The sequence below is a fragment of the Archangium sp. genome, assembly GCF_036277355.1.
Classification (GTDB): Bacteria; Myxococcota; Myxococcia; order Myxococcales; family Myxococcaceae; genus Archangium.
The window spans coordinates 1-57,671 of sequence record NZ_DASUNC010000068.1 but is presented as its reverse complement, the minus strand read 5'-3'; the positions used below and the strand labels follow the sequence as shown (position 1 = coordinate 57,671).

The following is a 57,671-nucleotide window of genomic DNA, read 5'->3' as shown; positions in this document are numbered from 1 at the left end:
TCTCCGTCCGGGAGGCGCCCATGAGCGCGCGGGAGTCCGCCCTGGCCGCATGGCGCTCCGCGCTGGGCGAAGAGCACGTCGTCACCGAGCCGGAGGCGCTCGCGGCCGCGGAGACGGCCACCTTCGCCACCACCCAGCGCATCCCCGCCATCCTCCGCCCGGCGAGCACCGCCGAGGTCCAGGCCTGTCTGCGCATCGCCCAGGAGCACCGCGTCCCCGTCTACCCGGTGAGCACCGGACGCAACTGGGGCTACGGCTCGCGCGTGCCGCCCCGGGACGGCAGCGTGTTGATGGAGCTGGGCCGGATGAACCGCATCCTCGCCCACGACGAGAAGCTCGCGTACCTCACCGTGGAGCCCGGCGTCACCTTCCGCCAGGCCCATGCGTGGCTGCGGGCCCAGGGCTCGCGGACCTTCATCACCTCCATTGGCGGCTCTCCGGACGCGAGCATGGTGGGCAACGCGCTCGAGCGCGGGGACGGGCGCGGGCCACACGCGGACATCTTCCAACACGTGTGTGCCCTGGAGGTGGTGCTTCCCACGGGCGAGCGGGTGGAGACGGGGCTGGCGCGCTTCCCGGGCGCCCGGGCCGCCCCCGTGTTCCGCTGGGGCGTGGGCCCCTCGCTGGACGGGCTCTTCAGCCAGTCCTCGCTGGGCGTGGTGACGCGCATGACGTTCTGGCTCGCGCGCAAACAGCCCTACCTGCGCGAGTTCTTCATCTCCGTGGACGAGGACGCGCAGCTCTTCGAGCGGCTGGACAGGCTCCAGGAGCTCGCGCTGGACGGCACGCTGCGCAGCAGCTTCTTCTTCTGGAACGACATCAAGGCGCTCAGCATCGCGCAGCAGTACCCGTATGCCGCCACCCGTGGGCGCACGCCCCTGCCCGCCTTCCTCCTGGACCAGTTCCGCGAGGGCTTCGGCCGCTGGGCCATCAGCGGGGCCCTCCACGCTCCGGACGTGGACATGGGCGCGGTGCTGGAGCGGAGGCTGGCCGCCGCGCTCGAGGGACTGCCGCGTCCGCTGCGCCTCTCGCCTCCCCCCGTGGACGGAGAAAGCCCCTTCCAGGGCGTCCCCACGGACATCAACCTGTCCATGACTTACTGGCGCAAGCGCACGCCCAGGCCGGACGAGCCCCACCCGGACCGGGACCGCTGCGGCTTCATCTGGTGCTCGGTGGCCCTGCCCTTCACCGGCGAGGAGGCCTGGCGCGCCGTGGCCATCGCGGACCGCCTCCCGCGCATGTTCGGCTTCGAGCCCAACCTGGCACTGCTCGCCCACTCCGCCCGCTGCCTGTACCTCGTGGTGGCCCTCGCCTTTGATCGCGACAAGCGCGGCGAGGACGAGCGCGCCCTGGCCTGCTACCGGGCGCTGGCACGCGAACTGACCACCGCCGGCTACTACCCCACCCGGCTGGGCCTCCAGTCCGCGGAGGACTCCCTGCCCACGGGGGATGACTCGCTCGCGCTCCTGCGGCGGCTGAAGCGGGCCGTTGATCCCGCCGGAATCCTGGCCCCGGGGCGCTATGTGCCCGGAATCCCTGGGGAGGACCCGGAATAGCCCCGGGAAGATCCACGGAAAATAAGTCTCCAGGAAACTTCTTTTAGGCCCCGCCGATAACCCCTTCAACGCCGCACTCGCCAGAATCCCCCGGAGCCCCCGCCATGACCTCGATCTCGCGTTCCGCTGAGTTCAACCGCTACCGCCCCGTGTCGCAGACCCGCGCCGAGCCCGGTGCGGAGCGCAATCAGGCGTACCGCGAGGTGCAGCGGGACTTCCGCGCGGACAACAACCCGCAGCGCCAGGCGGAGCTCGACGCCGCCGTCGCCAGGCAGAAGCGTGGCGAGACGCTCAACCCGCACGAGCAGGGGCTGATCGACGGCCAGCGCCGCACCACCAGCACCACGCAGACCCACAGCCCCGGCCAGACGTCCATCCAGAAGACGCTGGAGACGAGCGGCTACGAGCAGGAGCTGGTCTCCGGCAACGTGGGCAAGGAGTGGGCGGCCTTCCAGGGCTCGCACACCTCGGGTGACGTGAACGGCTCCTTCCACAACACGGTGGAGGGCCAGGCCCTCACGGCCGGCGCCAGCGCCAACGGCTCGGTGGCGTTCGACCCCGCCAACGGCAAGGTGATTGCGTCCGGCGGCGCCGAGGCCAAGGCGGACCTGGTGCGCGGCTCCGTCGAGGGCCACGTGGACAGCCCCGTGGGGAAGACCACGTGGCAGGCGCAGGGCAACGTGGGCGCCGAGGCCAGCGTGCAGGGCCAGGTGGTGGTGGATCCGCTCCACGGTGACGTGGCGGCCAACGTGGGCGGCGAGGCGTTCGCCGGGGCCCGCGCCAGCGCCGAGGTGACGCAGCAGGTCGGTCCCGCCTCCGCCACGGTGGGCGCGGAGGCCTTCGCCGGTATCGGCGCCGAGTTCGAGGCCAACGTGGGCCTGCAGGACGGCAAGCTGTCGGCCAACTTCGACGTGGGCGCCGCGCTGGGCATCGGCGGCAGCGTGGAGTTCGGCGTGGAGCTGGACGTGGGCAAGGCCGTGGACACCGTGAAGGACATCGGCGGTGGCATCAAGGACGCCGCCGAGGGCGTGAAGGACTTCGTCACCTCCTGGTAGTTCCTCGCGCTGACCGCTGTTCCCAGGGGCCTCGCTTCGGCGGGGCCCTTCGCGTTTCCAGCCCACGCTCGACAGCCCCCGGGCCCTGGGGGACACTCACCCACCATGAATCCTCTCGAGAAGCTCCTCGCGGCGGGGCAGCTGGCCCAGGCCCATGCGGAGGCGAAGAAGGTGCTCGCCCGCCAGCCGGCGAACCGGGACGCCCTCGTCGTCCTGGCCAAGCTGGCCCTGTTGCAGGGCAATCTGCCCCAGGGCGAGGAGCTCATCGCCAAGGCCGAGGCCCAGGGCCCCACCGGGGACACCCTGCTGCTGCGCGCGACGGTCGCCGCCCAGAAGGGCCAGCTGGACGTGGCCCTCAAGGCCTACCAGCAGGTGATGGCCAAGGAGCCCAAGCGCGCCGAGGCCCACTTCGGCCGCGGGATGATGCTCATCAAGCAGGACAAGGCGGAGCAGGCGCTGGAGTCGCTCGCCAAGGCCGCGCAGCTCGCTCCGGACAACTCCGTCTACCGCTACCGGCTGGGGCAGGTGCAGCTGGAGGCGGGCAAGGACGCGGAGGGGCTCGCCACGCTGCGGCAGGTGCTCTCGCAGCACCCCCGCTTCCTGCCCGCGTACCTCGGCCTGTCGCACGCGCTCGCGTCGCGGGATGATCTGCCGGGGGCCAGGCGCGTGCTGGAGCAGGGCCTCAAGGAGATTCCCCGCCACCCGCGCCTGCTCGGCTCCCTCACCGTGCTGAGCATGGCGCTGCGCGACGTGAACGCCTCGTACAAGGCGGCCTCGGCGCTGGCGGCGAGCCGGCCCAGGGACCCGGACGCGCAGGCCAACCTGGCGCAGCTCATGCTGGCGCGCGGCCAGTACCCGCAGGTGCTGCACCTGTGCCGCACCATGGACTCGCTGGGCCTGGCCACCGAGGCCCTGAAGATGGCGGAGGCCACCTGCTACGAGGCGGAGGAGCCGCCCGCGTACGACAAGGCGGTGGCGGCCTACGAGGCGGGCATGGGCCTGGCGCCGGACGGCTGGCGCGCCGCCAACAACCTCGGCCAGCTGCTGCTGCGCATGTCCGAGGAGGACGAGCCGCAACACCTCACCCGCGCCCTCACCGTGCTGGAGGAGGCCGTCCGGCGAGCCCCCCAGCAGCCCGAGCCCCAGCTCAACCTCGCCCTGGCCTTCGCGCGGGCGGGACAGCAGGCCAAGGCGCGCGAGCAGGTGAAGAAGGTGCTGGCCCTGCCCCTGCCCGAGACGGACGAGGTGCGGCAGGAGGCCGCTCGCCTGGAGCAGGCGCTGGCGAAGGCCTGACGCCCTGGGGCCTCCGGCCAGGGCACCGCCCGGGTGTAGAATCGGCCTCGACAGGAGGCCGGTATGAGGAGCGCGCTTCACGAGCGGTTCCGAACCCTGGGTGAGCACTACCGCACCGAGCGCACGAAGCAGGGCCGTCAGCGGCGCAAGGGCGCGGCGGCGGCCCCGGGTTTCGATCGCGCGGCGTTCCGGTGGCTCGGCGAGGCGGGCATGTTCCGCGGGGCCCTGGAACCCTCCATGGGGGGCGAGGGGCTGCCAGGCGCGGTGCATGCGCTCGCGGGCTTCGCGGCGGGCTCGGGAGACCTCGGGCTTGCCACCTCGCTGCTCACGCACCTCGTCTGCGTGCGGCTGCTGGCCCGGGCCGGCACGGAGGCCCAGCACGCACGGCACCTGCCCCGGCTGCTGTCCGGCGAGTGGGTGGGCGCGGTGGCCAACACCGAGCCGCGCGCGGGCACGGACATCCTCGCCCTGCGCGCGCGCGTGGTGCCCACGCCCGAGGGCCCGCAGCTGGACGCGCGCAAGTGCAGCATCACCAACGTGGGGCCGGCGGACCTGGCCATCGTCTCCGCGCGGCTGGGCGGCGTGCCTCCGGCCCACGCGGTGAACCTCTTCCTGGTGGAGACGGCGTGGCCGGGCGTGCACCTGCGCCCGGTGACGGACCTCACGGGCCTGGCCACCTCCGCCACCGGCAACCTCATCGCCCGCCGGGTGGTGCTGCCCGAGGACGCACGGCTCGGCGAGCTGGGGGACGGCGTGCGCCTGTTCCGCGCCACCTTCACCGAGGAGCGGCTGCTCACCGGCGTGCTGTACCTCGCGGCGGTGCGCCGCTGCCTGGAGCGGGGAATGGCCCACGCGCAGTCGCGCCGCACCTTCGGCGAGCCCCTGGGGCGCCACCAGTACATTCAAGAGCGGCTGGTGCGCATGCGCGTGGCCGAGGAGACGCTGGAGGCGCTGCTGGACTCGACGCTCGGCGCGCTCGCGCGGGGCGAGGACGTGTTCGGCACCCTCTCCATCATCAAGCTGCACGGCGTGGAGACGGCGGTGGACGCGGCCCAGGGCCTCATCCGCATTCTCGGGGGCAAGGGCCTGCGCCGGGGCGAGGGCGCCGAGGGGATGCTGCGCGACTTGCTGTGCCTCTCCGTCTTCGGCGGCACCGTGGAGCTGCACAAGGTGGTGCTCTACAACGAGACGGTGAAGGCGCGCGGGAGGGCCCGGCCCGCCGCGAGCGGGGACGCGTCGCTCGAGGTGCACGACACCCGGGAGCTGCCGCCCGGGCTGGAGGCGGAGCTGTGCGCGCTGGTGGCCCGCTGCTTCCCGGGAGAGGACTCGGTGCGGGGCCGCTACTACTACGACACGCGGCCGGACCTGGTGGTGACGGTGCGGCGGGGCGGAGCGCTCGCGGGCTTCCGCACCGTCACCTTCCGCGAGGTGATGCTGGGCGGCCGCATGGTGAAGGTGGCGGGCCTGGGCATCGCCGTGGCGCCCGAGCACCAGCGGCGGGGACTGGGCACGCTCCTCACCCAGCGCGTGCTGGCACTGCTCGCCGAGCGCGGCGTGGAGCTCGCCCTCGCATTCCTCCTCAACCGCGCCGCGGAGAAGCTGCTGCGCGCCTCTGGCTTCTCCCGCCTCGCCGCCCCGGTGACGTACCTCGCCCGCGACGACGGCCGGCTCGTCACCGAGTCCATGCCCGCCTATGGCCTGGCGCTCGGCGGCTCCGCGCTGCTGGAGGAAATAGAGGCCCGCGGCGGGCTGCACCTGGGCGTCGGCACCTGGTGAGCCGGACGCGGTGCGTACCCTCCGTTGCCGCGGTGCCCAGTGGAGCGTCTCAAGCCTGTCCGCCGGTCACCGGGGACGGCGGGCCGCGCCGCAGGGGATCCCACGTGTACTGCTCCGTGGGCGTCAGCTTCATGTTGGTGAAGCCATGCCGGGCCACGAAGTCCGCGAAGCGCTCGGAGACGACGATGGTGCCGGACAGACCGCGGGCGGTAAAAATGTCATCGCCATTCCAGCTGCCCTGCTCGAGAACCACCCCGTGGATGGAGTCCACTCCAGTCTCACGGCACCAGTGACAAGTGATGGGCGAGGAGCGCCGGATACGGCTGCGGTGTTCGTCTACTGCCGCACTGCCAAAGACGGGAGTGACCACGAAGTACCTGGGTGTCGTGGGTGTCTTGGGGCCACGGCGCTGCCTGCGTACTCGCAGCACTTCCACTGGATGGCAACCTCGCAAGCCAGTGAGCCCCTCCGCACGAAAGGCGTCAACCAGACGCTCGCTGATGAGGACTTCATCACCGACGCCCCTGACGAAATCGCCAGGGTCCTTTCCGTAAAGTTCCAATGTACCGCGGTAGGGTGGCAACCACGGCAGCGAGCCGATGAAGTCTCCACACTGCGGGCATCTCGATGCTTCGCCTACATTGTTGTCGCTGCTGGTGAAGTCGACGTCGTGACTCCCCCCTCTTTCATGCTTCAAAACGAAGAAGCGCGGGGATGTGGAGGATTCAATAGCCATTGGGGAACCATGCCCGTCCCGGAACCCCGTCTACGGGAAGGTGACCTTGGGCAACGTAATGGTGCGGCCCCGCTCGTCCCACAGCGTCAGCGTCAACTCACCGCGAGCCTGCGCGTAGGACGCATCCACCTCCACGATGACGGGCTTGAGCTGGCCGGGTTCGATGTCTTCGTCCTGCCGGAACTTCAACCCCTTCATCTCCACGCCCCGCGCGTCCACCAGCGAGCCTCCGGCCACCCGCCACGGCTCCGGCCCGGAGTTGAGCAGCCACACCTCCGCCGCCACGCTCTTGTTGGAACGGTAGCTGTTCCCACTCCCCCAGGAGAGTCCCCCTTCCGGCGGCCCGGGCAAGTCCAGTTTGAGCATCTGGGCCTGGACTCCGCTGCGCCCCACCGTCTTGCTCGCGATGAGGCTCCGCAGTCCCCCTGACTGCTCGAGCAGGGCCTGGGTTCGCGCCAGTGCTTCGCGCAGTTGCGCCGTCCTGGCACGCTCCTGGAGCAATTCCCGCCGGAGCGACTCCCGGGTGCGCGCGTCGCGCGACACCTCCACCTGATGCGTCGCCTGTCCCGAATGGCCCACCAGCATCAACGTGATGCCACTCGAGGCCGGTTCTCCCTCGAAGCGGACCGTGAGCCGCAACCGCTCCCCCGCGCTCATCTCCGGGGGGGGCATCACCGTGAGCAGCTTGCGGTCACGCACCACCTCCTCGAAGTGCACCTCGTCCTGCAGCTCCACGCTGGCGGGAGCGTCGAAGTGCAGGCTCGTCGTGAGCCCCGGACTGACACAGATCTCCCGGGCCGCGGCGGTGGGCTCGAGTGCCAGCTCGATGCGCTGGACGTCCTCGCAGCGGGCCACCGGGCGTGGCTCCACGACGGCGGCGCCTTGAAGGGACAGCAGTGTCAGGAGGGACCAGGGCGGGGATGGGAGCACGGAAGACGGCCTCCAGCGCGGGGACTAGCGGAAGCTGAACACGGACATGACGCGCGGATCCCACCAGATGCGCGCTTCCTTCGCCGTACTCCCCGGTTCCATCTCCCAGCCAACGCCCGAGGTGGACACCCACTCCAGGCAGACGGGCACGATCTCCCCTCCCGGCAGGAGGGCCTCGCTGAAGCGGCCATAGACCCGCCCCTTCCCGAAGATGGCCTGGCCCCGGAAGCGGGTGTGCTCCGGCAGCTTTCCCCAGGTGCCCAGCATCTCGACGGTGACCTCGCCCTCGCGGATGACGGCGATCCGGGTGCTCCAGAAGGCGGGGAAGATGGTGGGCTGCTCCTCTCCCGCGGGAATCTGGAACCGCTCGCGGGTGGCGGCGGCGCCGGGCGGGCACTCGGCCGGTGCGGGAGGCGGGCGCTGCGGCGGGCCGCTCGCACAGCCGGAGCCAGCGAGGCAGCCGGCGGCGAGCAGGGAGCGGGTCGTCTGGGATTTCTTCATGGCGGGTTCCTCGCTTCGTTTCGTCGCACGGGCGACGGACGTGGGAGTGGGTGACGCCTCGGAAGCCGCGCCCTGGCCAACGTCTCCCGTCGAGTGAGCGGACGCGACTTCCTGGCGTGGGACAGCCTGCTGAGACGGGAGAGGCAGGGTGGACGCGGGACGCTGGGTGGCCTTGGGACTCCCGGAGGCCGCCCACAGGACGCCCCCCAGCACGGCGGCGCCGAGCCCGAGCCCCACGGCCCATCGCCACCGCCGTTCCACCGGACGGGTGGGCTCGGAGCGCTTCTCCAGCGCGGGAAACAGCGGCGCGCGCCAGGAGTCATCGGCCTGGGCCGCCGCGGCCTCCAGCGCTTCCTCCAGCGCTTCCTCGAGCGCCACGGCGTCCGGGTAGCGGGCCTCGGGCGCCTTCTCCAGCATGCGCAGACACAGCGCGCCCAGCGCCGGGGGCACGCGCGGGTTGAGCACCCGCGGGGCCGGGGGCGTCTCCTCGAGGATGACGCGCACCAGGCCCGGGTTCTTCCTGTCGCCGAAGGGCAGCTCGCGCGTGAGGAGCCAGTAGAGCATCACCCCCAGCGCCCACAGGTCATCCGCCGGGCCGAAGGGATAGGGCTCGCCCTCCCACTGCTTCGCGAAGCGCAGCGCCTCGGGGCTGCGGTACTCCGGGGTGCCGGGCGGCAGCTGCATCGTCAGGCGCCGGGCGCCCTCGTACGCGGCGGCGCCGAAGTCCACCAGCACCGGCTGCCCATCCGCCTCGCGCATGACGATGTTGGCTTCCTTCACGTCCCGGTGCACCACGCCCGCGGCGTGCACGTCCGCCAGGGTGCCCGCCAGCGGCAGCAGCACCCGCTCCAGCAGCTCGAGCGCGGACGGGTTCTCCTCGCGGACCCACACGTCCAGTGGGCGGCCCTCCACCAGCTCCAGGGCCAGCACGAGGAAGCGCGGCGCGTCCTCCGGCCAGAGGCTGTAGCCCAGGAAGCTGACGACATTGGGGAACTGGGCCCGGCGCAGCGCATCCACCTCGCGCTCGCCCCGGGGGCCCATGCGCACCAGCTTCACGGCGAAGCGGCGCCCATCCCGGGAGGCCTTGAAGACGGTGCCGAAGCTGCCGGTGGCGATCTTCCCCTCGAGGGTGAAGCCGGCCACGCGCCCGCCCACCGCCCACTCCGCCATCTCATCGTGCATCCATTATCCACCTCTGCCGGTGAGGTTACCCGACCGGTGGGTGGCGGCCCCGGACGCACCGGGTAGGGCCTGTTTCACAGGACGTCTTTAGAGAAGCCGGAGGGGAAGCCCGGTGGGAAGCTCAGTCCACCTCGATGGCGGTGACGGCCAGGCCCGTCTGTCCGAGCTGCTCGCCGTCGCCGCTGCCACACACGGGGCAGCGCAGCTGGTGGTGCTCGGGGGCGTAGGTGCGGCCGCACGTGCGGCAGCGCGCCTCCACGTGGATGAGGTTCAGCAGGAGCCGGGCCCCCTCGGCGCGGGTGCCCCGGGCGTGGGTGGCGAACTGGGAGGACAGCCGCTCGGGGGACAGGGACTCCGTCTCCGCCACCCAGCCACGCACCACGCGGATGCGCGAGGCCCGGTGGAACACGGCCTGTTGGAGCACGGTCTCGAGCACCTGCCGGGCAAGGGAGGACTCATACATGGCGACACTCTCGGAGCGGAGGTCCCGAGGCCTCCGGGGGGAAGGGTCTGGAAATGTACCGTGCCAGCCCCCGCGCCCTCCCAGTCCCCCCTCCGCACAAGGGAGCCGGGCACGTCATCCGGCCAACGGTTGCCCCTCCCCCATCCGGCACCGGACGGCGGGCCCGGCCGGCTGGGAGGGGGCATGTGACGAAGGATTGATGCACCCGCGAGGAGCCGAGCGCATATGTTCCCCCGCATCCGCGTTCCGGAGGGCGACATGGACGAGCAGGGCGTACACATCGAGACCCATCCCCGCGAGGGAGATCCACTGCTGCGAGCGGGCAGGCCGGACCCCTGCCTCATGGTGCTCTTCGGAGCCACGGGAGACCTGGCGCAGCGCAAGCTCTTCCCGGCGCTCTTCGAGCTGGCGCGGCAGGGGAACCTGCCCGACCAGTTCGCGGTGGTGGCCTTCAGCCGCTCGGAGCACAACCTGGAGCAGTTCCGCGCGCAGGTGAAGGAGGGGCTGAAGAAGTTCGCCCGCACGCAGCCGCTGGACGAGGCCACGTGGGAGCGGCTCGCCTCGAAGCTGGAGATGATGACGGGGGCCTATGACGACCCGGCCTCCTACCAGCGCCTGCGCGAGCACCTGGACCGCATCGCCGAGCGCTTCGGGACGCAGGGCAACCAGCTCTACTACCTGGCCACGCCGGCCTCCACGTTCCCCGCGCTGCTGGAGGGCCTGTCCGGCTCCGGGCTGTTGTACCGGGAGAACGCCGAGGTGAAGCGGCCCTGGAGGCGGCTCGTCATCGAGAAGCCCTTCGGCAGGGACCTGGCCACGGCGAAGGAGCTCAACCGGGCGCTGGCGGCGGTGCTGGACGAGAAGCAGATCTTCCGCATCGACCATTACCTGGGCAAGGAGACGGTGCAGAACATCCTCGTCTTCCGCTTCGCCAACGCCATCTTCGAGCCGCTGTGGAACCGGCAGCACATCGACCACGTGGAGATAACGGCGGCGGAGAAGATTGGGGTGGAGGGGCGGGGGCGCTTCTACGACGAGACGGGCGTCATCCGGGACATGGTGCAGAACCACCTGTTGCAGGTGCTGGCGCTGTGCGCGATGGAGCCGCCGGTGTCGTTCGCGGCGGAGGACATCCGGGACGAGAAGAACAAGGTGTTCCGCGCGCTGCGGCCCATGGTGGGCAGCGAGGTGCAGAAGTACGTGGTGCAGGGGCAGTACCGGGGCTACCGGGAGGAGCAGGGGGTGGCCAAGGACTCGAGGACGCCCACGTACGTGGCGCTGAAGACATACGTGGACACGTGGCGTTGGCAGGGGGTGCCCTTCTACGTGCGCGCGGGCAAGAGCCTGAGCAAGCGGGTGACGGAGGTGTCCATCCACTACAAGTCCGTGCCGCACTGCCTCTTCAACACGAGCGACACGTGCCAGCGGTTGCAGCCCAACGTGCTCACGCTGCGCATCCAGCCGCGCGAGGGGATTGCGTTGAGCTTCGAGTCGAAGGTGCCGGGCGAGGACATCAACATCGCCGGAGTCACCATGGACTTCGACTACTCCAACAGCTTCCACAAGCCGGTGCCGGAGGCGTACGAGCGGCTGATGTTGGACTGCATGCGGGGCAACACGACGCTCTTCGCGCGGCAGGACAGCGTGGAGCAGGCGTGGGGGTGGGTGACGCCCATCATCGAGTCGTTGGACTCGGGCAAGGGCGGGGAGCTGCACACGTACGAGCCGGGGAGCGCGGGGCCGGACGCGGCGTCGGCGCTGCTGGGGCGGGACGGGCGGCGGTGGATGGAGCTGAAGGGATGAGGCCGGCGCCCATCGTGGTGGAGAAGGAGGAGCTGGGGAGGGCGGGGGCGGACTGGGTGGCGCGGCAGCTGGTGGAGGCGGTGGCGGGAGGGCAGCGGGCGAGCCTCGCGCTGTCGGGCGGGAGCACGCCGGGGCCGGTGTACCGGGAGCTGGCGAAGCGGGACGTGCCGTGGGAGCGGGTGGACTTCTACTTCGTGGACGAGCGCTTCGTGCCGCCGGACCACCCGGAGAGCAACTACCTGCTGGCGGAGGAGGCGCTCTTCAAGCCGCTGGGGGTGCCGCCGCATCAAATCTTCCGGATGCAGGGAGAGCGGGCGGACCGGGAGCAGGCGGCGCGCGACTACGCACAGCGGTTGCCGCCGGTGCTGGACGTGGTGGTGCTGGGGATGGGGGAGGACGGGCACACGGCGTCGCTCTTCCCGGGGCACGAGGCGTTGAAGGAGACGGAGCAGCGGGTGCTGGCGGTGGTGGGCCCCAAGCCGCCGCCGTGGAGGATGACGCTGACGCTGCCGGTGCTGCGCTCGGCGAGGAAGGTGTTGGGGCTGGTGAGTGGGGCGGGCAAGCAGGACATGGTGCGCCGGGTGCTGGCGGGCGAGGACCTGCCGGCGGCGAAGGTGGAGCACGCGCAGTGGATGATGGACCGGGGAGCGGCGGGCCAGGAGTAACAGTTCGAGAATCCAGGGTTGGACGCCGTGAGCGCACGGCGGGCACAGGAGTCAACGCAATGACCACAGCACACGCGCAGTTCGGAGTGGCGGGGATGGGAGTGATGGGGCAGAGCCTGGCGCTCAACGTGGCGGACCACGGGTACCGGGTGGCGGTGTGGGACCGGCATCCCGAGCGCTTCGACGAGTTGCGCACGAAGGGAGCGCCCGAGAGCCTGAAGGGCCACGCGAGGCTGGAGGACTTCGTGGCGGGGCTGGAGAGGCCGCGCCGCATCATGCTGATGGTGACGGCGGGGGCGGCGGTGGACTCGATGATGGAGAAGCTGGAGCCGCTGCTGCAGCCGGGGGACGTGGTGTTGGACTGTGGCAACTCCTGGTTCCACGACACGCGCAAGCGCGAGGAGGCGTGGAAGGCGAAGGGGCTGCACTTCATGGGGGTGGGGGTGTCGGGCGGAGAGGAGGGAGCGAGGTACGGCCCGTCGATCATGCCGGGAGGCCCGGCCGAGGCGTACGCGCTGGTGCGCCCGGTGCTGGAGGCGATCGCGGCGAAGAGCGAGGCGGGGATGTGCGTCACGCACGTGGGCCCGGATGGAGCGGGGCACTTCGTGAAGATGGTGCACAACGGCATCGAGTACGCGGACATGCAGCTGCTGGCGGAGACGTACGACCTCCTACGCCGGGGGCTGGGACTCCCGGCGGAGCAGCTGGCGGACCTCTTCGCGAAGTGGAACGAGGGCATCGCCGAGTCCTTCCTGTTGGAGACGACGGTCAAGGTGCTGCGCAAGAAGGATGGGGAGACGGGCAAGCCGCTGGTGGACCTGGTGTTGGACAAGGCGGGCCAGAAGGGCACGGGGAAGTGGACGGTGCAGGTGTCGCTGGACCTGGGGGTGCCGGTGCCGTCGATCGCGGGGGCGCTGGACGCGCGCAACCTGTCCTCGATGAAGGACGAGCGCGTGGCGGCGAGCCGCGTGCTGCCGGGCCCGCGGGGCGAGGGCCTGTCGGCGGAGGAGAAGACGAACCTGGCGGCGTGGGTGCATGACGCGCTGTACGCGGCGAGGGTGGTGACGTACGCGCAGGGGATGCGGCTCATCCAGGCGGCGTCGAACGAGTACAAGTGGAACGTGTCGTTGGCGGAGATGGCGCGCATCTGGCGGGCGGGGTGCATCATCCGCGCGAAGCTGCTCACGCCGTTGCGCGAGGCCTTCGAGAAGAAGCCGGACCTGTCGAACCTGATGCTGGCGGACAGCCTGGCGCCGGTGTTGGGGAAGATGGCGCCGGCGTGGAGGCGCACGGTGGGGGTAGCGGCGCGGCTGGGAATCCCGGCGCCGGTGTTCAGCGCGAGCCTGGCGTACTTCGACAGCTACCGGAGCGCGGAGCTGCCGCAGAACCTGACGCAGGCGCAGCGCGACGCCTTCGGAGCACACACCTACCAGCGCCGGGACAAGCCCGAAGCGGGCTTCGTCCACTCGGACTGGAGCTGAAGCCAAGCGCCCCCAATCCTCCCACTTCGCCCCATTCCCCTCGCCCTCCGGGAGAGGGACGGGGTGAGGGTGCCACGGACCCCGGGTTGAGCCCATGACGCCGCACCTCGTGGCCAATCCGGTGTTCTCGCATCAATAACGCCCGCCCGGCCACTCACGCCATGGAGCGGATGGCGGCGAGCGTCTTCTCCACCTCGTCCACGGTGTTCTGGATGCCGAAGGACACGCGCGCGAAGGGCACGGCGTAGGGCGTGGTGGAGGCGAGAATCCTGTTCCGTTCCGCGAGCCGCTGCACCACCTGCTGCGACGTCATTCCCTTCACGTCGAAGCAGACCATGCCGGAGGAGAGCTCCTTCGAGCGAGGCGTGTACAGGGTGACGTGAGGCATCTTCGCCAGGCCCTCGCGCATCTGCGCATTCAACGCATGGATGCGCTCGGTGATGCGAGCGGGGCCGATGGCCCGATGGAACTCGAAGGCGGTGGGAACGGCCCAGTAGTGCTCGAACGCCTGGAATCCGCCGGGGGAGAACCAGGTGGCGCGAGCGGGCATATCGGGGGGCTTTTCACCGGCCCAGGCGAAGAACAGCTCGGCGGACGAGGTGCTGGGCATGAGGGGCCGCATGACGGACCACACCTCGGGGCGGGCCCAGACGAAGCCGGTGCCGCGCGGGCCGAAGATCCACTTGTGCGTCCCCGCCGAGAACGCATCCATCCCCATGGCCACGATGTCCGGCGACTCCACGCCCAGACCATGGACCCCATCGACGACGAAGAAGACGCGGCGCTCCGGGGAGCGCTCACGGTTCACCACCGCGAGGGCCTCGGCGATGCGCCGGAGCGGCAGCTTGAGCCCGCTGCTCGAGTGCACCCACGTCACGCCCACCACGCGGGTCTCCGGGCGGATGGCCTTGCACAGACGCTCGACCATGCCGTCGGCGGAAATACGGTCGTACGCGTCGAAGAGCGGGACCTTGCGCCATGTCGCGCCACTGCGCTCGGCCGCGAGGCGGATGGCCTCGTGGTGCACGAAGTGGTCATGGGTGGTGGTGAGAATCTCATCTCCGGGCTTCAGGGGCAGGCCCTGGTAGATGACGGCGAGGCCGGTGGTGGTGTTCTGCGTCAGCGCGATGTCATCCGCGCTCCCGCCGATGTACGAGGCAATGGCCTTGCACACCTGGGTGGGGACGTACTCCTCGGGCCCGCCGAACACCAGCCGCTCCACGGTCTGGAGCGGGTTGGCCTCGAGCTGCTGGCGGTAGGTGGCGATGGCCTCGCGCACGGGGCGCGGATGCGAGGCGAGGAAGAAGAGACCCAGGTGGATGTAATCCGGGTCGAGGTCGAACTGCTTCCGCACGGCGCCCCAGTCCTTCGAATGGAAGGGGGCGGCCTTCGGCATCGGAACAGCACCCGCCCCCGTGGCGAGCGCACTGGTGAGGAGGAAACGGCGCCGGCTCAGCATGCACGCAACTCCTTCCAAAAATTGTCATGCAAAGCCTAACGGCGGATGCGCGGATATTCCATACGCGTTTCTCACATTCCCTGAGGTTGCGAGTGTTTCAATGGCAGTGGGCCCTCGTTCACCGGGACTCGGGGGATTTCGCGATCCGCCGCCCACGGAGCCACGCCTTGGCGGGCCACAGCCCCAGCAGCAACACGGGCAACCAGCTCGGAACGCCCACCCAGAATGCCCCTGCCTTCACCACGGACGGCACCGGGACGAGGGGCCGCGGGTGCTCCTCGCGGATGAACCAGAAGCCCACCCGGTTCCACGAGGAGCGCGGCTGCGGCCTGCGCGGCGCACGGAAGAAGGCGCCTCCCAGGTCGAAGGCATCCAGGGGCTCCGAGGCCGGCAGCCAGAACGACTCGCCCCCCAGCCAGAAGGAGCCATCCCCCGGCCAGCGGAGCCGATGATGTGCCCGCTTCACGGCGCCTTCCTGGTCCCGGTCCGTGTCGAGTCCGAACGAGGTGTAGAAGCCGTAGCTGAACGGCCACATCACCAGGAAGGCCAGACACGGCAGCCACGCGGCTCCACGACGGAGCCCGGCCAGGAAACGAGCGGAGGTCGCTGTCTTCTTCATGCGGAGCGTCATGCTGAAGGGCTCCGGCGGCGTTCATCAACACGCAAAAGAAGCACACTCCACGGAATGCGCACCCGGGGTAGCGGCGAGCGTGGGGGCAGGCGGAGGGATGCGAACCCGAAGCGCCCGCCCTCGCGCTGGGTTATCTTCTGCTCCCCCCTGGCAGAGGGAGCAGAACCCCCTGCCCGCCCCCCCGGAAAACACATGAAGCTCACCATCAACGACCGGGAGTACGAGGTTCCCGACCAGAACCCCCACCGCGTGCTGCTGTGGGTTCTTCGGGACGAGCTGGGACTGGTCGGCACCCGCTTCGGCTGTGGTGCCGGCATCTGTGGTGCGTGCACCGTCCATGTGAATGGCGTGGCCACCCGGGCGTGCCTCACTCCCGCGTCCACGCTGACGGGCGCGCGCATCCGCACCGTGGAGGGCCTGTCCACCCCGGGGCCGGATGGCCAGCCCCGGCTGCACCCCGTGCAGCGGGCGTTCCTCGACGCGCAGGTGGCCCAGTGCGGCTGGTGCATGAGCGGGCAGATGATGAGCGCCGCCGCCCTGCTGGAGCACAACCCGAGCCCCACGCCCGAACAGGTGGTGGAGGCCATGCAGAACAACTACTGCCGCTGTGGCACCTACTGCCGCATCAAGAAGGCCGTGCTCTCGGCGGCGCAGCAGCTGGCGCAGGAGACGAAGCCATGAGTGACGCGGTGGCTACGAAGAAGGGCTGGCGCCCGTCGCGCCGGCAGTTCCTGTTGGGCCTCGGCGTGGGAGGCGTGGGGGCGCTCGCCCTGGGCCTGCCCGCCATCCGCCTGGGCGTGGCTCGCGCCTTCGACAAGGGCTTCACGCCCTCCGGGGACTCGCTGGACCCCACGGTCTGGTTCGAGGTGCTTCCGGACGATCGCGTGCGCCTGCACCTGCCCAAGGTGGAGATGGGCCAGGGCATCCACACCGCGCTGGCGCAGATCGCCGCCGAGGAGCTGGAGGTCCCCTGGGAGCGGATGGAGGCGGTGCACGCCACCACCACACATGGGCCGGTGGACAACCGGGGCACCTCGGGGAGCATGACGGTGGTGGGCCTGTACCAGCCCCTGCGCGAGGCGGCCGCCACGCTGCGGGAGATGCTGCGCGCCGAGGCCGCTCGTCAGCTGGGCGTGCCGGCCAGCTCAGTCGTAGCCGCGGCGGGGACGCTGAGCGTGAGGGAGCAGCCCGGGAAGACGCTGCGCTACGGCGAGGTGGTGGCGAAGCACACGGGCACGTGGGAAGTGCCCGAGCAGCCCCCCGCGCTCAAGCCGGCGAAGGACTTCCAGGTCATTGGCAAGCCGATGCCGCGCGTGGACCTGGAGGCCAAGCTCACCGGGCAGGGCGTGTATGGCTATGACCAGCGGCTGCCCGGCATGCTGTACGGGGCCACGGCCCGGCCGCCGCGGCTGGGGAGCACGCTGCGCGCCGCGCGCGAGGGCAAGGCGCGCCAGCAGCCCGGCGTGGTGGAGGTGCTGATTGGGAGCGACTTCGCCTCGGTGGCCGCCGAGTCCCGCGAGCAGGCCCACGCGGCCCTGGCGCACCTGGAGCTGGAGTGGACCCGGGGCGAGTCGCTCCAGCAGGCGGACGTGGACGCGCGGACGACGGTGAAGGACGGAGCGGGCGTGCTCGTCCAGGACGAGGGCGACGTGCCGGAGCACCTGGGACGCGGCAAGCAGCTGAGCGCCGAGTACCGCACGCCGCTGGCGGCGCACGCGCACCTGGAGCCGCAGGCCGCGCTGGTGGAGGTGAAGCCGGAGCGGGTGCGGGTGTGGATGGCCACCCAGTCACCCGGGAGCATCCGCAAGCAGGTGGCGAAGGCGTTGGAGCGGGACGAGGAGAGCGTCGAGCTCGTGCCCATGTACCTGGGAGGTGGCTTCGGCCGGCGCCTGGACGCCCATGCCGCCATCGAGGCCGCGCGGCTCTCGCGGGCCACGGGCCGGCCGGTGCACGTGGGGTGGACGCGCGCCGAGGAGTTCCGCCATGGCTTCTTCCGCCCGCCCACGCACCATGTGCTGAAGGCCTCGCTGGAGGAGTCCGGCCGCGTGCTGGCCTTCGAGCACCAGCAGGCCAGTGGTGACGTGCTCTTCTCGCTGATCCCCGAGGCCGCGGGCGTGGTGCTGGGAGCGGACCCGGGCTCCTGGCGCGGGGCCACCATCCGCTACGCCGCCATGCCCCACCGCCGGACACGGGCCCAGCGCGTGCGGCTGCCCGTGCCCACCGCCACCTGGCGGGGCCTGGGCCTGCTGGCCAACACCTTCGCGCTCGAGGGCTTCATGGACGAGCTCGCCCATGCCGCGGGAGAGGATCCGCTGGCCTTCCGGCTGAAGCACCTCGGCGACGACGAGCTGGGGCGCCGGTTCCGCCGGGTATTGGAGGCCGCGGCGAAGCAGGCCGGCTGGGGCACGCCCGCTCCCGAGGGCCGGGCGCGCGGCCTCGCGTGCTCCGTGGACATGAACACCGTGGTGGCCCAGGTGGCCGAGGTCTCCGTGGACAACGGCCGGCCGCGCGTGCACCGCGTCACCTGTGCCGTGGACTGCGGGCTCGTCATCAACCCGGACGGCGCCACCGCCCAGGTGGAGGGCGGCATCATGATGGCCCTGAGCTCCACCCTGTCCGAGCGGATTACGCTCGAGGACGGGCGGGTGGAGGCGGAGAACTTCTACGACTACCCGCTGCTGACGATGAGGGACGCGCCGGACATCGACACGCTGCTGGTGGGCGACGGGGACAAGCCGCTGGGCATGGGCGAGCCGCCCATGGGCCCGGTGGCCGCCGCCGTGGCCAACGCCCTCTTCACGCTCACCGGGAAGCGCTTGCGGACCCTGCCCCTGAAGCTCTAAGGCGGGGCCATGCCCCTCCCGCTCCAGAAGAAGGTCGTGCTGGGCCTCCAGCACACCATCGCCATGTTCGGCGCCACCGTGCTGGTGCCGCTGCTCACCGGCCTCAATCCCAGTGTGGCCCTCTTCGGAGCGGGGCTCGCCACCCTCCTCTTCCACGTCCTCACCGGGCTGGGCGTGCCCATCTTCCTGGGCAGCAGCTTCGCCTTCATCGCCCCCATCATCGCCGTGCTGAAGGCCGAGGGCCCCGCCGCCGTGGGCGGTGGGCTCGTCGCCGCCGGCGCCATGTACCTCGTCTTCTCCGCGCTGGTGAAGCTCGTCGGCATCCGCCGCGTCCAGCAGGTGTTTCCGCCCATCGTCACCGGCCCCGTCATCATCGTCATCGGGCTGAGCCTCGCCGGGGTCGCCGTGAATCAGGCACAGAGTCACTGGGGCCTGGCGCTCGTCACGCTGCTGGCCGCCATCGTCACCAGCGTCTTCGCCCGCGGCCTCTTCAAGATGATTCCCATCCTCATCGCCGTCATCACCGGCTACCTCGCCGCGCTGGTGCTCGGCGCCGTGGAGCCCGCGAGGCTCGACGCCATCCGCGAGGCCGCCTGGCTGGGCCTGCCGCCCTTCCACGGCCCCACGTTCTCGTGGAGCGCCATCTTCGTGCTCGCCCCCGTGGCGCTCGTCACCTTCATCGAGCACATCGGCGACGTCATCGTGAACGGCCGCGTGGTGGGGAAGAACTTCCTCGAGCACCCCGGCCTGCCGCGCACCCTCTTCGCCGATGGCATCGCCAACATGGCCTCGGCGGTGCTTGGGGGGCCGGCCGCCACCACCTACGCGGAGAACACCGGCGTGCTCGCCGTCACCCGCGTCTACGACCCCGCCGTGCTGCGCATCGCCGCCGGCTTCGCCATGCTCTTCGGCCTCTCGCCCAAGCTGGCCGCCGTCTTCCAGAGCCTCCCGCCCGGCGTGCTCGGCGGCGTCAGCATCCTGCTCTTCGGGATGATCGCCTCCGTGGGCATCCGCACCCTCTCCGAGGCGCGCATCGACTTCGCCCACAGCCGCAACCTCATCGTCGTCAGCCTCATCCTCGTGCTCGGGCTCGGCGGCGCGAAGATTCCCGTGGCCTTCGGCGGCGTGCACCTGGAGCTGCATGGGATGGCATTGGCGGCGCTCGTCGGGATTCTCGCCAATGCGTTGTTGCCCGCTTCGCTCGACCGCGAGGAGCTGGATGCGCATCCCGCTGAAGATATGAGACCTTGAGGCAGGTGGTGCCTGTAGGATTCGCTCGGCCTCGTCGGTTGGAACTCCGTACCATGTCCCAGCAGCTCAAGAAATTGACCATCAAGGGCTTCAAATCCATCCGCTCCCTGGAGGATCTGGAGCTGCGTCAACTCAACGTCCTGATCGGCGCGAATGGGGCGGGGAAGAGCAATTTCATCTCTTTCTTCAAGTTGCTGAACGAGCTGATCGAGGGCCGTCTCCAATTCCATGTCGCACAGCGAGGGGGCCCCGACGCCTTGCTGCATTATGGCCGCCGGACGACCCCCCAGCTCGAAGCCGGGCTCTTTTTTGGTCGCAATGGCTACATCATCGACCTGGTACCCACAGTCGATAATCGCCTCATCTTCTCCAACGAGACCCTGTGGTTCGATGCTCCTCGCGGCGAGCCGCGTTGGAACCTCGGTTCGGGTCACGCAGAGAGCTTGGCGCCAGAAAGGATGACGTCGAAGTCCGGAACCTTCTGGAGGGTAGCAGACTACGTCGTTCCCGCGATCCGAAGCTGGAGGGTCTACCACTTCCACGACACGAGTGATGCGGCGAAAGTGAAGCTTCCTGGCGCTATCAACGACAACCAGACGCTCAGAGCAGACGCTGGGAATCTCGCTGCATTCCTATACCGGCTACAGCTACAAAACCCTCGCGAGTATGAGCAGATTCGGGACACCGTCCGGCTGGTCATGCCCAGCTTCGACGATTTTTCTCTTCGCCCATGGCCATTCGACCCCAATACGATCGCCTTGGAATGGAGGGAACAGGGCTCTGACTTCCCATTCCTTGCGCATCAACTCTCGGACGGCACCCTGCGCTTCATCTGTCTGGCCACACTCCTTCTGCAGCCGGAGCTTCCGTCCACCATCCTGATTGACGAACCAGAACTGGGACTCCATCCCTACGCCATCAATGTCCTTGCTTCACTCCTTCGGAGTACCTCCACCCGGACTCAGCTCATCATCGCCACGCAATCCGTTCCCCTCATTGATTTGCTGGAGCTCGAGGACTTGATCATCGTCGAGCGTTCCGGCGGGCAATCTGTCTTCAGGCGGCTACAACGTACGGAATTCGAGCACTGGCTGGAGGAATACAGCCTGGGCGAGCTGTGGATGAAGAATGTCCTGGGAGGGAGACCCTCTCGATGACCCGGCTGAATATCATCGTTGAGGGACAGACAGAGGAGACCTTCGTCCGAGATCTGCTCGCCCCTCACCTCGGTCAATTCCAGGTATTCGCCACGGCTCGCTGCGTTGAGACCGGACGCCGCAAGCAACAGATCTATCGGGGCGGTCTGGTCAGCTACACCAAAGCGCGCAAAGACATTCAAACCTGGCTGAAACAAGACAAGCAGGCACTTGTTTCCACCATGTTTGATTACTACGCCCTACCCAGCGACTTTCCGGCGCCAGCGGGCATCCGGAAAGAGGGACGCCCCCTTGACTGGGCGATACAGCTCGAACACGCGTTTGCAGCCGAGATCAATGACCCCCGATTCATTCCCTACATTCAAGTCCATGAGTTCGAGGCACTGCTCTTCAGCGATGTGCGGAAGGTCGGCGATGTCTTGGGTGCGGACACGCTCCAACTCAAACAACTTCAGGACATCCGGGCGGCATTCCAGAGCCCAGAGCACATCAACGACTCTCCAGAAACCGCGCCCTCGAAGCGGCTGTTGAAGCTGTTCCCAAAGTACGACAAGCCGGTTTTCGGCTCGCTTGCGGTAAGCCGCATCGGGCTCGCGCTCATCCGGCAGGAATGCCCGCATTTCGCGAGCTGGTTGCAGAAACTCGAAAGCCTCGGCGCCTCAGCGCCAGATCCGTCACCCACGCCCGCTCCGGCTCTGCAGGAGTAATCCGCACCCGGCCCGCTCTCCCAAAGGAGAGGGGCCTGGCACACAGACTCCGACTAGAAGTTGAGGCCGAGCCGCAGCATCGCCATCGGCCCACTGCTGTTGGAGGCGCGCGGCATGTAGTAGCCGCCCAGCAACGACAGCTCCACGATGTCGAAGCCGTAGCCCACCATGCCGCCCGTCATCAGCTCGAACTCACGGCCCGGGTGACGGCCCGCCTTCTCCGTCTCGAACTCGTGCTGGTAGCGCGTGTTCAGGCCCACCACCAGGTTCTCCATCACCAGGTAGCCCAGGCCCACGTGGCCCTCCACGTCTCCTTCCGGGCTCGACAGCTCGCGGCCCACCACGAAGTTCGCCGTGGCCAGCACGTTGCCGAAGCGCTTGCCCGCCGCGAAGAACGCCTCCGCCTCGCCCCCCGTCGACTGGAAGCCCTGCTGCTTGTAGCGCAGGCCCGCCGACGCGTTCAGCCCGTGCTCCTCCTGCCGCCAGAACTGGTACTTCGCCTGCGCGCTCGGCGTGAAGCCATACGTCGCGTTGCGCATCTCCGCGCCCACGCGCAGCGACAGGCCCTTCACCACCACGAACTCCAACCGCTGTGAAATCCCATAGCCCTGCGTCGCGTCGCTCGACGTCGTCTGGCCCGCCGTCTCCGCTCGCACGTACGTGGGCGGCGTCGCCGCGCTCTCCGACAGCGGGAAGAAGCGATCCATGCTCGCGCGGTTCTCCTCCGTGGCGCGCGTCGGCTGCGCGAGCGCCGCGGGCGCGAGCATCAGCCCCGCGCCCACCGCGAGAAGGCGCGCCGCCCCGCGAACCGGGCTCACGCTCATGGGGGGGGTACCACGCACCTGCTTCGTCTCCTGCGTCTGGCGCATCGGGGTCCTGCCTCCAAGGGGGTGCCCGGAGGAAGCACGCGGCATGCCAGAGGGCGGGAGGCCCCGCTCATGCCTTGTCGTCCTTGTCCTCGGGGCCGGCGTTGCGCCGGCCCAGCTTGCGGTAGATGGTCTTCCGGTCCACCCCGAGGATGCGCGAGGCCAGGGTACGACTACCACCCACCGCCTCCAGCACGCGCTGGATGTAGCGGCGCTCCATCTCCTCGAGGGAGACCAGCTCGGAGACATCGTCCGCCTGGGCGCGGTTGGAGCCGCGGTAGTCGCGGATGCGCTCGGGCAGGTCCTCCACGGTGAGCTGCTCGTAGGAGGTGAGGGCCACGGCGCGCTCGATGCAGTTCTGCAGCTCGCGCACGTTGCCGGGCCAGGTGTAGGTGAGCAGGCGCTGGGCCGCGGCGGGGCTGAGTCCCAGCACGCGCTTGCCGCTGCGGCCGGCGAAGTGCTCCACGAAGCGCTGGGCCAGCAGCAGCACGTCATTGCCGCGGGCGCGCAGCGGGGGCAGCTCCAGGCCGATGACGTTGAGCCGGTAGTACAGGTCCTCGCGGAAGCGCCCCTCCTCCACGGCCAGCTCCAGGTCCCGGTTCGTTGCGGCGACGATGCGCGCGTCGAAGGGCAGCTCCGAGTCGCCTCCCACCGGGCGCACCGTGCGCTCCTGCAGGGCCCGGAGCAGCTTGGGCTGCAGGGACAGGGGCATCTCTCCCACCTCGTCCAGGAAGAGGGTGCCGCCGTTGGCCTTGATGAAGAGGCCGGTGCGCGCCGCCTTGGCGTCGGTGAAGGCGCCCCGGGCGTGGCCGAACAGCTCGCTCTCCAGGAGCTGCTCGGGCATGGCCGCGCAGTTGATGGCCACGAAGGGCCCCGCGTGGCGCCGGCTCCGGGCGTGCAGGGCCCGGGCGGCCACCTCCTTGCCCGTGCCGCTCTCCCCCGTAATCAGCACCGAGGTGTCCGAGTCCGCCACCCGCTCGATGAGCTCGTACACCCGGCGCAGCGCCGGGCTCTCCCCCACCCAGCCCCCGTCCGCGGAGGCGTCCCCCAGGGCCTGGCGCAGCCGGCGCACCTCCTCGCGCAGCGCCCGGTGCTGCACCGCCCGCTCCAGCACCAGCACCAGCGCGTCCACGTCCACCGGCTTGGTGACGAAGTCGTACGCCCCCGCCCGGATGGCCGCCACCGCCGTCTCCAGCGTGCCGAACGCCGTCAGCACCACCACCGGAATGTCCGGCCGGTTGAGGACGATGCGCTCGCACAGCGCCAGCCCGTCCATGCCCGGCATGCGCAGGTCCGTCAGCACGGTGTCGAAGTCCTCCGTCTCCAGCAGTGGGAAGGCCTCGTCCGCACGGCCTCGCACCGTGGGGATGAACCCCCGGCGTGCCAGCCCCTTCTCCAACAGCGCCCGCATCTCCCGCTCGTCCTCGACGACCAGGATGCGGCCCTTCGTCGCGCTCATGCCTCTGCCTCTCGCGGCCCGCCCGCTTCAGGTGGAAGGAAGATGGAGAAGCAACTCCCACGCCCGGGCTCGCTGCTCACGGATATCCATCCCCCATGGTCCCGGATGAGGCCATAGGAGACGGAGAGCCCCAGGCCCGTCCCCTCGCCCACATCCTTGGTGGTGAAGAAGGGCTCGAAGACGCGCGGGAGCGTCTCCGGGGAGATGCCCTCCCCCTCGTCCATCACGTCCACCCGCACCCACTCCGCCTCGGGGCCCCCCAGCTCCACCGGGGGCAGCGCCCGCGCGTGGCCCAGCCGCACCCGCAGGGTGCCCGGGCGCTTCATCGCGTGGATGCCGTTGACGACCAGGTTGGTGAGCGCCTGTTGAATCTGCCCGCCGTCCACCTCCAGCCGCAGCGGCCCCTCGGCCTCGCTGGCGAGGAGGATGCCGCGCCGCGTCGCCATGGGGTGCAGCAGCCGCAGCGTGCGCGCCACCAGCTCCGCCAGGTCCTCCGGGGCCCGCTGGGGCTCGCGCCGCCGGGCGAAGTCCAGCAGCTGCCGGATGATGCCCGTCATGTGCTGCACCTGCTGGGTGATGATGTGGGCGCACTCCCGCGTCTCGTCCCCCTCGGCCTCGCCGGAGGCGATCATCTTCGCCCGGCCGAGCACCACGTTGAGCGGAGTGCCCAGCTCATGGGCCACGCCCGAGGCGAGCTTGCCCACCGTGCCCAGCCGGTCCGCGTGCCGCAGGTGCTCGAGCGTGGCCAGGCGCGCCGCCGTCTCGGCCGCCACCTGGGCGCGGGCGGCCGCCAGCCCACTGGCCATCTGGTTCATCGCGTCCGCCAGCGTGGCCAGCTCGTCCTTCTGACGCAGGTGCACCCGCGCCTCCAGGTCTCCCTGGCCGATGCGCCGCGTCAACTCCACCAGCTGCTCCACGGGGCGGCCCACCAGCTGGTGGCCCATGGCCATGGCCACCCCCAGGAAGGCCAGGAAGATGACGCCGGTGGCGATCGCCATGCCCAGCACCGTCCGGCTCACGTGCAGGCGCTGCTCCGTCAGGGGCTCGGTGATTTCGATGGCGCCCCGCCGGGGGCCGATGCCCACCGGGGTGAAGGAGCGCAGCACGCCCGGCCCCCGCTGCTCGTCCACGAAGGAGACGTCCTTGCCCGCGAGCAGCTCCTCCCGCAGCTCGGCGGACAGCTCCGCCGCCTCCGGCGAGTCCAGCCAGAGCCAGCTCAGCTTCACCTGCTCCTGGAAGCGGTTGGCCTGCGACAGCAACAGCAGCGCCTGCTCCCCGCCCTCCAGCTCCCAGGCCCGGACGAAGGAGCCGCTCAGCGCATGGCCGAGCAACCGATGATCATGCTGCATGTCCTGGGCGGACCGGGACAGCTCCCGCCGCACCTCCACCGTCTCCAGCCCCGCGATGACCGCGAAGGCGAGCAGCACCAGGGCGAATACGAGCTTCCTCGCGAGCGTCATGCCGCCTTCCACACCACGGCCCGCCCCGCGATGTCCAACCCGTCCACGGGCGCGGGGCACAATGCCCCGTGGGGCACAATGCCCCATTCATGCCAGGGCCTGGAACCGGGGGCGTCAGTGCCCGGCGTCCACCACGAAGCGCTCGTTGATCTGCCGGTCATCCGAGGCGTGGGAGACGCGGAACTCGTAGCGGCCCGGCTTGTGGATGCGCACGCGCAGCGGCTGGGCGGACGGGCCGCTCGGGGCCTCGAACTGGTGCAGGCAGCGGTCCGCCTCGCAGCTCACCAGCTGCAGGGAGGGCAGGTGCCCGGCGTGGTGCTCGTGGAAGTTCATCTCGGCCGGGGTCTCCATGTGCACCACGGCCTTGCCCTCGGGGTGCTCGTCGATGTTCCAGGGGAGCTCCACCCAGCCGAAGCCCTCCTTGGGAAGCTGGACGGACAGGTGCCGGGCGGGCAGCGACTCGTGCGAGATGAGCTGGGAGTCGTCGCCGTCGAGGTTGACCGTCACGCCCAGCATGAGGGCGCCCGTGAGCACCGCGCCCATGGCCACGCGGAACCCGGCGGACGCCCGCCACCCCGAGTGCTTCGGAGCCGGCGGAGGCCGCGGCGCGGACTGGCCGGCCTCGGCCGCCTGGAGGGCGGCGTGGATGCGGAAGCGGGCCTGCTGCGAGGGACGCTCGGAGCGGAAGGCCTGGATGGCGAACCGCGCCTCCTCGGGCAGCGGCGGCAGCTGGGTCTCCTCGTCCTTGCTCACGGGCCTCCTCCTGTGCGCACCGCGCACTCCTGCTCCAGCTCCGCCTGGAAGGCTGTTCCCAACTGGGCCCGGCCCCGGGAGTGACGGCTCTTCACCGTCCCCACGGGCATCCCCAGGATGGAGGCCACCTCCTCGTAGCCCAGCTCTTCCACATCACACAGCAACACCACCAACCGGTACTTCTCCGGCAAGGCATGCAGGGCGCGCAGCAGCATGGCCGACTCCTCGGACTGGCAGGCCCGCGACTCCGGATCCGACTGCTCCACCCCACCCGTGAAGAGAGAACCCAGCACCGACGACGCTCCCTCCAACACACTGTCCAGCAGCGAGCGGCGCCGGGCCGCGGACCGCCGGCTCTCGATGAACTGGTTGCGGACGATGCCACACAGCCAGCCAAAGAAGGAGCCGTGCCCCTGGTAGCTGTCCCGGTGGAGGTACGCCCGCACCAGGGAATCCTGGAGCAGATCCTCCGCCTCCTCCCGATCCTTGCAGAGCGTCAGACAGAACCGGTGCAGCCGGGGCATGAGCGCTTCGACTTCGGCCTCGAACCGGGCCCGCTCGTTACCGGACACGGGAGGCCTGCCTCTCCCGTCCTCGCCTCTTCATGACTTCCACCCTCCAGACGGAACGAACCGTCAGCCGGTTCCCACTCATCTTGTTTTTTCGGTGAAGCCAACAACCCAAGGGCCACCGGCTCCGCTCGCCTGGATGCCAAGAGAGGGAACAAGCGGGAAACGGGGAAAAAAATCCAACGCGGGAACCGGAGCGCGGCTCGTCCCATCCCCCGGAAGTCCGAAGCAGGAACCCGGCGCCGTCCCCACGGCCCGCCCGCCTGCGAGCACGAGGAGTATCGAAACCCATGCAATCCCCCTCCACGCCTTCCTCCACGCCCCGTCCCGAGCAGGCGGACGCGGCGACCTGGAAGAGCGATCTCGTCTCTGGCTTCCTGGTCTTCCTCATCGCGCTGCCCCTGTGCCTGGGTATCGCCATGGCGAGCGGCTTCCCGCCCGTCTCCGGCATCCTGACCGCGGTGGTGGGCGGCGTCCTGGCCTCGTGGCTGGGAAGCGCCCGGCTGACCATCAAGGGGCCAGCGGCCGGTCTCATCGTCATCGCCCTGGGCGCTGTGCAGGAGTTGGGCCAGGGTGACAATGCCCTGGGTTACCGCCGCGCGCTGGCCACCATCGCGGTGGCGGCGGCCATTCAAATCGCCTTCGCGCTGCTGCGCGCCGGGACGCTCGGGGACTTCTTCCCCTCCTCCGTGGTGCACGGAATGCTGGCGGCCATCGGCGTCATCATCTGCTCGAAGCAGATCCACACGCTGCTGGGCGTGGCGCCCAAGGCCAAGGAGCCGCTGGCGCTGCTGGGGGAGATTCCCCAGAGCCTGGGGCGGCTCAACCCGGAGATCGCCCTCGTCGGTGTCATCAGCCTGGTGCTGCTCTTCGGGCACATGGCGCTGTCCAAGAAGGTGGCGTTCCTCAAGCGCGTGCCGGCCCCGCTGCTGGTGCTGCTCGTCGCGGTGCCCCTGGGCCTGTACTTCGATCTGGACCACGAGCACACCTTCACCTTCTCCGACCACCTGTACTCGGTGGGCCCCAACTTCCTCGTGAACCTGCCGGGCAACCTGCTGTCGGCCGTCACCTTCCCGGACTTCTCCGCCGTCGCCACGGGTCCTTCCCTCAAGTACATCATCATGTTCTCGTTGGTGGGCAGCATCGAGTCGCTGCTGAGCGCCAAGGCGGTGGACATGCTGGATCCCCAGAAGCGCCGCTCGGACCTGGACAAGGATCTGCTGGCCACGGGCGTGGGCAACCTCGTCGCGGGCCTGCTCGGCGGTCTGCCGATGATTTCGGAGATCGTCCGCAGCTCGGCCAACATCGGGTATGGCGCCAGGAGCCGGCTGTCCAACTTCTTCCATGGCCTCTTCCTGCTGCTCTTCGTGACGTTCGCGCCCATGCTCATCCACCGCATCCCGCTGGCCGCGCTGGCCGCGATGCTCATCTTCACCGGCGTGCGCCTGGCCTCGCCGAGCGAGTTCGTGAAGACGTTCCGCATCGGCGTGGAGCAGCTCACCCTCTTCAGCTTCACGCTGGTGGTGACGCTGGCCACGGACCTGCTGGTGGGCGTGGCCGCGGGCATCGCGCTGAAGCTGGTGGTGCACGTGCTCAACGGCGCGCCGGTGAGCGGCCTGTTCCGGCCCGCCATCGAGGAGGAGAAGCTCGGGGACAAGGTGGTGCTGCGCGTGCGGCACGCGGCCGTCTTCAGCAACTACCTCAAGCTCAAGAAGCAGATCTCCAAGCACGCCGAGGCGAAGTACGTGGAGCTGGACCTCGAGGACGCGCGCCTGGTGGACCACACGGTGATGGAGCGGCTGCACGAGCTGGAGGACGAGTTCTCCCGGTCGGGCCGCCACCTGCACATCCGTGGGCTCGACCAGCACCGCGGCCTGTCGACGCACCCGCTCGCCGCGCGCAAGAAGCTGCCGGGTAGCAGCCCCGTCGGCGCGCAGTAGCCCCCTTTCCAAGTCCCCCTGAACCAGGACGTCTCCCGATGAGCCATCCCCACCCCTCCCCGCACGGCACTCCCGTGGACCGCGGCCAGCACCTGCACCAGGTGCTGGAGCATGCGGCCCACCTGCTGCCGGCCCAGGGCCCCATCAGCGTGTTCGTGCACCACAACACGCTGCATGCCTTCCAGCACCAGCCCTTCCACGAGGCGGTGGAGGCCGCCAGCGCCGTCTTCGGCACGGAGGGCTACTACCCGGAGGCGCGCTTCCGCGAGCTGTACCAGCGGGGCCGCATCACCGACGGGGACCTGGAGGCGGCCCTGGCCGAGCGCCACGAGGGCCAGCCGGTGGTGGAGCTCGCTCCGGGCTCCCTCACGCTGCGGGAGGTGGAGCAGCTGGCGCTGCGCCATGCCATCCCCGTGGAGACGGCGGCCTCGCTGCGCTGGAAGCTGGAGGAGCTGTCCTCCGCGCGGCGGCTGCGTCCGGACGTGCCGGAGGCGGCGAGGACCCGGCTGCTGCGGCGCTCCACCGAGGGCCTGCGCGGCTGGATGGATCGGGTGGGCAAGGACTGGACCATGAATGACCTCGCGGCGGCGCTGCTCGGGCCGTCGTGGAAGCCGGCGGACCTGAGCGCGGTGGCACGGGAGCTGGCGGCCGTCTTCGGCGGCAATGGCAGCCTGCCCTCGCTGCGCGAGCGCCTGGCGAAGGAGCCGGAGGTGTTCGCGGTGAGTGCCCTGTGGGCCGCCTGCCGGAACCCGCTGCTCACGCCGGAGACGCCGGAGGCCCCGGCTCCGGAGACGGTGCGCAGCCACCGGGACGTGCTGCGGGACATCACCGGGGAGGATCCGTCCGACCTGGTGAACCCGCACCTCATCCGCGCCTGCGCGGCCTACCTCGACGAGGGGGTGTCGCACTGGCCCATGCCGGAGCGTGAGCGCGGGCTGTTCGCCGCGTGGCGCACCCTGAAGCTGCGGGGCAGCGGCGTGTTGCCCCACTGGCTGTCCGGGCTGCACGAGGAGCTGGAGGAGTCCGAGCGCCGGGGCCTGTCCGCCCAGGACACGGTGCTGGCCGCGCTCGACACGCTCGGCGTGCCCCAGGAGAAGTGGGAGGCGTATGTCGTCCGGGTGCTGCTGGCGCTGCCCGGGTGGGCGGGCATGGTGAGCCGCCTGGAGCACAACCCCGCGGACCGCGCGCCCGGGGCACCTCCGGCCGCGCTGGTGGACTTCCTCGCCGTGCGCCTCACGCTGGAGCTGTATGCGCTGCGCGACGTGGCGAAGCGGCGCCTGGAGTACACGGGCCCGCTCTCCAGATTGCCTTCCCGGCGCGTCGTCCACGAGCGCCCGGAGGAGGAGGGCAGCTGGCGCTTCTTCCAGCTCGCGCAGGTGGCGGGCCTGTCCGCGCCGGAGGTGGCCGCGCTGTCGCTGGCCCAGCGCCGCACCCTGCTCACGTGGCTGGAGTCCTTCGACGAGCTGGCGCGCCGCCGGGTGTGGCAGGAGGCCTACGAGCACCGCTACCGCACGGAGGTGCTGCACGGCCTGGAGCAGAACCGTCAGCGCCCGGAGCCACTGCGCACGGTGCGGGGCGCCCGCTTCCAGGTGTTCTTCTGCATCGACGACCGCGAGGAGGCCATCCGCCGGCACTTCGAGGAGCTGAGCCCCCGGCACGAGACGTTCGGCGCGGCCGGCTTCTTCGGCGTGGCCATGGACTACCGGGGCCTGGACGACGCGAACCACGCCTCGCTGTGCCCGGTGGTGGTGACACCCGGGCACGAGGTGGTGGAGCAACCGCACCCGGAGCACGAGCACCTGGCGCAGGCCCGCGCGCGGGTGCGTGCCCTGTGGGCCCGCTTCGACCACTGGCTGCACGGCGGGGCGCACTCGCTGGAGCTCGGCTGGCTGCTGACGCCGCTGGTGGGCCTGCTCTCCGCGCTGCTGCTGCCGCTGCACGTCTTCTTCCCGCACCCGGTGGACCGGATGCGCCGGGCGCTCGCCGCGAAGCTGGTGCCCCAGCCGCGCACGAAGCTGGCGAGCCTGCGGGACGAGTCGCTGCCCGCGCCCCAGGTGGGCAAGCCGCGGGGCTTCACGGTGAACGAGAAGGCGGACCGCGTGGCCGCCCTGCTGGACAACGTGGGGCTGGTGAAGGACTTCGCCCCGCTGGTGGTGCTGCTGGGGCACGGCGCGGTGAGCGTCAACAACCCGCACATGTCCGCCTATGACTGCGGCGCGTGCGGCGGCCGCCACGGTGGCGCCAACGCCCGCCTCTTCGCGGAGATGGCCAACCGGCCCGAGGTGCGGGCGCGTCTGCGCGAGCGCGGCATCCACATCCCCGCCGGCACGTGGTTCATCGGCGGACTGCACAACACCACCACCGACGAGGTGGTGCTCCACGACACCGAGGACGTGCCCCAGAGCCTGCGGGGCGAGCTGGAGGAGTTCCGCCGCGAGATGGACAAGGCGCGGGCCCTCTCCGCGCACGAGCGCTGCCGGCGCTTCGAGTCCGCTCCGTCCCGGCTCTCGCCCAAGGCGGCGCTGCGCCACGTGGAGGAGCGCGCGGTGGACCTCAGCCAGGCCCGCCCCGAGCTCGGCCACGTCACCAACGCCTCCTGCATCGTGGGCCGCCGCGCCCTCTCCCGGGGCCTCTTCCTGGACCGGCGCGCCTTCCTCGTCTCGTACGACCCCTCGCACGATCCCACCGGCTCCATCCTCGAGCGCGTCCTGCTGGCGGTGGGCCCGGTGGGCGCCGGCATCAACCTCGAGTACTACTTCTCGTGCGTGGACAATGACCGGTACGGGTGCGGCACCAAGCTGCCCCACAACCTCACCGGCCTGCTCGGGGTGATGGATGGCGTGGAGAGCGATCTGCGCACCGGCCTGCCCCGGCAGATGATCGAAATCCACGAGCCCATGCGCCTGCTGCTCGTCGTGGAGGCGAGCATCGCGACGCTCTCGGCCATCTACGCGCGCCAGGCGCCCATCCGCGAGCTGGTGGGCAACGAGTGGGTGCAGCTGGTGAGCGTGGACCCGGAGACGGGCGTCATGACGCGTTTCACCCCCAAGGGAGGCTTCCGTCCGGTGGCCGTGCCCTCGAGCAAGCTGCCGGTGGTGGCCACCTCGACCGATTGGTACCGTGGGCATCGGGACTTCCTGCCTCCGGCGTTGATTCAGCTGGCGCAGCCTTCGGGCTCGAGCGTCCCCGTGGTGGGCCGCGGCGCCATGCCCTCTGTCCAGGGAGAATCCATCCATGCAGCTCAGTGACGTCGTGGTGGGAGGAATCGCCACCACGGTTCCGTTCTGGCCCCTGCTGGCCTTCGTGGGGCTGGGGCTCGTGACGCTGGTGCACCGCACGCCGCGCGAGCGCACGGTGGCGGGGTGCGTGTTGTGGTCCCTGTCGCTGTCGCTCATCGGCTCGCTGGTGACGGCCGTCTTCATGCTGTCGCACCACCAGGACGTGTTGATGGTGGACGTGGGCCCCTGGTTCTCCACGGGCTCGTACACCTTCGAGCTCTCCTTCCTGGTGGACCGGCTGTCGGTGACGATGATGGTGCTGTCGAGCGCCATCAGCCTGCTCATCGGCCGCTTCTCGGTGAACTACCTGCACCGCGAGGCGGGCTTCACGCGCTTCTTCCTGCTGCTGGCGCTGTTCGCCACGGGGATGATGCTGCTGGTGGAGGCGGGCAGCATCGACCTGCTCTTCGTGGGCTGGGAGCTGGTGGGCCTCACCTCGGCGCTGCTGATTGGCTTCTTCCACGAGCGGACGACGCCGGTGCGGGCGGGGCTGAAGGCCTTCACCATCTACCGGCTGTGTGACATCGGCCTGCTGCTGGCGGTGGTGCTGCTGCACCACTACGCGGGGAGCGCGGAGTGGGTGGAGGCGCTGGGCGAGTGGGCGTGGCCGGGCCCGGCGGTGGTGATGGGCGTGGGGCCGGCGACGGTGCTGGGCCTGTGCCTGGTGCTGGCGGCCATGGGCAAGTCGGCGCAGCTGCCCTTCAGCAGCTGGCTGCCGCGCGCCATGGAGGGCCCGACGCCCTCGAGCGCGCTCTTCTACGGAGCGCTCTCCGTGCACGCGGGCCTGTACCTGCTGCTGCGCGCCGAGCCGCTGCTGCAGCGCGCGCCGCTGGCGTCCGGGGTGCTGGTGGCGGTGGGCCTGCTGACGGCGCTGCACGCCACGCTGGTGTGGCGCGTGCAGACGGACGTGAAGAGCGCGCTGGCGTACGCGGTGCTCACCCAGGTGGGCCTGATGTTCGCCGAGGTGGGCATGGGCTGGTACCGGCTGGCGCTGGTGCACCTGGTGGCCCACGCCTGCCTGCGCTGCCTGCAGCTGCTGCGTGCGCCGTCCGCGCTGCGCGAGGTGCAGGCGCGGCACGCGGCCAGCCAGGGCGTGAAGCAGCCGACGGTGGCGGTGGGCCACCACGTGCTGCCGGAGAGCCTGCGGCAGCGCTTCTACCGGCTGGCGCTCGAGCGCTTCGCGCTGGACGTGCTGCACGAGCAGTGGGCGCTGCGTCCGCTGCTGTGGATTGGCGCGTGGGTGGACAAGGCCGAGCGCGTGTGGGTGGGCGTGGTGAGCGGTTGGACTCCGCGTTCGGCGGAGAGCAAGCCGTTGGAGTCCGGGCACGGTGCGGCCACCGAGCCGTCGGGCGGCAAGTCGACAGGAGCGGTGTGAGATGCAAGCGAGTGTCCTTCCTCTTCTCTCGATGATGGTGCTGCTGCCGGCGCTGGGCGCGGCGGGGCTCGGGCGGGTGTTGTCGCCGGAGCGTGCGCGCAAGGTGGCGGTGACGGTGGCGTCGCTCACGCTGGTGCTGGCGGTGGGCGCGCTGGCGCTCGTCCAGGCCAGCGAGGGCGCGCGGGCGATGGCGTCCCTGGGCCAGGTGCTGCGGCTGGGCGTGAACGGCATGAGCGTGGTGGCGATGCTGCTCACCGCGCTGCTCACCCTGGGGCTGGTGGCGGCCGGTCCGCGCCAGATGCTGGACATGGCGACGCTCCGGGCCGTGCTGCTCACCGAGAGCGCCGCGCTCGGCTTCTTCTGCGTGCAGGACCTGGGGCTGATGCTCGTCTTCTGGGTGGCCATGCTGCTGCCGGCGGAGGTGCTCATCTCCCGCCGGGCCAAGGCCGAGCCCGAGGCGCGGGCGGTGCGCACGTTCCGCATCTACCTGCTGGCGGGCTCACTGCCGCTGCTGGCGGCGGTGGTGCTGCTGGGGCTGCCGGGCTGGCAGTCCGGCGCGGCGGCCCCGCTCGGCCTGTCCGAGCTGCTCGCGCGCGGCATTCCCGCTCCGCGGCAGACGGCCATCCTCGCGCTGATGATGCTGGCGGTGGCCTTCCGCATGGCGGTGGTGCCCTTCCACTCGTGGCTGCCCGTGCTGCTGGCGCGGGGGCCCTTTGGCGTGGGCATGCTGATGGTGAGTGCCCACACGGGACTGTACCTGCTGGTGCGGGTGGCCATGCCGCTGCTGCCCGAGGCGTGGGCGGCCTTCAGCCCGCTGCTGGAGGGCGTGGGCCTCTTCTGCGCCCTCTACGGCGCGGTGCTGGCGCTGGCCCAGATGGACCTGCGCCGCACGGTGGGCTTCCTGCTGGTGAGCCAGTCGGGGCTGATGCTCGCGGGGCTGGCGGAGCGCAACACCGAGAGCCTCGCCGGGGCGCTGCTGCAGAGCGTGGCGGCGGCGGTGCCGCTCACGGGGTTGATGCTGGTGGTGCGGGCCATCGAGGTGCGCACGGGCACCGCGGACATGACGCGGCTGGGCGGCCTGGTGCGCCGCGCCCCGAGGATGGCGGCCCTCTACTTCCTGCTGGGTATCGCCAGCCTGGGCTTCCCGGGCACGCTGAGCTTCGTGGGCGAGGACCTGCTGCTGCACGGCATCCTCGGCACCCATCCGCTGGTGGCGCTCCCGCTGCTGCTCACCACCGCCATCAATGGCATCACCTTCCTGCGCTCCTTCCAGCGCACCTTCCTCGGGGCGCCGGCCCACGGCCACGCGTCCGTGCTCGACACGGTGGAGGATCTCCTCCCCCGCGAGCGGATCGCCGCGCTGGCGCTGTGCGTGCTGGCCTTCCTGGGCGGGCTGTTCCCCGGGCCGCTGATGCGCCTGCGGGAGCACGAGGTGTCCGCCCTGGCGGGTCCGGCCGCCGCGGAGCACGCCGAGGCCGGGGCACACGGTCCGGCCATGGCGTCCCACTGAGAAGGCGCCCTCCCGCGAGGAAGGAGGCTCAGTCCTTCTTCGCGGGCTGCTGGGACATGGCGCGCAGCTCGGTGCGGCGGATCTTCCCGCTCACCGTCTTGGGCAGCTCGGTGACGAATTCTATCTCCCGCGGGTACTTGTACGGGGCCGTGGTCTTCTTCACGTACTCGCGCAGCTCCTCGGCGAGCGTCTCCGAGGCGGAGAACCCCGGCGCCAGCACCACGTACGCCTTGATGCGCTGGCCGATGCGCTCGTCCGGGACGCCCACCACCGCGGACTCGGCCACCGCCGCGTGCTCCAGCAGCGCCGACTCCACCTCGAAGGGGCCCACGCGGTAGCCGGACGTCTTGATGACGTCGTCACTGCGCCCCACGAACCAGAGGTAGCCGTCCGCGTCCTTCACCGCTCGGTCTCCCGTCACGTACCAGTCGCCCCGGAAGGCCGTGAGGTTCGCCGCGTCGTCGTTGAGGTAGCCCGTGAAGAGGCCCACCGGCGGCACCGGCTTCACCCTCACGGCGATGTCGCCCTCCTGGCCCGTGGGGACTTCCCTGCCCTCGCCGTCGATGACGGACACGTCGAAGCCCGGCGACGGCTTTCCCATGGAGCCTGGCTTCGGCTCCAGCGCGGGGAACATGCCCACCAGCACCACGGACTCCGTCTGGCCGTAGCCCTCGCGGATGTGCAACCCGGTGGCCTGCATCCACGAGTCGATGACCTCGGGGTTGAGCGGCTCGCCCGCGCTCAGCGCGTGCCGGATGGAGGACAGGTCGTACTGGGAGAGGTCCTGCAGCACGAGGGCCCGCCACGCCGTGGGAGGCGCGCAGAACGTCGTCACCCGCTGCCGCTCGAGCACCCGGAGGATGCGCGCCGCGTCGAAGCGCCCCCGGAAGTCGTACACCACGTTGCACGCGCCCTGGCTCCACGGGCCGAACAGCTTGCCCCACGCGCACTTGGCCCAGCCGGTGTCCGACAGCGTCAGGTGCCGGTCCTCGGGGGTCAGGTCCAGCCAGTAGCGGCCGGTGATTTGATGGCCCAGGCCATAGCTGGCCTGCGTGTGCTGCACCATCTTCGGCATGCCCGTGGTGCCCGAGGTGAAATAGATGAGCATCGGGTCATCCGCCCGCGTGCGCTCGAAGCTGCCGCCGTGCTGGCCGGTGCCCGAGGAGCCCGTCGCATAGGACACCCAGGGCGAGGGCGCGTGGCCCACGGCCACCCACGTCTCCACGCGGCCGGTGCCCGCCATGCCCTCGAACCTGTCCAGACAGCTCGAGTCGGCGATGACGCCGTTGGCATCCGCGGCCAGCAGCCGGTAGCGGATGTCCTTGGCGGTGAGCATGGGCGTGCCGGGCATGAAGACGATGCCCGCGCGGATGCAGCCCAGCACGAGGAACCACCACTCCGGAATGCGCGGCATCATCACGAAGACGCGATCGCCCTTGTGCAGGCCCTGGCTGGTGAGGAACTGGGCGGCGTGCAGCGAGCGCTGCTTCACGTCCTTCCACGTGAAGAGCTGCGCGTGTCCCGCCTCGTCACTCCATTGAAGCGCGGGGGCATCGGGACGCTCGGCGGCCCAGCGGTCGACGAAGTCGGTGGCGAAGTTGAAGTACTCGGGGCGCTCCCACTGGAAGGCCCTGTGGGTGGCCTCGTAGTCGGTCATGTTGCGCGGAGAGGGGGTGGACATGACTCGCTCCTGGAGTGAAGGACGCGGCAAGCCTGCCACGGCATGGGCTGGCGGACCACGGGCCGCTGACACCAGAATGTCCGAATGAATCCCATCGTCCACGCCGAGCTGTCCTGGTTGATGACTCAACGTCTGGAGGCGCGGAAGGACCGGGTGCTGGTGGTGTGCGCGGGGCTGGCGCCGGACCTGGATGGGCTGACGATTCTCGGCGGGGGCGAGCTGTACGCGCGCTACCACCACCTCATCTTCCACGGGTACGTGGGCGCGCTGGTGACGGCGGGGGTATGCGTGGCGCTGGCGCGGCAGCGGCTCCAGGTGGGGCTGCTGGCGTTGCTGGCCTTCCACCTCCACCTGCTGTGTGACCTCGCGGGAAGCGGCCCGGGCTGGCCGCTCTGGTACTTCTGGCCCACCAGCCTGCGCGAGTGGTTCTGGGACGGGCAGTGGGACCTGGCGTCCTGGCAGAACAGCGTCATCGGGCTGGCGGCCACGCTGGTGTGCCTCGCGTGCGCGCTGCGCTACCGGCGCACCGCCGTGGAGCTGCTCTCCACGCGCTGGGACGCGGAAGTGGTGCGCACCCTCCGGGTCCGCTTCCTCGGAGAGGGCCGGCCCGAGAGCCCGCCTCAACCCTGAGCCGTGCTCAGTCGAGGAAGCGGCGCCACCATCTCAGGGCCTGTTCCTCGGTGAAGCCCATGAAGGAGTTCCCGGCGGCCATCCAGGTATGGGGAGATGACCGCTCCAGGGGTTCGAGCAGTGGCCCGAGGACGTGGGCGAGCTCCCGGTAGGCTGGCAGGGTCAGCCCCAGCTCCAGGTCACCCGACTCGGGCCATTCCCCCAAGGAGACGAGCACGCGGTCACCCGCGAGCGTCTCCACACGTGTGCTTGCGGAGCGGAGCCGTTCGCGGAGGCCCCCCGCTCCACCCAGCTTCTCGAGCACGGGCGGAGCGAAGAAGTTCAGCCAGTGGACACCATCGACGTGGAAGCCCACGTCCTCTTCCCACAGCCAGGCCGGGCGCAGGTCGATGCCTGGATACCGGAAGGCCGCGGAACGAAGAGAGTCATCCGTGGACCGCGAGGGCCAGTGGAGTTGAAGGGCGAGGCCCGCGTGCCCCGTGGCGAATCGAAGCTGGGAAGCCATCGTGCGAGCGAGCCCGGCCACGTGGGCGGGCCCATGGGCCTCCAGGTACTCGGTGGGAACGGTCGCCGTCAGCAGACTCACCTTGTTCGCAGCGGGCTCCCGCCAGGGGATGCGCGCTCGATACCGGAAGCTGTAGCCATTCCGAGCACTGCCTCCGTCGAGGAAGAGCTGTGTCTCGTAACGTCTCTTCTCCACGCGATTCGCGTAGGACTCGCTGTAGTCCTCGGCGAAGCGCCAATGGCGCTCGGGCCGCAGACGCTGGCGGATCGACTTCCAACGTTCCGGGGAAAGCGGTGCTCCCTCATCGTCATCGATGAAAGCCTCGTGGAGGGTCGAGGAGCCTTCCCCCACGGCCCGCATGTAGCTGTCCAGGGCAAGGCTGACGCCCGATGCGATGTCCGGATGATCATACGGCAGATAGAAAGCGAGCCGGACGACCTCGCGGGCAAGCAACTCCTCGCCATGCACTCCGTCCACGGGAGGAGCACCCACGAGACGGATTCGGGGGTAGCGGGGCATCATGGAGGTAGGCGAGTCAGGCCCAGCTGAGGAGTCACCACCGCAGGCTGGCATTCCATGCTCAAGGGTTTGTAGCTCAAAAGCTGCTGGAGGGTATCCGGGTCGCCCAGCGGGTTTCCCATTCGCCTGGGGAGACATGGGAATTTGAAATCAAAAACACACTGGATCCGGGTCGCGTTCCGCGTGAAGTGCAGGACGAAGTCTGGCTTGAGTGAGCCGCTCTTGCGGTCAGTCAGAACATAGCCACTCGTCCCCGGGTCTGGATCTCGCCGGTACCTGGGCTCGATGGAGAAATTGTCCGGAAACCTTGAAGAGAGGCGAGCCTTCACGCAATCGAAGGCAGCCGTGTGCTTCAGGCGCCCGAGCTCCCTGGCGAGCGTCACTTCCTCATCGCCTTCGAGGCGGAGGACCCGGTTGCACTCATTCTCATTGGGAAACTGGCCGTTCTTGAATGGGCCGATGTCCTCACGCTTCTGGGCAACTTGGTTGACGTCCGCCTCGGCCTGCTTCGCACAGTCCTTCAGGAAGTCCTCCACCTCGCCTACTTCAGCCTCGGTCAGCAACCGTTGGAGCGTGATGTAGCCCTGGATTGCCTCGACGGCTCGTACGGAGGCATTGATGGCCTGAGCCGCTCTCCCCGCTGCCGGGATGAGTATTTCCCCGGTGCTGGTGGGCGCAGAGGCGTTGCAGATGGCAGCACCGCCCGGAGTCGAACACGATTGGTTGTACCGGGTCGGAGAACCAAGAGACATGACGCACGACGTGAGCAGGAGCGGAGTCAAAGAAAGCCAGCGGCCAGCCATGAACGTGATCCCTCGTCCTAACGCGTGAAGGGAAGCTCGAAGGTGGCGGTGGCGCCCTTTCCCGGCCCCTCGCTCTCCAGGGTCAGCTTTCCCCCCATGAGGCGGGCCGCCAGCGCGCTGGCGTGCAGGCCGTAGCCATACCCGTCCTTGCGCGTGCTGAAGCCCTGGGTGAACAGGCGCTCTCGCACCTCCGGCGCCAGGCCCTCGCCGTTGTCCACCACCTGGATGCGCACCCACCCGCCCTCCGCCTCCAACCTCACCCCCAGGTAGCGCCGCGCCTCGGGCACCGGCTCCAGCGCACTGCGCGCGTTGCTGAGCAGGTTGAGCAGAATCTGCAACATCCGATGCCGGTCCACCCGCACCGGGGGCAGCTCGGCGATCTCCCGCGTCACCGGCACCGGGGATTGCCGCGAGGCCACCTGGTGGATGCGCAGCGCCTCCTCCACCAGCCCGCCCAGGTCGCACTCGTCCGCCAGCAGCGTGGACTTCGCGTAGGTGCGCTGCATCTGGATGATGGTCCGCACCCGCTCCACGTGCCCGTCCAGGTCCTCCAGGCCCTGCCACAGCACCGCCTGCTCCTGCAGCAGCTCGTCCGCGAGGCCGGAGAGGTAGGCCGGCAGGAGGCTGCCGCGGGGATCCCTCGTGAGGAAGTCCGCCAGGTCCTCGCGCCGCGCATCCATCATCTCCACCACCTGCTTCACCCGGCCCACGCGCGAGTCCTCCACCGTCCTGCGCAACAGGTCCGAGTCCACCACCACGCTCGTGAGGGCATTGCCCGCGTCGTGGAGAATGTTGGAGGCAATCTCCTCCATGCCCACCACGCGCGCCGTCTCCATCAGGTGGGCCTGCGCCTGCTTCAGCTCGCGCGTGCGCGCCTCCACCCGCCGCTCCAGCTCGTCGTTGGACTGGCGCAGCGCCGTCTCGGCCCGCCGCACCTCCTCGTACAGGCGTGCGTTCTCCACCGAGATCGCCGCCTGCGAGGCGATGTGCTTGAGCAGGGCGATGCGGCTCGGGGAGAAGGCCTCGGTGGCCAGGTCGTTCTCCAGGTACAGCACTCCGCCAATCGTCTCCCCCCGGCCCAGCGGGAGGCACAGCAGGCAGCGGGCCGCCCCGTGGGTGAAGTAGGGATCGTTGGAGAAGCCATGGGGCAGGGAGATGTCGTTGAGCAGCACGTGCGAGCCCGAGCGCCGCACGTACGTCAGCAGCGTCCAGGGCAACCGCCGCACGGGCTCCTCGGGGAGCGCGGCCCGGCCCGGAGTGGAGTCCACGAGCGCCGCCACCTCCAGCGTGTCCTGCCGCAACAACAGCAGCGCGCCGCGCTGGGCCCCGGCCGTCTCCAGCGCCACCCGCATGAGCGTGTCCACCAGCCGCTCCAGGACGATCTCACTGGAGATGGCCTGCTGGGCCTTCACCACCGTGAGCGCATCCAGGTGGTTGGAGTCCGTGTCGTAGCTGGTGCTGGACTCCTCGAGCCCGGCCTTCGGCGAGGCCAGGGAGGGCCACTGCTCATCCAGGTGCCGCACCTTGCCCGCGGCCCCCCACTGCATCCAGGCCTCGCGGGCCTCCCGGGCGAAGAGCAGCGCGGTGGTGGCCATCCCCCGCTCCTTCCAGAAGGACGCGGCCAGCTCACACGCCAGGGCCGCGTTCTGCAGCGAGCCCTGCTCACGAGCGCACTGGAGCGCCTCCTCGTAGGCGCGGTGGGCCTCGTCCGCTTCTCCCTCCAGGCGCGCCAGCTCCGCGGCCACCAGCCGCTCGGCCGCGCGGAAGTTCTCCGGACTGTTCGCGGCCCACTCCGCCAGCTGCCGGTGGTGCTGGCCAATCGTCTCCAGGTACTCGCGCCGCCGCGCCGGTGAAGCGTCCCGGCAGCACGCCGCCAGGGTCAGCGCCTCGTACAGCACGTACAGGTAGTAATAGAGCTGGCCGACATTGGACCAGAGCAGCCCCTGGACGCTCCCGGCCGCCTGCCGCGCCTGCTCGTGCGCACCGCTCATGAAGCGCGACATCATCTTCATGATGGCGTAGCTGGAGCGCAGGGGAACCAGACTCCCGGCGGCCAGCCTCGCCTCGAAGGCCGCCTCATCGAACCCCTCTCCATTCAACGAGGAGAAAGAGTCGGAGCGCCCCTGCAGCTGCGCCACGTAGCGCAGGAAGATGCGCATCATCTGGATGACGTCCCAGAACTCCACCTTGGAGGCGAAGTCGAAGCCCGCCAGGGCTTCCCGGCGGACCTCCTCCAGCTCGCGCCCCATGACGAGGGGAATCAGCGTGCTGTGGTTGAAGCAGAGGCTGGCATTGCGGAAGGCCCCCGCCTGGGCCGACTGCTGGATGGCCTTGTGGATGAACTCCCGCGAGGAGAGCAACGGGCCCACCCAGACGCCATTCATGGACCGGGCATGGAGCGCCTCGCCCTGGAAGGTGGAGCTGCCCTGGCGCTCGGCGAGCCGGCACGCGAAGTCGCTGATGGCCAGCCCCTCGTGGTAGCGCTTGAAGACGTTGCTGCTCAGGAAGCCGAACCACGCGTAGGCGTGCGCGGACGCATCCACATGCCCATGCCGGATGGAGAGCGTCACCATGCGGCAGATGTGGAGGACGTGCAGGTTCCTCCGGCTGAAGAAGGCCGGCGCGTACAGGGCCGCGAGGACGCTCAGCACCGCCTTCATGTCCGGGTCCGTCAGGGCCGGCAGCGCGAGCAGGCTCTCCAGGGGCCGCGCGTGGAGCAGGGACCACGCCTCCGCGTGGGCCGCCACCACCTCCTCCCAGGAGGGCTCCAGCGGCAGCGGCATGCCGAACTTCTCCAGGCACTCCAGCAGACAGGCGACGGCGCCCTCCGCGTCACTCGAGGAGACGAGCAGATCGCTCTTGAAGCGATAGGCCTTCGCCATCTCCGAGCGCGTGCGGGCCCAGGGCAGCACGCCGTCCACCAGGCGGCGCGCCTCGGCGGAGTTGCCGCTCATCACCTCGCTGCTGGCCTGGGCCAGGCGCAGCTTGAAGGCCGTGGCCCTGTCCGTCTCCCAGGGATTGCCGGGCAGCAGGGAGAAGGCCGTGTCGAAGCACGTCACCGCCGAGCGGTGGGCACTGGAGGCCTTCGCCTTCCAACCCGCCTCGGCGTTCAGGTACGCCAGGTGCGCGCGCTCCACGTCGTCCCGCATCAACGCCACGCCCACGTTGAGGTGGCTCACCACCTCGAAGAGGCGCTCGCGCAGCTCCTCGGGAGAGAGCCGCTCCAACAGCAGGCGGCCCACGCGCAGGTGCACGGCCTTGCGCTCCCGCTCGGGGATGAGGGCATAGGCGGCCTGCTGGATGCGATCGTGCGCGAAGCGGTACTGCTCGGCATCCGCCCGCACCAACAGCTCCTCCTGGAGCGCGGGCTCCAGGTCCTGCTCCACCTGGGAGCTGTCCTGGTGCGACAGGAAGGCCAGCTTGCGCAGGGCGAAGGTGTTGCCCATGCACGCCGCCAGGCTGAGCATCTGCCGGGTGTGCTCCGGCAACTGCAGCAGCCGGCCCACCATGAAGTCGATGACGTTGTCCGAGTACCCCCGGGCCCGCACGCCCTCGGCGTCCCAGCGCCAGCCGCCCTCCGGCGCGCGCACCACCAGGCCGTCCTGGTGCAGCGCCTGCACCCACTGGAGGAGGAAGAAGGGGTTGCCGCCCGTCTTCTCCTGGACGAGCGAGGCCAGGGGCACCACCAGCGCGTCCCCGGCGCCGGGGAAGGCATCCGCCACCAGCCGCCGCGTCTGCTCCAGGGTGAGCGGGCCCAGGTGCAGGTCCCCCACCCGCGTCCCCTCCTCGCGCACCAGCGCCAGGGTCCGCGCCAGCGGGTGCGAGGGGCTCACCTCGTTGTCCCGGTAGGCGCCAATCAACAGCACGGGCGGCGTGTCCGGGTGCGTGGCGATGTAGCGCAGCAGCTCCAGGCTGGCGGGGTCCGCCCACTGGAGGTCATCCAGGAAGAGCACGAGCGGGCGCTCGGGGCTGGCGAAGATGCCGAGGAAGCGCAGGAAGACGCGGTTGAAGCGGCTGCGCGCCTCGAAGGAGGGCAGCTCGGGGAGGCCGGGCTGCTTGCCGGCGACGCGCTCCAGCTGGGGCACCAGGTCCACCAGCAGCTGGCCGTTGCCCTCCCACGCCTCCAGCAGCCGCTGGCGCCAGAGCGCCACCTCCTCGTCACTGCCGGCCAGCAACTGCTGCACCAGCTCCTGGAAGGCCCGCGCCAGCGTGGAGTACGGGACGTCGTGCTGGAGTTGATCGAACTTGCCGCTGAGGAAGAAGCCGCGCCGCCGCAGCACGGGGCGGTGCAGCTCGCGCACGGCGGCGGACTTGCCGATGCCGGAGTAGCCCCGCACGAGCACCCACTCGGTGTGCCCCGTGAGCGCCACCCGCTCGAAGGCCTTCAGCAGGAACTCCACCTCCTCCTCGCGGCCATACAGCCGCTGGGGGAGCTGGAAGCGCGCGGAGACATCCCGGCTGCCCAGGGGGAACGTCTCCAGCGAGCCGAGCCGCAGCGCCTCCTGGCACCGCTCCAGGTCCGCCCGCAGCCCCTCGGCGCTCTGGTAGCGCTCCTCGGCGACCTTGGCCAACAGCTTCATCACCACCGCCGAGAGCGCGGGGGGAATGGAGGGCACCACCAGGTGCGGCGGCACGGGAGCCTGGGCCAGGTGGGCGTGGAACCACTCCAGCATGTCCTGCCCGCGGAAGGGCAGCCGCCCCGTGAGCACCTCGTAGAAGGACACGCCCAGCGAGTAGAAGTCCGTGCGGTAGTCCACCGCGCGATTCATCCGCCCCGTCTGCTCCGGGGACATGTAGGCCGGAGTTCCCTCGCCGAGCGGCTGCTGGAGGACGGCCTCCACGTGCTCCACCCGCTGCAGGGTGGCGATGCCGAAGTCGATGAGCCACGCCTTCCCCGAGGGGGCGACGAGGATGTTGGCGGGTTTGATGTCCTTGTGGATGACGCCGCGCCGGTGGACCTCGGCCAGGGTGGCCGTCACGGAGAGGGCCCAGGTGAGGAAGCGGGAGGGCGCGAGGGCCTGGCCCACCTGCTCCGAGAGGGCCTTGCCCCCCACGTCGTCCAGCACGAGGACGGGCCGCTCCTGGAGCACTTCCAGTGCGTGGGCGGTGAGCACTCCGGGTACGCCCTTCAGGTGGCGCAGCAGCTCGTACTCGCGCTGGTAGCGGGCCCGCTCGCGCGTGCCGACGGGCCAGGAGCGCGGCGTCTTGACGATGACGGGCAACCCGTCCGCCTCACGGACCGCGCGGTAGAGGAGGCTCGTCGCCGTCTCCTGGAAGCGGCCCAGCAGCCTGTACCCGGGGAGGAGGAGAGAGGTGATGCTCATGAGGTGGGGCCCTGCTCTGCTCCGAGGCGGAGAGCCGTGGGGTACCATACCACCTCCGGCGTGGTGCTCTCGCGGCTCCCCCCGGGGCCCTGGCATACCCGGCCGCCCCTCATAGCGGCTCCAGGAACCGCCGGATGTGCGAGAGCACCCGTTGGATTTTCGGAATCTCGGCGAGCGCCTCGGGCACGCTGATGCGCACCGGGCGCTCCCGCCCCACCAGCCCGGGCAGCACGGGCACCAACGGCTCCGCGGAACTGCCCGGGTCCTCCAGCTCGACGCTGGGCACCAGACCGATTCCCAGCCCCGCGATGCAGCAGGAGCGGATCAGATGGATGTCCGCCGTGACGAGCACCGGGGAGACCGTGAAGGTGGCGCCCCGGAGCGTGGGCCAGGTGTGCGCATCGTCTCCCGGCGCCTCCCAGGAGAAGAGCTCGTGGCCCCGCAGCTCCTGGAGCGAGCCCGGGGTCCCCCGCCGTTGCAGGTACTCCGGGCTGGCCAGGAGCCCCTCCCGCACGCGCATCACCACGGAGGAGAGCCAGGGCCCCCGGGGCATGTCCTCGCCGAAGTGGATGGCCATGTCCACGCCGTCCAGCGGCTCGCCCAGGGGGTCTCCGCTGAAGCGGGCGTGGACGCGCAGCAGCGGATAGGTGGTGCGCAACAGCCCGAAGAGCGGCGTGAGCAGATGCGGCGGCAGCCCCACGGGCAGCACCACCCGGAGCACTCCCGAGGGCTCCTGGCCCACCTCGCGGATGGAGGACAGCAGCGCGCTCGTCTCCTGCATCATGACGCGCCCGCGCCGGGCGAGCACCTCACCGGCTTCCGTCAGGATGATGCCCTGGGCCGTGCTCTTGAGGAGCGGCACGCCGGCCCGGGCCTCGAGCGCCTCGACGCGGCGCCGCAAGGTGGTGCGCGACACGCCCAGGGACTCCGCGGCGGCCAGGAACGAGCCCGTCTGCACGACGTCGAGAAAAGCACGCAACTCTTCCAGATCCATGCTCTTGCCTCGCTGTCCGGGGAGTGGCCACCCCCTGTCCATCTGCGGCCATCGCCCGCGCCCGGGGAGCGCTACGAAGAGAGCCGCCACCCTCCAGGAGGAACGCACCATGCGTACGCCCACCACGGCCCTTGCCTTCGCTCTCGCGCTGTCCACCCTGCCCGCCCACGCCAAGGACCCTGCCCTCGGTGCGACGACCTTCACCACCTACGAGGCCTTCCTGAGCCCCGCCCAGGAGCCCGGTGAGGAGTCGGAGGTGCCCAAGCCGCTGGAGAAGAGCCTCGGCGCCACGGCGCCCTCGACGCCTCGCGAGAACCGGAAGTCGCGGGGCCATGGGCAGCTGCGATTCGCCCGAGACCTGAGCAAGGCCTATGTCGAAGTCGAGATCCAAGGGGTGAACCCCGCCGACATCGTCATGTTCCACATCCACTGCGGCCCGCCGGGCGTGCTCGGCCCCATCATCGTGGACTTCGGCGAGTCCGGCAGCCCGGGGAAGAAGTTCACCGATGGCAGGTTCTCCGTGGAGCTCACCAACAAGAACGTCGTCTACGTCAAGGATATGCCGGGCCTGAAGCCCTCGCTACCCGAGGGCTGCCCCTCCGAGCTGGGACTCCCGGGACAGGTCAAGACGCTCGCCGGGCTCGAATACCTGGCGAGGAAGGGAGTGCTCTATTTCAACCTCCACACCAAGGCGCACACCTACTACGGAGAGATGCGCGGCCAGCTCTACCCCGCCAAGGACTGAGTCCCTGGACGTGCGAGGTCCTGGCGCGCGGCACCTTCCGGCCGCGAGCCATTCCAACGGGTCCGACCATCGGACCAGTTGCTCGACCTCGAGCCCGGAGGCTGCACGCACTCCCACGGGAGGGCGGACGCGATGTGTCTGGTGGTCGTCCCGAGCGCGTCGCTCCAGGCCACCCTGAACACGCCCACGCGGAGGCGGTCCGGCGTCCCACGCGGGACGCACGTCCGCCAGTGCCTTGTCTCTTCCTGGAGGGACACGCGCCGTGACACGCGCCACGGCTCCACGCCTCGCGGAGGCGTGCGGGTGGCCGGTGCTCGGGCGGTGTGCTCGAGACGGAGGGCCCTCGGGCCCGTGCGCGAGCACGAGCCCTCCCGCGGTTCCCCAGGCCACGACGGGTGGTGGGGGCTCCGCTTCAGGTGAGCGTCTCCACGGCCCCTCCACGCCCGTCCCGGCAGGAGTCCTGACGGTGCCACGGTGCGCGAGGAGTGACGGAGGGGAGGAAGCGCCCATCAGCGGGCGCTCCACGTCCGCCGGCTCGGTGGAGTGCACCCACCTGCCACGGACGACGCCCTGCAGCCGCGGTGCGCTCACGCTGACTGCGAGGCGGGGGGCCTTCACCGGACGCGAACCGGAGGCCCCGACACCGGGTGCGAGTCCCGTCTTCACCTGCGGGGACTCGTGTCTCCGGGCCAGCCTCGGAGGCGGTGCCTCCTGGCCCGGCGGGGACCGGTGAAGCCCGGTGCCCCCTGGGGGCGGGATGTCCGCGCGGCTGACCGCGAGGCCCGCGATGAGCACTCCCCGGACCCGGGCGGAGCGCTGCGTGGGCTCCGGCTCCCACTCACGCACCGAGGCCGGGTGCGGGAGAGCCGTGCCCTGTCCGGACTTCCCGGCGGTGTCGTGCCGGTGCCGGTCCCACTCCTCCAACCGGAGGGTGAGGGAATCAATGGAATCGTCGAGCTGGCCGCACCCGGACGCCGACACGGCGAGCAGCAGCGCCACCAGCAGGACACTCGTCCCGCCGGGCCGCTGCACTGCCCTCGTTCTGTCGGCCACGCCGCTCATGCGCCTCGTCCGGTGCTACTTCGATGACCAGCCAATCCCACCATGTGTTACCGCGACTGCCGGGAAGCGCAATTCTTCGGCCGGTGAGGCCACGGTGACGCTCACGTGGTAGCTACGGTCCGACGCAACCCGCTACATCCCTGGAGGACACGAGCATGGACATCAAGGCAGCGGTGGCATTCGAACCCGGCAAGCCCCTGCGCATCGAGACGGTGCACCTCGAAGGCCCCAAGGCCGGCGAGGTCCTCATCGAGCTGAAGGCCACGGGCATCTGCCACACGGACGCGTACACGCTCTCGGGCAAGGACCCCGAGGGCCTGTTCCCCAGCATCCTCGGCCACGAGGGCGCGGGCGTGGTGGTGGACGTGGGCCCCGGCGTCACCTCGCTGAAGAAGGGGGACCACGTCATCCCGCTCTACACGCCCGAGTGCCGCCAGTGTAGGTCGTGCCTGTCGCGGAAGACGAACCTGTGTACCGCCATCCGCGCCACGCAGGGCAAGGGCCTCATGCCGGATGGCACCAGCCGCTTCCGGATCGGCAAGGAGCCCGTCCACCACTACATGGGCACGTCCACCTTCGCGACGCACACGGTGCTCCCGGAGATCGCCGTGGCGAAGATTCGCGAGGACGCCCCGTTCGACAAGGTCTGCTACATCGGCTGTGGGGTGACCACGGGCATTGGCGCCGTCATCTACACCGCGAAGGTGGAGGCGGGCGCGCGCGTGGTCGTCTTCGGCCTGGGCGGCATCGGCCTCAACGTGGTGCAGGCCTGCCGCATGGTGGGCGCGGATCAGATCGTCGGCGTGGACCTCAACCCCGCCCGGCGCGAGATGGCCGAGAAGTTCGGCATGACCCACTTCGTCAACCCGAAGGAGGTGGGCGCGGACCTGGTGCCCTACCTCGTCAACCTCACGGCGGGCGGCGCGGACTACAGCTTCGAGTGCATCGGCAACGTGACGACCATGCGGCAGGCGCTCGAGTGCTGCCACCGCGGCTGGGGCGAGAGCATCATCATCGGCGTGGCGGCGGCCGGACAGGAGATCAGCACCCGTCCCTTCCAGCTCGTCACCGGGCGCGTGTGGAAGGGCAGTGCCTTCGGCGGCGCCCGCGGCCGCACCGACGTGCCCCGCATCGTCGACTGGTACATGGATGGGAAGATTCAGATCGACCCGCTCATCACCCACACCCTCCCGCTGGAGCGCATCAACGAGGGCTTCGACCTGATGCACAAGGGCGAGTCCATCCGCGCGGTGGTGAAGTACTGATGGATACGGCCCTCCGGCTCGCCTCCGAGCACCGCTGCTTCGAAGGCACCGTCGCCTACTACCGCCATGACTCGGTGGTGTGTGGCGGCGAGATGCGCTTCTCCGTCTACGTGCCCCCGCAGGCGCGGACGGGCAAGGTGCCCGTGCTCTACTTCCTCTCGGGCCTCACGTGCACCGAGGAGACGTTCCAGATCAAGGCCGGTGCGCAGCGGCTCGCGGCCGAGCTGGGACTGATGCTCGTCGTGCCCGACACCAGCCCGCGCGACACCGGCATTCCGAACGAGAGCGCCGACTGGGAGGTGGGCACCGCCGCCGGCTTCTATGTGGACGCCACCCAGCAGCCCTGGGCCTCGCGCTTCCGCATGTTCAGCTACGTCACCCAGGAGCTGCCCGGGCTCATCGGGAAGAACTTCCCGGCCCGCATGGACCGCGAGGGCATCTTCGGCCACTCCATGGGAGGACATGGCGCCCTGATGTGCGCCCTGCGCCAACCCGGCCGCTACCGCTCCGTGTCCGCCTTCGCTCCCATCTGCGCGCCCGTGCGCGTCCCCTGGGGACAGAAGGCCTTCCGCACCTACTTCGGGGCCGACACCGAGGCCTGGAAGCAGTGGGACACCACCGAGCTCATCCGCTCGGCGAGGACGCGTCTGCCCCCACTGTTGGTGGATCAAGGCACGCGCGACAAGTTCCTCGGGGACCAGCTCAAACCCGAGCTCCTCCGCGAGGCCTGCGACCAGGCGGGGCAGCCCCTGACGCTCCGTTCCCAGGACGGATACGACCACGGCTACTACTTCGTCTCGACCTTCATGGCGGACCACCTGCGCCACCACGCCTCGGCGCTAACAGCCTGAAATCGTAGCGGACACGCGCTCCCTCGCCGGACGGGCTTCCGGCGAGGGGCTCGTGTGCCGTGAAGCAGCACGAGGAGCCCGGGCGGCTCCTGCTCCAGGGAGGGCTGACAAGGAAGCAGGCCGGGAAGTGGGAAGGCGTTCCGTTTGTCCGTGGGGACCCAACGGAACGAAAGGACCGAGCTTGAAGCGTTTGCTGAAACTTGCCCCCTTCGCGCTGCTGCTGCCCACCCTGGCGACCGCCTCCACCGTGTGGAGGGGAGACTTCGAGACCGGCAACCTCTCGCAGTGGGACCGCGAGCAGACTGTCTCCTCGAACCGCCTGCTGGTGGTCAGCTCGCCCGCACGAGAGGGCCGCTACGCGCTGAAGACCACCGTCCGTCAGGGCGACAACCCCATCAGCGCGAGCGGCAACCGCAACGAGCTGCTCTACCTGGATCGCGAGGCGCCCGGCTCCGAGTTCTTCTACAAGTGGAGCACGCTCTTCCCGAAGAGCTTCCCGCGCTCGCCCAGGTGGCAGATCTTCACCCAGTGGCACCACGACGGCAGCGGTGGCTCTCCGCCGCTCGAGTTCTACGTGGTGGATGATCAGCTGCGCCTGCGCGTGGGCGGCAGCAACGGGAAGATCATCTGGCGGGCCCCGCTCCAGCGCGAGCAGTGGAATGACTTCGTGCTGCACGTGAAGTGGTCGCCGGATCCCAAGGCCGGCTTCGTCGAGCTGTACCACAACGGCCAGGTCGTCGTGCCGCTGACGAAGGTGGCCACGCAGTACTCGGGCCAGCTCAACTACCTGAAGCTCGGCCTGTACCGCGACGCGTCCATCGCCCCCGAGGGCGTGGTCTTCCATGACGGCTTCGTCCAGGCCACGCGGCTGGAGGACGTGATGCCCGCGCCCGTCGTCGCCACCCCGGAGCCCCAGCCCCAACCGGCCCCGGAGAGCACGCCGGATGATGGAGCGTCCGACGATGGCGATCCTCCCGCCGAGCAGCCGGGGCCCATCGCCCAGCAGCCCTCGGACTCGCTCCCGGGCACGGGCGGCATCATCCCCGGCGACGCGACGCTCGCCGGCACGGGGATGCCTCCCGCGAGCTGCGGCGCCTCCTCGACGGGTGGAATGCCCCTGCTCGTCGCCGCCGGACTGACCCTGGCCGCGCTGCTGGGCCGGCGCAAGGCCACCGCGCCCGCCTACGCACGGCGCTCGCGCAACCGGCGTCGCTGAGTACCCAGGTGGGGTGACGCCGCCCCACCCGGAGCAACCGGGCTCCGCGCACCGGCATTGCCGCTCATGGGGCGGCCGGATGAAGATCCGGCTCCCCCCCATCCGCGGTGCCAAGAGACATGAAGCCCCTGGCAGTGGTGCGTCGCGAGCCCGGCTCGACCTTTGTGGACATCCTGCGCAGGAGGGCACTGGAGCAGCCCTCGCGCCGCGTCTTCACCCTCCTGGAAGATGGAGAGACGGAGACACAGCAGTTGGACTTCGCGGGCCTGGATGAGCGGGCCCGGGCCATCGCCGCCACGCTCCAGCGCTCGGCCGCGGCCGGCGAGCGCGCCCTGCTCCTCTACCCCTTCGGGCTGGACTACGCCGCCGCCTTCTTCGGTGCGCTGTACGCCGGAGTCGTGGCCGTGCCGGTGTACCCGCCGGACCCCTCGCGCCTGCACCGCACGCTGCCGCGGCTGCGCGCCATCGCCCAGGATGCCCAGGCCACGCTGGTGCTCACCACCCGCGCCATCCACGAGCTGGTGGACGGGCTCTCCAGCCACGCGCCGGAGCTCGCCTCGCTGCGCTGGGTGGCCACCGACGCGCTGGAGCCGGGCAGTGAGCAGGCGTGGCGGCCTCCGGAGGTGACGGCCCGTACGCCCGCCTTCATCCAGTACACCTCGGGCTCCACCGCCGTGCCCAAGGGCGTGCGGCTCACGCACGGCAACCTGCTCCACAACTCCACCATCATCCAGCGGGCCTTCGGCTCCTCGGAGGACTCGGTCGGCGTGAGCTGGTTGCCGATGTACCACGACATGGGACTCATCGGCTGCGTGCTGCAGCCGGTGTACGCCGGCTTCCCCATCGTGCTGCTGCCGCCCGAGTCCTTCCTGCAGAAGCCGGTGCGCTGGTTGCGCGCCCTCTCGCGCTACCGCGGCACGCTCAGTGGCGGACCCAACTTCGCGTTCGACCTGTGCGCGCGCAAGGTGACGCCGGAGCAGCGCGAGGGGCTGGACCTGAGCAGCTGGAGCTACGCCTTCAACGCCGCCGAGCCCGTGCGCGCCGACACGCTGGAGCGCTTCTCACGGACGTTCGCCGCCACCGGCCTGCGCTCGGATGCGCTGCGTCCCCTGTACGGCCTGGCCGAGGCCACGCTCATGGTGACGGGCGGTTTCCCGGGCACGCGCCGCACGGTGCGCACGGTGGACGGCGCGGCGCTGGAGTCCTGGTGGGTCGTCGAGCTGCCCGAGGGCACGCCGGGCTCGCGGCGGCTGGTGGGCCTGGGCCGCCCGTGGCTGGACGAGCAGGTGCTCATCGTGGACCCCGTCACGCGCACGCGCTGCTCCTCGGACCGCGTGGGAGAAATCTGGGTGTCGGGCCCGAGCGTCGCCCAGGGCTACTGGAACCGCCCCGAGGAGACCGAGCACACCTTCGGCGCGATGCGCGCGGACACCACGGATGGCCCCTGGCTGCGCACCGGGGACCTGGGCTTCCTGCAGGACGGCGAGCTGTTCTTCGCCGGCCGCCTCAAGGACCTCATCATCATCCGGGGCCGGAACCACTACCCGCAGGACCTCGAGCGCACCGTGGAGGAGAGCCACCCCGCGCTGCGCCCCGGCTGTGGCGCCGCCTTCTCCATCGACTCGGGACAGGAGGAGCGGCTCGTCGTCGTGCAGGAGGTCTACCGCGACCGCGAGGGAAACAGCCTCGAGGACATCACCCACGCCGCGCGGCAGTCCGTGGCCGCCGCGCACGGCATCCACCTGGACACGCTGGTGCTGGTGCGCCACGGCACCATGCCCAAGACGTCCAGCGGCAAGATTCAGCGCGGCGCCTGCAAGCAGGAGTACCTCGCGGGCTCGCTGGAGATTCTCCACACGGCCCGGCTCGCGCCGCCCCGCGCCGAGCCCACCGACGCGAGCCCCTCCGCCTTCCTGCGCGAGCAGCTCGCCCGCCTCATCGGCATCGCCCCCGAGGCGCTGGATCCGCGGCGCACCCTGGCGGAGCTCGGGCTGGACTCGATGCACCAGCTCGAGCTGCAGCAGTTGCTGGAGGGCCGGTACGGGCTCACGCTCCGGATGGAGGAGCTGCTGAGCCATCCGCTCGGGCAGTTGCTGGAGGAGCTGGGCACGCGCAAACCGCGCGCGGAGTCGGGCCCGTTCTCCATCGCCTGGGACGTGGCCCGCGACGCGCCCGCGCTCTGGCGCTACCTGCGCGAGGCCGAGCCCTGGGTGGCCGAGGAGCTGGAGCGGATGAAGCGGGACATTCCCGTACCGCCCACCAATGGCACCTTCGACACCGAGGGCTTCTTCCGCCCGCAGGGCCACTTCCGCTCCTTCTACCGGCGCGGCCCCGGCGAGAGCGTGCTGGCCATCAAGGGCGCCGAGGTACGGTGCGAGGATCAGATCGGCTTCTTCCAGCTGCTCCAGCAGCGGCTCTTCGAGCGCTTCGCGAAGCACTCGGTGACGAACACGCTGGAGTACTTCCTCATCCAGGAGCGCAAGGTGCCCGGCGCCGTCACGCTGCCCGAGGCGCTCAACGAGGCGCAGCGCGCGGCCGAGGTGCAGGGCCGTTTCCTGGAGGAGTTCCACGAGCCCGGCGGACTGCCGCTGCCGCTGCTGGTGGTGCGCTGGTCCGAGGAGGTGGTGGCGCGCTTCCGCTCGCGGCTGTTGCCACTGCTGTCGGGCTTCACCCTCACCATCGCCCAGAACGAGCTGCGCGACGGGCTGGCCTGCTACGTCTACTGGTTCCCCAAGGCGCCCTTCCCGCGCGTGAGCCACTTCGCCGGCACATTGGCGCAGGAGAGCCAGCGCACCGGCTCGGGCGGCTTCGCCAACACGCGGCTCGTCTACGCCACCCTCAAGCACAACCTGGACCCCGAGGCCGTCGTCGACTCGTGGGTGCGGCTCACCGCGCGCCTGCTGCTGCTCGGCTACTTTCCCAGCGACATCCAGCACTTCAAGAACGGGCAGTGCATCGAGCCGCAGAACGTGCTCCTCAACGGCACCTTCGCGGACCTGGACTCCGTCATCCCCATGCGCCAGCTGGGCAGCGACCGGGAGTTCTACGCCAGCTTCCTCGCCATGCTGAACCTGCTGGCGCACACGGTTCGCGTCTTCCTCACCGCCGAGAGCAACGGCACCACCACGCTGCCGAGTCCCTTCCCCCACCAGTTCCAGCGCCCCGACTTCCTGGAGATGCTCTCCGTCATCCACATCTGGGAGCGCCTCCAGGTGCACCTGCGCGAGCAGCGCCAGGGCCTGCGCGGCACGTTGGACCCGAGGCTGGAGGAGCTCGTCTCGTCCCGGCTGTCCTTCCCGGTGCTCTTCGAGAAGGTGCTGTTCTCGCTCTACTACGCCGGGCCCACCCTGCCCGAGAGCGCCGTGCACCTGCTGTCCGTCGCGGACGTCTACAACGACGTGGGCGGCGCCGGGGAGCGCAAGCCCGCGCGCAAGGTGGAGTACAGCGCGAAGCTCTCCGTGGACGCGGCCGCGCTCGCCACCCTGCCCCGCGCCTTCCTGGAGCAGTTGCGGCTCACGCCCCGCGAGTTCATCCGCGACTGCCTCCACGGCGAGGCCTCGCTCGTCAGCGTGTACGAGACGTTCCTCGGCCGCATCGGGCTCGTCGTGCTGCCGCTGGAGGACGCGGCGCTCTACGTGGACAAGCAGCGCACGGTGGACGCCGTCGTCCGGGGGCTCGAGGAGGCCGCGCGCCTGGGCGCCGACACCGTGTCCCTCACGGGCCTGGTGCCCTCGGCCACGGACTATGGACGCGCCCTCGTGGAGGCCACCGCCGGCCGCGCCGGGCTGCCCCGGCTCACCACCGGCCATGCCACCACCGCCGCCTGCTTCGTGATGATGGTGGAGCAGGTGCTGCGCGCCGGAGGCCGGAGGCTGGAGGACGAGCACGTGGCGCTCCTCGGCGCGGGCTCCATCGGCACCGCCATCCTGCGCCTGTTGCTGCGCACGCTGCCGCACCCGCGCTCCTTGCGGCTGTGCGACGTCCCCGCACGGCGCGAGTACCTGCTGCGGCTCACCGAGGAGCTGGTGGCGGAGCTGGGCTTCCAGGGGAACGTGGAGGTGACGTGCATCTCCGGCAGCTCCGCGCCCGACGAGGTGTACGCGGCCTCCGTGCTGCTCAGCGCCACCAGCGCCGCGAACCTGCTCGACGTGGACAGGCTGCGCCCCGGCACGCTCGTGGTGGATGACTCGGCGCCCCACTGCTTCGACCCACGCCGCGCCATCCGCCGCTTCCAGGAGCGCCGCGATGTCCTCTTCACGGAGGCCGGTGCCATCCGCAGCCACAGGCCCGTGGGGGAGATCCGGGAGCTCACCTTCGCCACCGGCTGGGACCATAAAATCCGCGCCGCGCTCAAGCTGCTGCACCCGCTCGACGACACGCTCATGGGGTGCGTCTTCTCCAGCATCCTCAGCTCGCGCTTCGAGGACGCTCCGTGCCTGGTGGGCACGCCGACGCCGAGGGACCTGGACCTGCACTACCGCAAGCTGCGCGAGCTGCGCTTCGAGGCCGCGCGGCTCTACATCGAGGACTACGTGCTGGACGAGGACCTGGTGGCCATGTTCCGCGCCCGCTTCGGCTCGGGCTCCCGGTAGGTACCGGAGTGGAGGCCCCTCGCGAATCCAGCGGGGAGGCTCACGCGGGCCCGGGCCTCGGCCAGCAGCTCCGCGAGGGCCTCCTGCCCCATGGGCGTCGCGGCCAGCACCCGCTCCTGGAGGCGGAAGAGCAGCGTGGCCACCTCCAGCACCAACGGGCGGAGCCGCCTGGCCAACAACATCGAACCGGCACCTACCCCGCACCCCAGCAGGAACGAGGAAAAATCGAGCTTCACTGGAGATACCTCCCAGAGTGGCTCCCCCAGCCTCCACCCGTGACCCTGACCCCTTCTAGGTGGAGCCGCTCGCTCTCCGGTGCAAGGTGTCACGCCCCTCGCCCTCGCGGACCGGCGGACGGTGCGCCCCTCCCTCGTCCCCTTGCACCCACGAAGGCCCGTGCCTAGGGGCGCTCCCACATGAAGCGGCTCCCCATCGAGCAGCTCGTGCGGGTTCCCCATGAGCCTCCACTCGTTGACGTCAACGAGTGACCGTCCCGCCTTTCGGACTACCTGCCGTGTACGGCACCGTGGCGCGCAACTTCCCGGAGGCCATCTGCACGCACTTCGGCGTGTACCCCCTGCGGGCCCTGCTCCGCTACGTGGAGGCGACCGGCCTCGTGCTGGACAGGGGCAACCCGGGCACCCTGCTCATCGACGTGCCGCGAGAGGACGGCACGGTGGTGAGCAAGCCCTTCGCCGAGTGCGGCGTGGACGAGGTGGAGCGGGCCACGAAGGCCAAGAAGACTCCGCTCCCGGTGCGTGTCCCCGTGCCGGACCGGGCGCGTCTGCTGTTCTTCGAGGACAGCCTCTTGCGCAACTTCAACGGGGTGGCCCCCGTCCGTCTCAGCTCGCGCACCCAGGACGGCAAGACGCTGCTGAGCGTGCAGGACGTGCCGGTGACGGAGGTGGCGCGGCTCCTCAAGGCGCTCCAGGAGGGCATGAGCGCGGAGCCCACGGTGGCCGCGAAGTAGCCGCACCCGTCCTCATGAACTGAAGCACCCGGGCAGGGAGGGATGCCGGCGGACATGGCCGGTGCTCCCTCCCTGTTTCTTTTCGTGACCACCGGGCACCGGCGGAAACGCGGGTTCCGCGGCACCACGAATGTGACCGGGTGACCTGGGGGGTTGAATCACCAGGCTTGGGAATCAGGTCGCATCCACCCGTCTTTTCCCGGTTGTCCGGAGTCGTCGGAGGTGGCCGCTAGAATGGGAGTCCCCATTCGGAGGCGCTGATGACGTCCACGCTGCTGGTGGTGCTGATGCTGTCCCAGGCGGATGGGCCCCCTCCTCCACCTGTGGGTGCAGTGGAGCCCCCACGCCCGGCGTCCCCGCCCGCGAGGTGGAGTTACCTGACGCGCCTGGAGGTGACGACGCTGGCGCTGCTGCCACGGGCGGGAGTGGGCGTGCAGGAGGGCTTCGTCCAGGTGGAGCCCACCTTGATTCTGGATGGCGGCGCGCGGCTCGGCCTCAACCTGGGCGCCCCCGTGCGGCTTCGGCTGTGGGGCGGCGGTGAAGGCGAGGGCCTGGTGCGCCGGGAGGACTGGGACAGCCTGTCGGACTGGGGGCAGCTCGTGCGCGGCCTCAAGCTGGGCTCGGACAACGCCCCCGTGGCGCTGTGGGTGGGCGGACTGGAGGGCTACAGCCTCCTCTCGGCGCACCTCGTCCGCCGCTACTCCAACCGGATGAACCCGGACTACCACCCGGCGGGCGCCTTCCTCACCGGCACGTGGGGCCCTCTCTACGCGGAGGCCTTCGCCTCGGACGTGCTGGGCGCGCGGCTGCTGGGCGCGGAGGTGGCGCTGGACGTGCAGCACCTCCTCTTCGGCCCGCCCCGGCAGCGGGGGCGCTACACGGTGGCGCTGTCCGCCGTCCATGACGGGGGCCTGGCCGGGGGACGGGCGCCCGCGGTGACACTGGCACACGTGGATGGGACGGCGGTGGTGGTGGTGCGGCCGGGCTTCGAGGCCCACCTGCTGGCCGGCTGGGGCGGACGGCCGGGAGTGGGTGGCGCGTGGGGCGCGGTGGTGGGAGCGGGCGCGGATGCGCTGACACCCACGCTGGACATGAAGCTGCGGCTGGAGGCGCGCATGCAGCGCGGAGGCTTCCGCCAGGGCTACGTTGGTCCGGACTACGAGCTGGCGCGCTTGCGGGCCGTGGGCTCCGAGGGGGTGCCGCTGGCCGAGGCGCCGCTTCCGGACGGCTTCTCCGTCTACGGTGAGGCGGTGGTGGGGTGGGACTCCGTGCGCTACGGCGGGCTGCAGAAGCACCTGCAGCTCTCCCTGGGCGCCGAGGCCTTCACCTGGGGCCGCTTCGACGTGGACGGGCGCGTGGCGGTGCAGCTCTTCGGCCGCACCCTCGAGGTGGCCGTGAAGGGGATGGGGGTGGGCCTGGGGCAGTCCGGTGAGCGCTACCTGGGCGCGGCGGAGGTGCGCTGGCGCTTCCTCGGGGGGCACCTGTACGTGCTGGGCCAGGGAGGCACGCTGCTATTCGCGCGAGGCCTGGACATGCCGAGCCCGGGGGCCTTCGCTTGCGTGGGCCTGGGGGTGGACCATGCGCGCTGAGTCGCCAGCAGTCAGGTGGACGGGGCCGCTGCTCGCCCTGGCCCTGCTGTCCAACGCCTGTGCGCCGCTGAGGCCACTGCCCGCGCGGGGGACACCCCTGCGCTACACGCCGCGCGAGGCCGCCACGCCCACCTTCGCACAGGGCCCGGGTGAGGCGCCCACGCCAGAGCCCGAGGGGCCCCAGCGGCTGCACCGCCGCCAGGGCACGCGCGAGGCGGTGACGGCG

Annotated in this window: 41 protein-coding genes and 1 pseudogene; 25 read left to right on the top strand and 17 right to left on the bottom strand. The window is 70.4% G+C overall.

Translation table 11 applies throughout. From position 1 onward, the window contains the following. Nucleotides 1-20: 20 nt before the first annotated feature. From VFZ09_RS18155 to VFZ09_RS18140, 4 genes are all read left to right on the top strand, one after another. Nucleotides 21-1,556 carry an FAD-binding oxidoreductase gene (locus tag VFZ09_RS18155; protein WP_329728852.1) on the top strand — a complete coding sequence of 512 codons (1,536 nt, stop codon included), beginning with the start codon at nucleotides 21-23 and terminating at the stop codon, nucleotides 1,554-1,556. A 104-nt stretch (nucleotides 1,557-1,660) separates the two neighbouring features. Further along, nucleotides 1,661-2,611: a hypothetical protein gene (locus VFZ09_RS18150; RefSeq protein ID WP_329728851.1), complete on the top strand. Its 951-nt coding sequence runs from the start codon at nucleotides 1,661-1,663 to the stop codon at nucleotides 2,609-2,611. A gap of 105 nt (nucleotides 2,612-2,716) precedes the next feature. Beyond that, on the top strand, nucleotides 2,717-3,904 hold the full coding sequence (locus VFZ09_RS18145) for a tetratricopeptide repeat protein (RefSeq protein ID WP_329728850.1): 1,188 nt from the start codon (nucleotides 2,717-2,719) through the stop codon (nucleotides 3,902-3,904). Nucleotides 3,905-3,967: 63 nt separating this feature from the next. Further along, nucleotides 3,968-5,680, top strand: coding sequence for a GNAT family N-acetyltransferase (locus VFZ09_RS18140; RefSeq protein WP_329728849.1), 1,713 nt, complete (start codon nucleotides 3,968-3,970; stop codon nucleotides 5,678-5,680). Between the two features lie 49 nt (nucleotides 5,681-5,729). Here the strand turns inward: VFZ09_RS18140 and VFZ09_RS18135 are convergent, their stop codons facing one another. The 4 genes from VFZ09_RS18135 to VFZ09_RS18120 all read right to left on the bottom strand — a co-directional run bounded on the left by VFZ09_RS18135 (nucleotide 5,730) and on the right by VFZ09_RS18120 (nucleotide 9,492). Next, nucleotides 5,730-5,951: a hypothetical protein gene (locus tag VFZ09_RS18135; RefSeq protein ID WP_329728848.1), complete on the bottom strand. Its 222-nt coding sequence runs from the start codon at nucleotides 5,949-5,951 to the stop codon at nucleotides 5,730-5,732. A gap of 495 nt (nucleotides 5,952-6,446) precedes the next feature. After that, the gene (locus tag VFZ09_RS18130) at nucleotides 6,447-7,346 is read right to left on the bottom strand and encodes a DUF2381 family protein (RefSeq protein WP_329728847.1); all 900 of its coding nucleotides are present in this window, start codon (nucleotides 7,344-7,346) and stop codon (nucleotides 6,447-6,449) included. Between the two features lie 24 nt (nucleotides 7,347-7,370). After that, on the bottom strand, nucleotides 7,371-9,029 hold the full coding sequence (locus tag VFZ09_RS18125; protein ID WP_329728846.1) for a serine/threonine-protein kinase: 1,659 nt from the start codon (nucleotides 9,027-9,029) through the stop codon (nucleotides 7,371-7,373). Between the two features lie 121 nt (nucleotides 9,030-9,150). After that, complete coding sequence (locus tag VFZ09_RS18120) at nucleotides 9,151-9,492, bottom strand: hydrogenase maturation nickel metallochaperone HypA (protein ID WP_329728845.1); 342 nt, start codon at nucleotides 9,490-9,492, stop codon at nucleotides 9,151-9,153. A gap of 258 nt (nucleotides 9,493-9,750) precedes the next feature. Between VFZ09_RS18120 and zwf the strand changes: the two genes are divergently transcribed. The 3 genes from zwf to gndA are packed head-to-tail and all read left to right on the top strand — an operon-like array spanning nucleotide 9,751 to nucleotide 13,441. After that, complete coding sequence (zwf, locus tag VFZ09_RS18115) at nucleotides 9,751-11,295, top strand: glucose-6-phosphate dehydrogenase (RefSeq protein WP_329728920.1); 1,545 nt, start codon at nucleotides 9,751-9,753, stop codon at nucleotides 11,293-11,295. Continuing rightward, nucleotides 11,292-11,960, top strand: coding sequence for a 6-phosphogluconolactonase (gene pgl, locus VFZ09_RS18110; protein WP_329728844.1), 669 nt, complete (start codon nucleotides 11,292-11,294; stop codon nucleotides 11,958-11,960). The genes zwf and pgl overlap by 4 nt, the downstream gene beginning before the upstream one ends. A 59-nt stretch (nucleotides 11,961-12,019) precedes the next feature. Further along, complete coding sequence (gndA, locus tag VFZ09_RS18105) at nucleotides 12,020-13,441, top strand: NADP-dependent phosphogluconate dehydrogenase (protein ID WP_329728843.1); 1,422 nt, start codon at nucleotides 12,020-12,022, stop codon at nucleotides 13,439-13,441. Nucleotides 13,442-13,595: 154 nt separating this feature from the next. Here the strand turns inward: gndA and VFZ09_RS18100 are convergent, their stop codons facing one another. Both VFZ09_RS18100 and VFZ09_RS18095 read right to left on the bottom strand, forming a co-directional pair. Further along, complete coding sequence (locus VFZ09_RS18100; RefSeq protein ID WP_329728842.1) at nucleotides 13,596-14,900, bottom strand: aminotransferase class V-fold PLP-dependent enzyme; 1,305 nt, start codon at nucleotides 14,898-14,900, stop codon at nucleotides 13,596-13,598. Nucleotides 14,901-15,018: 118 nt separating this feature from the next. Continuing rightward, on the bottom strand, nucleotides 15,019-15,519 hold the full coding sequence (locus VFZ09_RS18095) for a hypothetical protein (RefSeq protein ID WP_329728841.1): 501 nt from the start codon (nucleotides 15,517-15,519) through the stop codon (nucleotides 15,019-15,021). A gap of 204 nt (nucleotides 15,520-15,723) precedes the next feature. Between VFZ09_RS18095 and VFZ09_RS18090 the strand changes: the two genes are divergently transcribed. From VFZ09_RS18090 to VFZ09_RS18070, 5 genes are read left to right on the top strand one after another with little or no spacing between them, the layout of a single operon-like run. Then, nucleotides 15,724-16,212 carry a (2Fe-2S)-binding protein gene (locus VFZ09_RS18090; protein WP_329728840.1) on the top strand — a complete coding sequence of 163 codons (489 nt, stop codon included), beginning with the start codon at nucleotides 15,724-15,726 and terminating at the stop codon, nucleotides 16,210-16,212. Next, nucleotides 16,209-18,374, top strand: a complete 2,166-nt coding sequence (locus VFZ09_RS18085) for a xanthine dehydrogenase family protein molybdopterin-binding subunit (RefSeq protein WP_329728839.1) — start codon at nucleotides 16,209-16,211, stop codon at nucleotides 18,372-18,374. Before VFZ09_RS18090 ends, VFZ09_RS18085 begins: the two co-directional genes overlap by 4 nt. Before the next feature lie 9 nt (nucleotides 18,375-18,383). Continuing rightward, nucleotides 18,384-19,625, top strand: coding sequence for a uracil-xanthine permease family protein (locus tag VFZ09_RS18080; protein ID WP_329728838.1), 1,242 nt, complete (start codon nucleotides 18,384-18,386; stop codon nucleotides 19,623-19,625). A 53-nt stretch (nucleotides 19,626-19,678) separates the two neighbouring features. Beyond that, complete coding sequence (locus tag VFZ09_RS18075; protein WP_329728837.1) at nucleotides 19,679-20,782, top strand: AAA family ATPase; 1,104 nt, start codon at nucleotides 19,679-19,681, stop codon at nucleotides 20,780-20,782. Continuing rightward, the gene (locus tag VFZ09_RS18070) at nucleotides 20,779-21,489 is read left to right on the top strand and encodes a DUF4276 family protein (protein ID WP_329728836.1); all 711 of its coding nucleotides are present in this window, start codon (nucleotides 20,779-20,781) and stop codon (nucleotides 21,487-21,489) included. The genes VFZ09_RS18075 and VFZ09_RS18070 overlap by 4 nt, the downstream gene beginning before the upstream one ends. A gap of 53 nt (nucleotides 21,490-21,542) precedes the next feature. Here the strand turns inward: VFZ09_RS18070 and VFZ09_RS18065 are convergent, their stop codons facing one another. The 5 genes from VFZ09_RS18065 to VFZ09_RS18045 form a co-directional block, all read right to left on the bottom strand. Beyond that, nucleotides 21,543-22,358 carry a hypothetical protein gene (locus VFZ09_RS18065; RefSeq protein WP_329728835.1) on the bottom strand — a complete coding sequence of 272 codons (816 nt, stop codon included), beginning with the start codon at nucleotides 22,356-22,358 and terminating at the stop codon, nucleotides 21,543-21,545. A gap of 67 nt (nucleotides 22,359-22,425) precedes the next feature. Beyond that, a complete protein-coding gene (locus VFZ09_RS18060; protein WP_329728834.1) occupies nucleotides 22,426-23,814 on the bottom strand; it encodes a sigma-54 dependent transcriptional regulator in 1,389 nt (462 codons plus the stop codon). Beyond that, a complete protein-coding gene (locus VFZ09_RS18055) occupies nucleotides 23,811-25,274 on the bottom strand; it encodes a HAMP domain-containing sensor histidine kinase (protein ID WP_329728833.1) in 1,464 nt (487 codons plus the stop codon). The genes VFZ09_RS18060 and VFZ09_RS18055 overlap by 4 nt, the downstream gene beginning before the upstream one ends. Nucleotides 25,275-25,388: 114 nt before the next feature. After that, on the bottom strand, nucleotides 25,389-26,027 hold the full coding sequence (locus VFZ09_RS18050) for a hypothetical protein (protein WP_329728832.1): 639 nt from the start codon (nucleotides 26,025-26,027) through the stop codon (nucleotides 25,389-25,391). Beyond that, nucleotides 26,024-26,599 carry an RNA polymerase sigma factor gene (locus VFZ09_RS18045; RefSeq protein ID WP_329728831.1) on the bottom strand — a complete coding sequence of 192 codons (576 nt, stop codon included), beginning with the start codon at nucleotides 26,597-26,599 and terminating at the stop codon, nucleotides 26,024-26,026. The genes VFZ09_RS18050 and VFZ09_RS18045 overlap by 4 nt, the downstream gene beginning before the upstream one ends. Nucleotides 26,600-26,886: 287 nt before the next feature. Here VFZ09_RS18045 and VFZ09_RS18040 point away from each other — a divergent pair, with 287 nt between their 5' ends. Genes VFZ09_RS18040 through VFZ09_RS18025 form a run of 4 tightly spaced genes read left to right on the top strand, consistent with a single transcriptional unit; the run spans nucleotide 26,887 to nucleotide 34,699 of the window. Further along, nucleotides 26,887-28,536, top strand: coding sequence for a SulP family inorganic anion transporter (locus VFZ09_RS18040; protein WP_329728830.1), 1,650 nt, complete (start codon nucleotides 26,887-26,889; stop codon nucleotides 28,534-28,536). 38 nt (nucleotides 28,537-28,574) lie between these two features. Beyond that, complete coding sequence (locus VFZ09_RS18035) at nucleotides 28,575-31,784, top strand: DUF2309 domain-containing protein (protein WP_329728829.1); 3,210 nt, start codon at nucleotides 28,575-28,577, stop codon at nucleotides 31,782-31,784. Further along, entirely contained in the window at nucleotides 31,771-33,189 is a 1,419-nt protein-coding gene (locus tag VFZ09_RS18030) for a proton-conducting transporter membrane subunit (protein WP_329728828.1), read from the top strand. The genes VFZ09_RS18035 and VFZ09_RS18030 overlap by 14 nt, the downstream gene beginning before the upstream one ends. Nucleotide 33,190: 1 nt before the next feature. Then, the gene (locus tag VFZ09_RS18025) at nucleotides 33,191-34,699 is read left to right on the top strand and encodes a complex I subunit 4 family protein (protein ID WP_329728827.1); all 1,509 of its coding nucleotides are present in this window, start codon (nucleotides 33,191-33,193) and stop codon (nucleotides 34,697-34,699) included. 28 nt (nucleotides 34,700-34,727) lie between these two features. On the opposite strand, the gene VFZ09_RS18020 is transcribed toward VFZ09_RS18025, so the two are convergent. Next, nucleotides 34,728-36,380 carry an acyl-CoA synthetase gene (locus VFZ09_RS18020; protein ID WP_329728826.1) on the bottom strand — a complete coding sequence of 551 codons (1,653 nt, stop codon included), beginning with the start codon at nucleotides 36,378-36,380 and terminating at the stop codon, nucleotides 34,728-34,730. Nucleotides 36,381-36,464: 84 nt separating this feature from the next. Here VFZ09_RS18020 and VFZ09_RS18015 point away from each other — a divergent pair, with 84 nt between their 5' ends. Further along, nucleotides 36,465-37,010 (top strand): metal-dependent hydrolase, encoded by a 546-nt coding sequence (locus tag VFZ09_RS18015; RefSeq protein ID WP_329728825.1) that lies wholly within the window; start codon nucleotides 36,465-36,467, stop codon nucleotides 37,008-37,010. A gap of 7 nt (nucleotides 37,011-37,017) precedes the next feature. Here VFZ09_RS18015 and VFZ09_RS18010 read toward each other — a convergent pair whose 3' ends face one another. The 4 genes from VFZ09_RS18010 to VFZ09_RS17995 all read right to left on the bottom strand — a co-directional run bounded on the left by VFZ09_RS18010 (nucleotide 37,018) and on the right by VFZ09_RS17995 (nucleotide 45,155). Then, the gene (locus VFZ09_RS18010; RefSeq protein WP_329728824.1) at nucleotides 37,018-37,992 is read right to left on the bottom strand and encodes a type VI immunity family protein; all 975 of its coding nucleotides are present in this window, start codon (nucleotides 37,990-37,992) and stop codon (nucleotides 37,018-37,020) included. Between the two features lie 41 nt (nucleotides 37,993-38,033). Then, nucleotides 38,034-38,837 (bottom strand): hypothetical protein, encoded by an 804-nt coding sequence (locus VFZ09_RS18005; protein WP_329728823.1) that lies wholly within the window; start codon nucleotides 38,835-38,837, stop codon nucleotides 38,034-38,036. Nucleotides 38,838-38,854: 17 nt separating this feature from the next. Next, nucleotides 38,855-44,161 carry a trifunctional serine/threonine-protein kinase/ATP-binding protein/sensor histidine kinase gene (locus VFZ09_RS18000; RefSeq protein ID WP_329728822.1) on the bottom strand — a complete coding sequence of 1,769 codons (5,307 nt, stop codon included), beginning with the start codon at nucleotides 44,159-44,161 and terminating at the stop codon, nucleotides 38,855-38,857. A 109-nt stretch (nucleotides 44,162-44,270) separates the two neighbouring features. Then, nucleotides 44,271-45,155 (bottom strand): LysR family transcriptional regulator, encoded by an 885-nt coding sequence (locus tag VFZ09_RS17995; RefSeq protein WP_329728821.1) that lies wholly within the window; start codon nucleotides 45,153-45,155, stop codon nucleotides 44,271-44,273. A gap of 109 nt (nucleotides 45,156-45,264) precedes the next feature. Between VFZ09_RS17995 and VFZ09_RS17990 the strand changes: the two genes are divergently transcribed. From VFZ09_RS17990 to VFZ09_RS17970, 5 genes are all read left to right on the top strand, one after another. Next, the gene (locus VFZ09_RS17990) at nucleotides 45,265-45,900 is read left to right on the top strand and encodes a CHRD domain-containing protein (RefSeq protein WP_329728820.1); all 636 of its coding nucleotides are present in this window, start codon (nucleotides 45,265-45,267) and stop codon (nucleotides 45,898-45,900) included. A 1,217-nt stretch (nucleotides 45,901-47,117) separates the two neighbouring features. After that, nucleotides 47,118-48,227: an S-(hydroxymethyl)glutathione dehydrogenase/class III alcohol dehydrogenase gene (locus VFZ09_RS17985; RefSeq protein ID WP_329728819.1), complete on the top strand. Its 1,110-nt coding sequence runs from the start codon at nucleotides 47,118-47,120 to the stop codon at nucleotides 48,225-48,227. Beyond that, the gene (gene fghA / locus VFZ09_RS17980; RefSeq protein ID WP_329728818.1) at nucleotides 48,227-49,078 is read left to right on the top strand and encodes an S-formylglutathione hydrolase; all 852 of its coding nucleotides are present in this window, start codon (nucleotides 48,227-48,229) and stop codon (nucleotides 49,076-49,078) included. Before VFZ09_RS17985 ends, fghA begins: the two co-directional genes overlap by 1 nt. A gap of 181 nt (nucleotides 49,079-49,259) precedes the next feature. Continuing rightward, entirely contained in the window at nucleotides 49,260-50,294 is a 1,035-nt protein-coding gene (locus tag VFZ09_RS17975) for a polysaccharide lyase (RefSeq protein ID WP_329728817.1), read from the top strand. Between the two features lie 119 nt (nucleotides 50,295-50,413). Next, the gene (locus VFZ09_RS17970) at nucleotides 50,414-54,886 is read left to right on the top strand and encodes an AMP-binding protein (protein ID WP_329728816.1); all 4,473 of its coding nucleotides are present in this window, start codon (nucleotides 50,414-50,416) and stop codon (nucleotides 54,884-54,886) included. Here VFZ09_RS17970 and VFZ09_RS17965 read toward each other — a convergent pair. Beyond that, on the bottom strand, nucleotides 54,823-55,122 hold the full coding sequence (locus VFZ09_RS17965; RefSeq protein ID WP_329728815.1) for a hypothetical protein: 300 nt from the start codon (nucleotides 55,120-55,122) through the stop codon (nucleotides 54,823-54,825). The genes VFZ09_RS17970 and VFZ09_RS17965 overlap by 64 nt on opposite strands. A gap of 248 nt (nucleotides 55,123-55,370) precedes the next feature. Between VFZ09_RS17965 and VFZ09_RS17960 the strand changes: the two genes are divergently transcribed. From VFZ09_RS17960 to VFZ09_RS17950, 3 genes and pseudogenes are all read left to right on the top strand, one after another. Further along, a complete protein-coding gene (locus tag VFZ09_RS17960; RefSeq protein WP_329728814.1) occupies nucleotides 55,371-55,856 on the top strand; it encodes a hypothetical protein in 486 nt (161 codons plus the stop codon). Nucleotides 55,857-56,116: 260 nt separating this feature from the next. Continuing rightward, entirely contained in the window at nucleotides 56,117-57,445 is a 1,329-nt protein-coding gene (locus tag VFZ09_RS17955; protein ID WP_329728813.1) for a hypothetical protein, read from the top strand. Next, a pseudogene (locus VFZ09_RS17950) lies at nucleotides 57,435-57,671 on the top strand (DUF2380 domain-containing protein); the annotation flags it as partial. The gene VFZ09_RS17955 and the pseudogene VFZ09_RS17950, both read left to right, overlap by 11 nt.

Coding starts and splice junctions, on each gene's coding strand:
- VFZ09_RS18155 (WP_329728852.1), top strand. CDS start 21: ATGAGCGCGCGGGAGTCCGCCCTGGCCGCATGGCGCTCCGCGCTGGGC.
- VFZ09_RS18150 (WP_329728851.1), top strand. CDS start 1,661: ATGACCTCGATCTCGCGTTCCGCTGAGTTCAACCGCTACCGCCCCGTG.
- VFZ09_RS18145 (WP_329728850.1), top strand. CDS start 2,717: ATGAATCCTCTCGAGAAGCTCCTCGCGGCGGGGCAGCTGGCCCAGGCC.
- VFZ09_RS18140 (WP_329728849.1), top strand. CDS start 3,968: ATGAGGAGCGCGCTTCACGAGCGGTTCCGAACCCTGGGTGAGCACTAC.
- VFZ09_RS18125 (WP_329728846.1), bottom strand. CDS start 9,029: ATGCACGATGAGATGGCGGAGTGGGCGGTGGGCGGGCGCGTGGCCGGC.
- VFZ09_RS18120 (WP_329728845.1), bottom strand. CDS start 9,492: ATGTATGAGTCCTCCCTTGCCCGGCAGGTGCTCGAGACCGTGCTCCAA.
- zwf (WP_329728920.1), top strand. CDS start 9,751: ATGGACGAGCAGGGCGTACACATCGAGACCCATCCCCGCGAGGGAGAT.
- pgl (WP_329728844.1), top strand. CDS start 11,292: ATGAGGCCGGCGCCCATCGTGGTGGAGAAGGAGGAGCTGGGGAGGGCG.
- gndA (WP_329728843.1), top strand. CDS start 12,020: ATGACCACAGCACACGCGCAGTTCGGAGTGGCGGGGATGGGAGTGATG.
- VFZ09_RS18100 (WP_329728842.1), bottom strand. CDS start 14,900: ATGCTGAGCCGGCGCCGTTTCCTCCTCACCAGTGCGCTCGCCACGGGG.
- VFZ09_RS18095 (WP_329728841.1), bottom strand. CDS start 15,519: ATGAAGAAGACAGCGACCTCCGCTCGTTTCCTGGCCGGGCTCCGTCGT.
- VFZ09_RS18090 (WP_329728840.1), top strand. CDS start 15,724: ATGAAGCTCACCATCAACGACCGGGAGTACGAGGTTCCCGACCAGAAC.
- VFZ09_RS18085 (WP_329728839.1), top strand. CDS start 16,209: ATGAGTGACGCGGTGGCTACGAAGAAGGGCTGGCGCCCGTCGCGCCGG.
- VFZ09_RS18080 (WP_329728838.1), top strand. CDS start 18,384: ATGCCCCTCCCGCTCCAGAAGAAGGTCGTGCTGGGCCTCCAGCACACC.
- VFZ09_RS18075 (WP_329728837.1), top strand. CDS start 19,679: ATGTCCCAGCAGCTCAAGAAATTGACCATCAAGGGCTTCAAATCCATC.
- VFZ09_RS18070 (WP_329728836.1), top strand. CDS start 20,779: ATGACCCGGCTGAATATCATCGTTGAGGGACAGACAGAGGAGACCTTC.
- VFZ09_RS18065 (WP_329728835.1), bottom strand. CDS start 22,358: ATGCGCCAGACGCAGGAGACGAAGCAGGTGCGTGGTACCCCCCCCATG.
- VFZ09_RS18060 (WP_329728834.1), bottom strand. CDS start 23,814: ATGAGCGCGACGAAGGGCCGCATCCTGGTCGTCGAGGACGAGCGGGAG.
- VFZ09_RS18055 (WP_329728833.1), bottom strand. CDS start 25,274: ATGACGCTCGCGAGGAAGCTCGTATTCGCCCTGGTGCTGCTCGCCTTC.
- VFZ09_RS18040 (WP_329728830.1), top strand. CDS start 26,887: ATGCAATCCCCCTCCACGCCTTCCTCCACGCCCCGTCCCGAGCAGGCG.
- VFZ09_RS18035 (WP_329728829.1), top strand. CDS start 28,575: ATGAGCCATCCCCACCCCTCCCCGCACGGCACTCCCGTGGACCGCGGC.
- VFZ09_RS18030 (WP_329728828.1), top strand. CDS start 31,771: ATGCAGCTCAGTGACGTCGTGGTGGGAGGAATCGCCACCACGGTTCCG.
- VFZ09_RS18025 (WP_329728827.1), top strand. CDS start 33,191: ATGCAAGCGAGTGTCCTTCCTCTTCTCTCGATGATGGTGCTGCTGCCG.
- VFZ09_RS18020 (WP_329728826.1), bottom strand. CDS start 36,380: ATGTCCACCCCCTCTCCGCGCAACATGACCGACTACGAGGCCACCCAC.
- VFZ09_RS18015 (WP_329728825.1), top strand. CDS start 36,465: ATGAATCCCATCGTCCACGCCGAGCTGTCCTGGTTGATGACTCAACGT.
- VFZ09_RS18005 (WP_329728823.1), bottom strand. CDS start 38,837: ATGGCTGGCCGCTGGCTTTCTTTGACTCCGCTCCTGCTCACGTCGTGC.
- VFZ09_RS18000 (WP_329728822.1), bottom strand. CDS start 44,161: ATGAGCATCACCTCTCTCCTCCTCCCCGGGTACAGGCTGCTGGGCCGC.
- VFZ09_RS17995 (WP_329728821.1), bottom strand. CDS start 45,155: ATGGATCTGGAAGAGTTGCGTGCTTTTCTCGACGTCGTGCAGACGGGC.
- VFZ09_RS17990 (WP_329728820.1), top strand. CDS start 45,265: ATGCGTACGCCCACCACGGCCCTTGCCTTCGCTCTCGCGCTGTCCACC.
- VFZ09_RS17985 (WP_329728819.1), top strand. CDS start 47,118: ATGGACATCAAGGCAGCGGTGGCATTCGAACCCGGCAAGCCCCTGCGC.
- fghA (WP_329728818.1), top strand. CDS start 48,227: ATGGATACGGCCCTCCGGCTCGCCTCCGAGCACCGCTGCTTCGAAGGC.
- VFZ09_RS17970 (WP_329728816.1), top strand. CDS start 50,414: ATGAAGCCCCTGGCAGTGGTGCGTCGCGAGCCCGGCTCGACCTTTGTG.
- VFZ09_RS17955 (WP_329728813.1), top strand. CDS start 56,117: ATGACGTCCACGCTGCTGGTGGTGCTGATGCTGTCCCAGGCGGATGGG.